This window comes from Niallia circulans NBRC 13626 (assembly GCF_001591585.1).
GTDB lineage: Bacteria > Bacillota > Bacilli > Bacillales > Cytobacillaceae > Niallia > Niallia circulans.
The window spans coordinates 1-57671 of the sequence record NZ_BCVE01000012.1; the positions used below are offsets into that span (position 1 = coordinate 1).

The 57671-nt window shown below is 35.6% G+C and carries 50 protein-coding genes and 1 pseudogene (1 of these 51 running past the window's edge); 15 read left to right on the top strand and 36 right to left on the bottom strand.

Annotated features, from left to right (window positions below; all coding sequences use genetic code 11):
- Nucleotides 1–4698, bottom strand: a 4698-nt coding sequence (locus BCI01S_RS15090; protein WP_061799826.1) for a 5'-nucleotidase C-terminal domain-containing protein, incomplete at its 3' end; no start/stop codon positions are given.
- A gap of 1044 nt (nucleotides 4699–5742) precedes the next feature.
- On the opposite strand from BCI01S_RS15090, the gene BCI01S_RS15095 reads away from it, so the two are divergent.
- Nucleotides 5743–6333, top strand: coding sequence for a LysE family transporter (locus BCI01S_RS15095; protein ID WP_047941680.1), 591 nt, complete (start codon nucleotides 5743–5745; stop codon nucleotides 6331–6333).
- A 213-nt stretch (nucleotides 6334–6546) separates the two neighbouring features.
- Here the strand turns inward: BCI01S_RS15095 and BCI01S_RS15100 are convergent, their stop codons facing one another.
- Entirely contained in the window at nucleotides 6547–7497 is a 951-nt protein-coding gene (locus tag BCI01S_RS15100) for a glycoside hydrolase family 43 protein (RefSeq protein ID WP_061799831.1), read from the bottom strand.
- A 657-nt stretch (nucleotides 7498–8154) separates the two neighbouring features.
- Here BCI01S_RS15100 and BCI01S_RS15105 point away from each other — a divergent pair.
- Nucleotides 8155–9708 (top strand): ABC-F family ATP-binding cassette domain-containing protein, encoded by a 1554-nt coding sequence (locus BCI01S_RS15105; protein ID WP_047941682.1) that lies wholly within the window; start codon nucleotides 8155–8157, stop codon nucleotides 9706–9708.
- A 61-nt stretch (nucleotides 9709–9769) separates the two neighbouring features.
- Here BCI01S_RS15105 and essA read toward each other — a convergent pair whose 3' ends face one another.
- The 12 genes from essA to BCI01S_RS15165 form a co-directional block, all read right to left on the bottom strand.
- The gene (gene essA, locus BCI01S_RS15110) at nucleotides 9770–10285 is read right to left on the bottom strand and encodes a type VII secretion protein EssA (RefSeq protein ID WP_061799832.1); all 516 of its coding nucleotides are present in this window, start codon (nucleotides 10283–10285) and stop codon (nucleotides 9770–9772) included.
- The gene (esaA, locus tag BCI01S_RS15115; protein ID WP_061799836.1) at nucleotides 10272–13271 is read right to left on the bottom strand and encodes a type VII secretion protein EsaA; all 3000 of its coding nucleotides are present in this window, start codon (nucleotides 13269–13271) and stop codon (nucleotides 10272–10274) included. The genes essA and esaA overlap by 14 nt, the downstream gene beginning before the upstream one ends.
- Nucleotides 13271–17758, bottom strand: a complete 4488-nt coding sequence (gene essC, locus BCI01S_RS15120; protein WP_061799841.1) for a type VII secretion protein EssC — start codon at nucleotides 17756–17758, stop codon at nucleotides 13271–13273. The genes esaA and essC overlap by 1 nt, the downstream gene beginning before the upstream one ends.
- Before the next feature lie 44 nt (nucleotides 17759–17802).
- A complete protein-coding gene (gene essB / locus BCI01S_RS15125; RefSeq protein ID WP_061799844.1) occupies nucleotides 17803–19029 on the bottom strand; it encodes a type VII secretion protein EssB in 1227 nt (408 codons plus the stop codon).
- Between the two features lie 14 nt (nucleotides 19030–19043).
- Nucleotides 19044–19283: an ESX secretion system protein YukD gene (gene yukD / locus BCI01S_RS15130; RefSeq protein ID WP_047941687.1), complete on the bottom strand. Its 240-nt coding sequence runs from the start codon at nucleotides 19281–19283 to the stop codon at nucleotides 19044–19046.
- Between the two features lie 79 nt (nucleotides 19284–19362).
- Nucleotides 19363–19656 carry a WXG100 family type VII secretion target gene (locus BCI01S_RS15135; protein WP_047941688.1) on the bottom strand — a complete coding sequence of 98 codons (294 nt, stop codon included), beginning with the start codon at nucleotides 19654–19656 and terminating at the stop codon, nucleotides 19363–19365.
- A 131-nt stretch (nucleotides 19657–19787) separates the two neighbouring features.
- Nucleotides 19788–20333, bottom strand: a complete 546-nt coding sequence (locus BCI01S_RS15140) for a hypothetical protein (RefSeq protein ID WP_061799846.1) — start codon at nucleotides 20331–20333, stop codon at nucleotides 19788–19790.
- A gap of 19 nt (nucleotides 20334–20352) precedes the next feature.
- The gene (locus BCI01S_RS15145; protein ID WP_047941689.1) at nucleotides 20353–20694 is read right to left on the bottom strand and encodes a hypothetical protein; all 342 of its coding nucleotides are present in this window, start codon (nucleotides 20692–20694) and stop codon (nucleotides 20353–20355) included.
- Nucleotides 20694–21002 carry a DUF4176 domain-containing protein gene (locus BCI01S_RS15150; RefSeq protein ID WP_047941690.1) on the bottom strand — a complete coding sequence of 103 codons (309 nt, stop codon included), beginning with the start codon at nucleotides 21000–21002 and terminating at the stop codon, nucleotides 20694–20696. Before BCI01S_RS15150 ends, BCI01S_RS15145 begins: the two co-directional genes overlap by 1 nt.
- Before the next feature lie 30 nt (nucleotides 21003–21032).
- Nucleotides 21033–22460 carry an LXG domain-containing protein gene (locus BCI01S_RS15155; RefSeq protein ID WP_061799847.1) on the bottom strand — a complete coding sequence of 476 codons (1428 nt, stop codon included), beginning with the start codon at nucleotides 22458–22460 and terminating at the stop codon, nucleotides 21033–21035.
- Nucleotides 22457–22741 carry a DUF5344 family protein gene (locus BCI01S_RS15160; RefSeq protein ID WP_047941692.1) on the bottom strand — a complete coding sequence of 95 codons (285 nt, stop codon included), beginning with the start codon at nucleotides 22739–22741 and terminating at the stop codon, nucleotides 22457–22459. Before BCI01S_RS15160 ends, BCI01S_RS15155 begins: the two co-directional genes overlap by 4 nt.
- An 89-nt stretch (nucleotides 22742–22830) precedes the next feature.
- The gene (locus tag BCI01S_RS15165; protein WP_047941693.1) at nucleotides 22831–23199 is read right to left on the bottom strand and encodes a YwqH-like family protein; all 369 of its coding nucleotides are present in this window, start codon (nucleotides 23197–23199) and stop codon (nucleotides 22831–22833) included.
- 370 nt (nucleotides 23200–23569) lie between these two features.
- Here BCI01S_RS15165 and BCI01S_RS15170 point away from each other — a divergent pair.
- Nucleotides 23570–23964: pseudogene (locus BCI01S_RS15170) on the top strand (ATP-binding cassette domain-containing protein); the annotation flags it as partial.
- A gap of 93 nt (nucleotides 23965–24057) precedes the next feature.
- Here BCI01S_RS15170 and BCI01S_RS15175 read toward each other — a convergent pair.
- Nucleotides 24058–24762 carry a CPBP family intramembrane glutamic endopeptidase gene (locus tag BCI01S_RS15175; protein WP_061799852.1) on the bottom strand — a complete coding sequence of 235 codons (705 nt, stop codon included), beginning with the start codon at nucleotides 24760–24762 and terminating at the stop codon, nucleotides 24058–24060.
- Nucleotides 24763–24846: 84 nt separating this feature from the next.
- Between BCI01S_RS15175 and BCI01S_RS15180 the strand changes: the two genes are divergently transcribed.
- Together BCI01S_RS15180 and BCI01S_RS15185 are read left to right on the top strand one after the other, a co-directional pair.
- Complete coding sequence (locus BCI01S_RS15180) at nucleotides 24847–25587, top strand: MerR family transcriptional regulator (RefSeq protein WP_047941696.1); 741 nt, start codon at nucleotides 24847–24849, stop codon at nucleotides 25585–25587.
- A gap of 397 nt (nucleotides 25588–25984) precedes the next feature.
- Nucleotides 25985–27079 (top strand): GerAB/ArcD/ProY family transporter, encoded by a 1095-nt coding sequence (locus tag BCI01S_RS15185; RefSeq protein WP_235844520.1) that lies wholly within the window; start codon nucleotides 25985–25987, stop codon nucleotides 27077–27079.
- 685 nt (nucleotides 27080–27764) lie between these two features.
- On the opposite strand, the gene BCI01S_RS15190 is transcribed toward BCI01S_RS15185, so the two are convergent.
- On the bottom strand, nucleotides 27765–28808 hold the full coding sequence (locus BCI01S_RS15190; RefSeq protein ID WP_047941697.1) for an aspartate-semialdehyde dehydrogenase: 1044 nt from the start codon (nucleotides 28806–28808) through the stop codon (nucleotides 27765–27767).
- Nucleotides 28809–28933: 125 nt separating this feature from the next.
- Between BCI01S_RS15190 and BCI01S_RS15195 the strand changes: the two genes are divergently transcribed.
- Together BCI01S_RS15195 and BCI01S_RS24830 are read left to right on the top strand one after the other, a co-directional pair.
- The gene (locus BCI01S_RS15195) at nucleotides 28934–29842 is read left to right on the top strand and encodes a LysR family transcriptional regulator (RefSeq protein WP_082810077.1); all 909 of its coding nucleotides are present in this window, start codon (nucleotides 28934–28936) and stop codon (nucleotides 29840–29842) included.
- A gap of 45 nt (nucleotides 29843–29887) precedes the next feature.
- A complete protein-coding gene (locus tag BCI01S_RS24830; RefSeq protein ID WP_061799856.1) occupies nucleotides 29888–30088 on the top strand; it encodes a tyrosine-type recombinase/integrase in 201 nt (66 codons plus the stop codon).
- 164 nt (nucleotides 30089–30252) lie between these two features.
- Here the strand turns inward: BCI01S_RS24830 and rlmD are convergent, their stop codons facing one another.
- Entirely contained in the window at nucleotides 30253–31644 is a 1392-nt protein-coding gene (gene rlmD, locus BCI01S_RS15205) for a 23S rRNA (uracil(1939)-C(5))-methyltransferase RlmD (protein ID WP_061799857.1), read from the bottom strand.
- Between the two features lie 351 nt (nucleotides 31645–31995).
- Here rlmD and BCI01S_RS15210 point away from each other — a divergent pair, with 351 nt between their 5' ends.
- On the top strand, nucleotides 31996–32580 hold the full coding sequence (locus tag BCI01S_RS15210; protein ID WP_047941700.1) for a TetR/AcrR family transcriptional regulator: 585 nt from the start codon (nucleotides 31996–31998) through the stop codon (nucleotides 32578–32580).
- Nucleotides 32581–32636: 56 nt separating this feature from the next.
- Entirely contained in the window at nucleotides 32637–33824 is a 1188-nt protein-coding gene (locus BCI01S_RS15215; protein ID WP_061799859.1) for a YhgE/Pip domain-containing protein, read from the top strand.
- 361 nt (nucleotides 33825–34185) lie between these two features.
- Here BCI01S_RS15215 and BCI01S_RS15220 read toward each other — a convergent pair whose 3' ends face one another.
- A complete protein-coding gene (locus BCI01S_RS15220; protein ID WP_047941702.1) occupies nucleotides 34186–34644 on the bottom strand; it encodes an RrF2 family transcriptional regulator in 459 nt (152 codons plus the stop codon).
- Nucleotides 34645–34814: 170 nt separating this feature from the next.
- Between BCI01S_RS15220 and hmpA the strand changes: the two genes are divergently transcribed.
- Nucleotides 34815–36023, top strand: coding sequence for an NO-inducible flavohemoprotein (hmpA, locus tag BCI01S_RS15225; protein ID WP_061799861.1), 1209 nt, complete (start codon nucleotides 34815–34817; stop codon nucleotides 36021–36023).
- A gap of 44 nt (nucleotides 36024–36067) precedes the next feature.
- Here the strand turns inward: hmpA and BCI01S_RS15230 are convergent, their stop codons facing one another.
- The 10 genes from BCI01S_RS15230 to BCI01S_RS15275 all read right to left on the bottom strand — a co-directional run bounded on the left by BCI01S_RS15230 (nucleotide 36068) and on the right by BCI01S_RS15275 (nucleotide 44840).
- Nucleotides 36068–36940, bottom strand: coding sequence for a YitT family protein (locus tag BCI01S_RS15230; protein ID WP_047941704.1), 873 nt, complete (start codon nucleotides 36938–36940; stop codon nucleotides 36068–36070).
- A 90-nt stretch (nucleotides 36941–37030) separates the two neighbouring features.
- Nucleotides 37031–37897, bottom strand: a complete 867-nt coding sequence (locus BCI01S_RS15235) for a DNA-3-methyladenine glycosylase family protein (protein ID WP_061799863.1) — start codon at nucleotides 37895–37897, stop codon at nucleotides 37031–37033.
- An 85-nt stretch (nucleotides 37898–37982) separates the two neighbouring features.
- Entirely contained in the window at nucleotides 37983–38804 is an 822-nt protein-coding gene (gene pdaA / locus BCI01S_RS15240) for a delta-lactam-biosynthetic de-N-acetylase (RefSeq protein WP_047941822.1), read from the bottom strand.
- Nucleotides 38805–38898: 94 nt separating this feature from the next.
- Nucleotides 38899–40437 carry a fumarate hydratase gene (locus BCI01S_RS15245; RefSeq protein ID WP_061799865.1) on the bottom strand — a complete coding sequence of 513 codons (1539 nt, stop codon included), beginning with the start codon at nucleotides 40435–40437 and terminating at the stop codon, nucleotides 38899–38901.
- Between the two features lie 244 nt (nucleotides 40438–40681).
- Nucleotides 40682–41194 (bottom strand): thioredoxin domain-containing protein, encoded by a 513-nt coding sequence (locus BCI01S_RS15250; RefSeq protein ID WP_061799867.1) that lies wholly within the window; start codon nucleotides 41192–41194, stop codon nucleotides 40682–40684.
- A gap of 12 nt (nucleotides 41195–41206) precedes the next feature.
- Nucleotides 41207–42202 (bottom strand): aliphatic sulfonate ABC transporter substrate-binding protein, encoded by a 996-nt coding sequence (locus tag BCI01S_RS15255; protein ID WP_061799871.1) that lies wholly within the window; start codon nucleotides 42200–42202, stop codon nucleotides 41207–41209.
- Nucleotides 42203–42204: 2 nt separating this feature from the next.
- Entirely contained in the window at nucleotides 42205–42900 is a 696-nt protein-coding gene (locus tag BCI01S_RS15260; protein WP_061799874.1) for an ABC transporter ATP-binding protein, read from the bottom strand.
- Nucleotides 42901–42919: 19 nt separating this feature from the next.
- The gene (locus BCI01S_RS15265) at nucleotides 42920–43699 is read right to left on the bottom strand and encodes an ABC transporter permease subunit (protein WP_047941710.1); all 780 of its coding nucleotides are present in this window, start codon (nucleotides 43697–43699) and stop codon (nucleotides 42920–42922) included.
- A 198-nt stretch (nucleotides 43700–43897) separates the two neighbouring features.
- Nucleotides 43898–44083, bottom strand: a complete 186-nt coding sequence (locus BCI01S_RS15270) for an SE1561 family protein (protein ID WP_047941711.1) — start codon at nucleotides 44081–44083, stop codon at nucleotides 43898–43900.
- A gap of 151 nt (nucleotides 44084–44234) precedes the next feature.
- Complete coding sequence (locus BCI01S_RS15275; RefSeq protein WP_061799877.1) at nucleotides 44235–44840, bottom strand: TetR/AcrR family transcriptional regulator; 606 nt, start codon at nucleotides 44838–44840, stop codon at nucleotides 44235–44237.
- Between the two features lie 233 nt (nucleotides 44841–45073).
- On the opposite strand from BCI01S_RS15275, the gene BCI01S_RS15280 reads away from it, so the two are divergent.
- Nucleotides 45074–45859 carry a tyrosine-protein phosphatase gene (locus BCI01S_RS15280; RefSeq protein WP_047941823.1) on the top strand — a complete coding sequence of 262 codons (786 nt, stop codon included), beginning with the start codon at nucleotides 45074–45076 and terminating at the stop codon, nucleotides 45857–45859.
- 153 nt (nucleotides 45860–46012) lie between these two features.
- Here BCI01S_RS15280 and BCI01S_RS15285 read toward each other — a convergent pair whose 3' ends face one another.
- A complete protein-coding gene (locus BCI01S_RS15285) occupies nucleotides 46013–46501 on the bottom strand; it encodes a YtxH domain-containing protein (protein WP_047941713.1) in 489 nt (162 codons plus the stop codon).
- A 194-nt stretch (nucleotides 46502–46695) separates the two neighbouring features.
- On the opposite strand from BCI01S_RS15285, the gene yfkAB reads away from it, so the two are divergent.
- Complete coding sequence (yfkAB, locus tag BCI01S_RS15290; protein ID WP_047941714.1) at nucleotides 46696–47817, top strand: radical SAM/CxCxxxxC motif protein YfkAB; 1122 nt, start codon at nucleotides 46696–46698, stop codon at nucleotides 47815–47817.
- A gap of 126 nt (nucleotides 47818–47943) precedes the next feature.
- Here the strand turns inward: yfkAB and BCI01S_RS26235 are convergent, their stop codons facing one another.
- From BCI01S_RS26235 to cax, 4 genes are all read right to left on the bottom strand, one after another.
- Nucleotides 47944–48069 carry a hypothetical protein gene (locus tag BCI01S_RS26235; RefSeq protein ID WP_268874853.1) on the bottom strand — a complete coding sequence of 42 codons (126 nt, stop codon included), beginning with the start codon at nucleotides 48067–48069 and terminating at the stop codon, nucleotides 47944–47946.
- A gap of 139 nt (nucleotides 48070–48208) precedes the next feature.
- Nucleotides 48209–49033, bottom strand: a complete 825-nt coding sequence (locus BCI01S_RS15295; protein ID WP_061799879.1) for a YfkD famly protein — start codon at nucleotides 49031–49033, stop codon at nucleotides 48209–48211.
- Nucleotides 49034–49132: 99 nt separating this feature from the next.
- Nucleotides 49133–49747 (bottom strand): YczE/YyaS/YitT family protein, encoded by a 615-nt coding sequence (locus BCI01S_RS15300; RefSeq protein WP_047941716.1) that lies wholly within the window; start codon nucleotides 49745–49747, stop codon nucleotides 49133–49135.
- Nucleotides 49748–50158: 411 nt separating this feature from the next.
- The gene (gene cax, locus BCI01S_RS15305; RefSeq protein ID WP_061799881.1) at nucleotides 50159–51223 is read right to left on the bottom strand and encodes a calcium/proton exchanger; all 1065 of its coding nucleotides are present in this window, start codon (nucleotides 51221–51223) and stop codon (nucleotides 50159–50161) included.
- A 242-nt stretch (nucleotides 51224–51465) separates the two neighbouring features.
- Between cax and BCI01S_RS15310 the strand changes: the two genes are divergently transcribed.
- Nucleotides 51466–52641 carry an MFS transporter gene (locus tag BCI01S_RS15310; protein WP_047941718.1) on the top strand — a complete coding sequence of 392 codons (1176 nt, stop codon included), beginning with the start codon at nucleotides 51466–51468 and terminating at the stop codon, nucleotides 52639–52641.
- Nucleotides 52642–52816: 175 nt separating this feature from the next.
- Nucleotides 52817–54748, top strand: coding sequence for a heavy metal translocating P-type ATPase (locus tag BCI01S_RS15315; RefSeq protein ID WP_061799883.1), 1932 nt, complete (start codon nucleotides 52817–52819; stop codon nucleotides 54746–54748).
- Between the two features lie 758 nt (nucleotides 54749–55506).
- On the opposite strand, the gene BCI01S_RS15320 is transcribed toward BCI01S_RS15315, so the two are convergent.
- From BCI01S_RS15320 to BCI01S_RS15330, 3 genes are all read right to left on the bottom strand, one after another.
- Complete coding sequence (locus BCI01S_RS15320; protein ID WP_047941720.1) at nucleotides 55507–56328, bottom strand: YihY/virulence factor BrkB family protein; 822 nt, start codon at nucleotides 56326–56328, stop codon at nucleotides 55507–55509.
- Between the two features lie 225 nt (nucleotides 56329–56553).
- Nucleotides 56554–56919 (bottom strand): YtxH domain-containing protein, encoded by a 366-nt coding sequence (locus BCI01S_RS15325; protein WP_141231691.1) that lies wholly within the window; start codon nucleotides 56917–56919, stop codon nucleotides 56554–56556.
- 77 nt (nucleotides 56920–56996) lie between these two features.
- Nucleotides 56997–57470 carry a low molecular weight protein-tyrosine-phosphatase gene (locus BCI01S_RS15330; protein WP_061799886.1) on the bottom strand — a complete coding sequence of 158 codons (474 nt, stop codon included), beginning with the start codon at nucleotides 57468–57470 and terminating at the stop codon, nucleotides 56997–56999.
- Nucleotides 57471–57623: 153 nt separating this feature from the next.
- Here BCI01S_RS15330 and BCI01S_RS15335 point away from each other — a divergent pair, with 153 nt between their 5' ends.
- On the top strand, nucleotides 57624–57671 hold the 5' portion of the coding sequence (locus BCI01S_RS15335) for a DUF1128 domain-containing protein (protein WP_061799888.1). 177 nt of this gene lie beyond the right edge of the window; only the first 48 of its 225 coding nucleotides appear in the window; it begins with the start codon at nucleotides 57624–57626; its stop codon lies off the right edge, out of view.

Below are 57671 nucleotides of genomic sequence, written 5' to 3' on the forward strand. Positions count from 1 at the left end.
CCCTTGTCCTGGTTCTTCACCCGGCTCTTGACTCACATCAATAATTCTTCCTTCTACTTCAGTAGGTATTCCTTCACTTCCAATACTTATTAAATGGTCACGGAAGTTTTCCCAATCAGATAGCCCTAGGTCTGTAACGCGGCCTTCTGCATAAGCTTTAGCAAAAACGTCATAGCCGTCTCCGCCTTTAGCAGTAAACGCGTTTGTAGCAATTGTGTACATCGTATCATCTTGAACTTCTACATATTTACCAGCTTCATTTAAATAGGAAACAGATACAATTCGCTCTCCAGATTGTTTTGTTTCATCATATACTACTTTTCCACCCGCTACATGTAAGAAACCACCATTTTCTGCTGGATACTGACCTAGAGAAATTTCAAACGCCTCTTTTAGCTCAGCACCTGTTACATCCATGGTTGCTAATGTGTTGTTAAATGGAAGAACAGTGATTATTTCACCAACTGTGATTGGTCCTTTATCAATTGCTGCACGGATTCCCCCGCCATTTTGCAGGGCCATAATAATATTTTTACCAGTGAACGTTCTTGACTTCTCAAGCATTCCATCTGTAATCAAGTTTCCTAAAATCGTTTCATTCTTGCGGACACTTGGTTTTGTATCATCGCCATTCGTACGTGGACTTTCTAATGCAATTGGTGATGACACGCCGATTTCCGTTTTAGCCACTTGATTAATTTTCTCTTTAAATGGCTCCAATACTTTAACAGCTTCTTTATCCTCTTCTTGAGCACCGATAGCTACTAAGTGACCGTCATAAGTCTTCACTACATCATTTTCATCAAAAGTTACATTTAAAACGCCAAGATTACTGTTGGAGTTACCAGTTTGAACAATTAACGTAGGTGTTTCATCCTCGTCTACTATTACTGGTTTCTCCAATGTTGTATGGCTATGACCTCCGACAATCACGTCAATACCTTCTACTTTTTCCGCAAGAATTAAATCATTATCAATTGCTGCATTATCGTCATATCCAATATGGGTCAAGGCAACAATTCGATTTACCCCAGCTTCTTCAAAAGCTTCTACTGCCTTTTCTGCTTCTTTCAAATAGTTTTCAAAAGCAATCGATCCTGGGCTAGAAATGTCAGCCGTTTCCGCTGTCGTTAATCCGAAAATCCCAACCTTCTCTCCATTTACTTCTTTGACAATGCCATTATATATCTTTCCGTTTTCACTGTTTGACTCAATCGATTTGTTCTGAAGTCCAGTAAATTTCCCATCTTTTGAAAAGTCAACGTTCGCACTGACAAATGGGAAGTTTGCTCCCTTAATAAAGTCAGCTAGCGCCTGATGGCCTTCTACAGAAGAACCTAAATCAAATTCATGGTTTCCAAAGGTCATTGCATCAATGCCAAGCAAGTTCAGCATCGCTAAATCAGCTTTTCCTTGGAATTCATTAAAGTATAAGGTCCCTGTAAATTGGTCTCCTGCATGAAGGAGAAGGGCATCTGGATTTGCTGCTCTTATTTCTTTTACAGCAGTAACTGTCTTCGGTATGTTATCCAAAGCAGAGTGGATATCATTAGTATGCATAATAGTTAAATCAGGTACTTCTGGTAAATTAGATAAATCAAGTTGAATCATTACTGGATCATGGTCAGATGCTTGTCCAGTTGCTTCCGTAAAGTTTGCATTAATATGAATCATATCAGCCGTTGTTACATTTGCTAATCTATTTGTTACTAAAATATGGTCTAGTACTTGGTTGTTACCTTGGAAGAAGTAGGAGAAACGATCTTCAGCTGGAACCTTTTCCACCATATTTGTTAAAATCTCACCCTTTAAAGCCTTAAGAGCCGGTGTAAATTCAAAATCATTCATGTCTCCAGTTACAACCACGTTTAAGTTAGGGTTTTTAGCAAGCCCTTCTTTAATAAAGTTGTTTACTTCTTGTGCAAGCTTGATACGCTCTGCTTCAGAAGACAGTACAGGCGGCTGGTTAGCTCCCCATAAAGATTGATCTCCACCTTTAGAATTCAAATGGTTTCCGATTACTACAACACGCTGACCTTTAAATTCGAATTCTGCAGCAAGTGGTTTACGTGTGTTACTAAATGCTTGTGGATTAATAACACCTGGGTTTAATGTAAGGTTCCCTGTTTCCGTCCAACCATTTGCTTCCGTTGCTTTTCCTTTCGTTCCTTCAACCAATGTTACACGTTCAGGGTTGTAAAGATGACCAACACGAATATTGCCACCAGGAGCTCCACCGTTTGTGTTATTTACAGGAGCCACGTCTATCCATTTATATGCTGGACCACCTGCAGCAACAATTGCATTGATTAAACGTTGATAACTTTCTGATGCATCAGAATTTCCTGAATCAGTTTCTCCATCATTATCCTGAACCTCTACTAACGTAATAATATCAGGAGATTTCATGTTTTCTACAAATGACTTGGCAATTTTAGCTACTTTGGCATCTGGAGTGTTTGCTTTATTGTTAGAGAAATTCTCAATATTGTATGAAGCCACAGTTAATTTATCTTCTGCCGGGACAATATGAGTAACTTCTTGTGTTAAATTGGATTTTGTTAAAGTAGGTAATTCGTTTTTATTAACAGATAATTGATAACCATTACTTGAATAGGTTACGACACCGACAACGTCACCATTAAACTTATCACCTGGCTGGAAATCACTTCCCACATTATCTAAAAAGATTTTTTCTGGATTATAATCGTCTTCAGCAATATTTAATCCACCTTGATTATTTAATGTATTATTCGTCGTGCTTTCCACAATAATAGGTACATCATTCGAATATGGAGGTCCTACTACTAGTGCATCTGGGAATGATACACGCATATATTCAAGAGATTCCCAAAAGTCGATCCCATCTTCATCTGGATCAAAAGATGTCATTTCATCATTATCAATTACTTTGTTTGGAGGAAAAATATCTTTCCCAATAATAAGTGGAGCCGGTAGTTCAGCCGTTCCATCTTTAGTAATGGATGTTGCGGTAATTTGTGTTTTAGACAGATTAGCTCCTCCACCATATTCTGTAACAGTTCCATTAACGGAAACTTTGTCTCCAACAGAAACCCCATGAGAGGACTTGTATACTTCAATTGCTTCAGATGTTTCGATATCTGTATCTGCTCCATCCACATCCTGCATAACAAAACTGCTTGAACCAAATACATGGGTTACAACACCAGTTATGTTCGTAACAGAAGAACCATTATATTCAGAAATATGCCCTTTTCCTTGTATATCATGGATACGGAGATTTTCCGTATTTAGAATTTTAAAAGTAAAGCTAAATACATCACTTACTGTACCATTTGTTACAGCAATTGCTTTAATCGTAGTTTCACCTGTTTTTAAAGCGATTGGCTGTGTGTATTTTACACTTGTTTCAGTTGGTGTAGAACCATCTGTTGTGTAGTAAATAGCAGCATCTTCTAGACCAGAATTCAACTCAACCTTTGTACCAGCTGGAACTACCCCTGGTGTTTGTGTGGAATAAACGGCTGGCTTGTTCACTAAATCATAGCTATTAAGACCAGTAGTTTTTAGATGATACCCCGTTTCATCAATTGATCCGATTCCGGTAAGATGAACTTTATCTCCTTCTTTGTATTGCTTAATTAAGTCATCATAAGTGGAACCTGTACGATTATCATGAATAACACGTACCTTTTCCCCACTTTCAAATACAGCTTGGAATGTAGCAGTGCCATAGCTATCCTTTGTCATTTCAGAAATTGTAACGTTTTGTAACGTAAGCAATTCACCTTGTGTGGAATCAGTTACTTCCGTAACAGACTGTGCTGCTGGCAGATCATTGTTTGAAGACACGATATCAAGGCTTTCTGGTTCGATTTCCAGTTCATTTTTATATGTCTTCAATACGCCCGTTATTTTTACTTTCTCTCCTGGCTTAACAGATTTAGGACTAGCATATACATACATTCCAGCAGTGGAATCTTGCATATAAAAAGTTTCGCTTCCCCAAAGTCCTGAATTTGTTGTCACAATACCTTCTATCGTAACTGTTTTGCCAGCGCCAAGTTCACGCGCATCTGCGATCGAAATAGCAGGTTCCGGTTCTGCAGGCTCTTCAGGAGCAGCTGTACCAAAAGTATGTATGCCAAGATTATCAAAGTAATTAATTCCTTTGTTCGTCCATTCTACATTTCGATCAAAACTGTCTTTAACATTTTTGTCACCTGATAAAACATCACTATTTCTAATTAACGTAACGTCTTTAGCAAAATCAGCATTCGAGCCAACCTGGCCAATGGAATCAATAATAGATTCTCCTTTTAATAGAACAAGAGGATCGTTACCATTAAAATTAATCACCGTCGAATTTTCTAGATTTCCTTTTGCCTTTATTTTTTCATCGGCTTGACCATGATAAATAACATATGTCTCGCCATTTTTTAATGTGCCGTTCAGGGAGAGCTTATGCGAAATTTCCTCGGCACCATTTGTATGAATTCCAAGGCTGTACTGACTTAAATCAAGATCAGAGCCAGTTCCGTTATATAACTCAATCGCCTTATTAAAGCTGCTTCCTTCAATATATTCCGAGATAATCAAATCTGTAGCTACAACCGTTTCAGCCTTTACATTTAGATTAGCTACTGGTGAGAATAAACTAAAAAGTATAGCAATTATCGTAATAACACTAAGATTCCTCTTATTTCTTCTTTTCATGTTTTTTCTCCTCATATTTTTTAGATTAGCTTCATGATTCGGACGTCTCGAAAGGAGACTATCTTGTTTGAAATACAAGCTTCTTAAGATGAACTACTAAGGTCCTTGTCCTGTTAGAAAATTATCCTAATAGAATAGTAGTTTTCCATATGCAGTTTCCCACCCATAACTTTTCCATAATCCACTGTACCAGTGCAAAATTAGCTAGTTTCTTTGTCACATCCTTTTTCAGACAATATAGTTGTAGCTCATAAAATGTCATAGGCCTAAACACCTATACAATTAATCGACGGATAATAAGTTATATTTTTACTATTAAAATATAACAAACCTATCCGTGAATCATTGTATAATGATATAAATCGCTTAACAAGACTCATTTACAAAAATATAAAGAATTTACAAAAAAAATAGAATTTTAATGCTATTTGTCGTCATATGGATAGGTTTTTTAAATTAAGAAAGCGTTTCTTGTAACATAAATTCAAAATAAACCCTTTAAAAAGACAAACTTCTTCTTTCTATGTTTCTTGAAACTAGATAAAAAACTAGTAACAAACTCCTATCAACCAGCATTGCTCCATTTCTTAAAAAAATTTATATTTACTTCCTACTAAAAAAAGCTGAATTCTAAAAATTCAGCCCTAAATTGTATCGAATTTTGATATTTAGAAAAATTCACCAAACACTACTTTGTATAATATAAAAAGTGTGATATATTGTAATCTTTAGAGATTACATTCAGTTTGTCGACAAAAAGATATTGGAGAAGTAGAATTGTATTTTCATGCGTTTCTTGGAATATAGTGAGGTGAGGATTCTGTGGATTAGCGAGACATCTTGATGCCCTGCAGGATAAAGGAGTTACGCGGATCACGCGAGACCCATGGAAAGCGAACCCCGGAGCAAAAAGCAAGAACCTGATTCAAAGAGATTAATAAATATACTCTATTCCATCTTCTATTTCCAGATACAGAAGTTTGTTTACAGTCTGATTGTTATCTTCATAGATTACAATCTATCAAGTAGAAATGGAGGTTAAATATGCCCTTTTTATCATTCCTTTTGTTTGTATTAGTTAGCAGCTTTACTCCAGGTCCAAATAATTTTATGGCAATGTCGTTTGCTAATAAATATGGATTTAAAAAAACTATTAAGTTCAGTCTGGGGGTTTCAGCCGGCTTTTTTGTTTTAGCCTTGATGTGTAGTATTTTTAATCTTTTGCTTATAAGTATCCTGCCTATTATAAAGATACCTTTAACTATTTTAGGGGTCGGCTATATTCTGTACTTAGCTTATAAAACACTTACCAGTAAAGGTATCAATAATAACGAAAAAAATGACGAGACGAACAAAAATCTTTTTTTAATAGGTGTTTTAATACAATTTATTAATCCAAAAGGGATCTTGTATGGGATTACAGTTGTATCAACCTTTATATTACCTTACTACACTTCTTACTTTAGTTATTTTATCTTTTCATTATTTTTAGGGATTATCGGATTTCTCAGCTCATTATGTTGGAGTATATTTGGCTCCATCTTTCAGAAGTCATTATCAAAGTATCAGAAGCCATTTAATATCATAATGGCCTTGTTATTAATATATAGTGCCATTTCCATTGTTTTACATTAAAATGCATACATACGACAAGGAGGAGGGTGGTGAATCCCCCCTCCAATTTTCCAAATAATAAAGTGGAATGACCACTTTTTCTTGCTGAACGCTTCCTTCTCTAAAAACAATCGAAAAAATTCATCTATTACCCTTCACTTTAATATCATTATCTTTTTGGAAATTTCCACTGCAGCGACCTTCCTCTTCCCGAATTTCTCTGTTCCCTCCTTATCACTCACCAGAAGGAACGGTAATCGGTGTTGATGTACATAATGGGATTCCAAAATTAGGAGAACCATCGGCATTCCAATTGAATTTTTGAATCCGGGTACTTCGTCGCTGGCTTCCTCCTTCTGATTCGGAGATAGCATGATAAACAATCCAATCTTCTGTACCATCAGGGGATTGTGTAAAACTGTTATGGCCAGGAGCGAATACCTTATTTTCGATACTTTTCTTAAACACAGGCTCTGTAGATTTAAACCAAATCTGGGGATTCATGACATCCTCATTCTCTGAGATTGTTAACATCCCTAAACTATAATCATCTGACCAAGTGGTACTTGCAGAATAGATTAGAAACAACTTATTATTTCTCTTTAACATTACCGGTCCCTCATTAATCGCCATTCCCCCTTGCTTCTCCCAATCATACTCAGGTTTTGACAATAATATATTCGGACCAGTAATTGTCCACGGATTTTCCATCTCGGCTATATATAGAGCTGATCCATACTCAGGAAAGTTCCCATATCCAGCATAAACAAAATAAAGTCGACCTTTATGTTCAAAAATCGTTCCATCTAAACCAGGGTACTCTGTATTTACATACCCCCTCTCTACCCAATCCCCGTTAAACGGATCTTCCGCGGAATTCTCTAACACAAAAATCTTCCTTGATTGATCATCACCTATTCCGTCATTCGCTGTGAAATATATATACCATATCCCATTTATCCGATGAATTTCTGGAGCCCAAATATTAGCACAATTGATTCCTTCACTCGGAGCAGTCCAAATCGTTTTACAACTCCCTTTTGCTATTCCACTTAATGTAGGTGACTTCCATAAATCAAGTCTTGTCCTTTTCGTTACCATAAAATAGTAAGTATTATTATCTTTATACACCCAAGGATCTGCCCCTGGTTCTAGAATTGGGTTATAAAAAGTTAATTTGCTCATCGTTTCCTCCTCTAACCTTTTTTTATGATGAAACCGGCCGCAAAGTAAGGGTTTTCATTTTTTCTTCCTATTAACAGCTATAATCAGAGAAGGAGCAAACTCTGCTTCTCCGTTATATCCCCCCTTTATATAGAATCCCGTTTCACCGAAAATATATAATCTTTATCCTATTAATCTCCTAAATGAATATTTCTAATTTCATTAATCCTCGAATTCCATACCATCTCCCTGCTCTCTCTTTACTTATCTAATCTATTTATTCTCTACATTTCTTTCTTTTCCTTTAAAATTACCAAAGAGTATGAATAGGCTGCACTTTTTTTAAGTTAAGCAGATTACAGATTATCTGTTTACGCTCTATCTTTTCGCCTTTCAATGGAATGTATCCTCTAAATTTCTTTTTAGTAATCAACCAATTATTTCATTTTTTATTCAACTATTCCCATATGGGAAAACCTTCTATCATATTGTATAATAGATTTTTATCCTATTATAAAAAGCAAAAAAATAATTCCATATCCAATTAATGAAGAAATCGTAAACTTTCCTTACCTTCCAAATTGAATGGCATTTTAGACAATATAAATTTCAAGTTAGAAAATCCAGTCTAAATCAAGTATGATATCCACATGTGATAGTAGAAAAGGGGTTAAAAGAATGAGCGTATTAAACGTAAAGAATTTAAGTCACGGTTTCGGTGATCGTGCAATATTTAATGATGTGTCTTTTCGGCTTTTAAAAGGAGAACACGTTGGACTAGTTGGCGCAAATGGTGAAGGTAAATCAACTTTCATGAATATTGTTACTGGGAAGCTGCAGCCTGATGAAGGAAAAATTGAGTGGTCACGAAAAGTCCGTGTTGGTTATTTAGATCAGCATGCTGTCCTTCAAAAAGGAACGACGATGCGTGAAGCACTAAGCACTGCTTTTCAATATCTTTTTGATGCAGAAACAGAGATTAATGAACTTTATGCAAAAATGGGCGATGAAGGCGCTGATATTGATGCATTACTTGCAGAAGTGGGGGAGCTGCAAGAAACGCTAGATAGTAACGATTTCTATCAAATTAATGCAAAAGTCGAGGAAGTTGCTCGTGGTCTTGGTTTAGACGATGTCGGACTAGATCGTGATGTAGCTGATCTTAGCGGTGGGCAGCGTACAAAAGTGCTGCTGGCTAAGCTATTACTAGAAAAGCCTGAAATTCTATTACTAGATGAGCCTACAAACTACTTGGATGAACAGCATATCGAATGGCTGAAGCGCTATTTACAAGAATATGAGAATGCGTTTATCTTGATTTCCCATGATATTCCCTTCTTAAACAGTGTTGTTAACTTGATTTACCACATGGAAAACCAAGAATTGAATCGCTACGCTGGCGATTATGATAACTTCTTAAAAATATATGAAATGAAAAAGCAGCAGCTAGAGTCTGCTTACAAGCGTCAACAACAAGAAATCGCTAATTTGAAAGATTTTGTTGCTCGTAACAAAGCAAGTGTTGCGACTCGTAATATGGCCATGTCTCGTCAAAAGAAGCTCGACAAAATGGACATTATTGAATTAGGGAAAGAAAAACCAAAACCAGAGTTTAAATTCAAAGAAGCTCGCGCAGCCAGTCGCTGGATTTTCGAGACGGAGGATCTTGTTATCGGTTATAACGAACCACTTTCTCGCCCGCTTAATCTGAAAATGGAACGGGGACAAAAGATTGCCTTCGTTGGGGCAAACGGTATTGGTAAGTCTACACTTTTAAAAAGTATTCTCGGCTTGATTAATCCTCTTTCGGGTAAAGTAGAGCGCGGTGATTATCAACACATCGGTTACTTCGAGCAAGAAGTGAAAGAATCCAACTACAACACTTGTATTGAAGAAATTTGGAGCGAATTCCCAAGTATGAATCAGGCGGAAGTTCGTGCTGCTCTTGCAAAGTGTGGATTAACAACGAAGCATATTGAAAGTAAAATTGAAGTCCTTTCTGGTGGGGAAAAAGCCAAGGTTCGCTTGTGCAAAATTTTAAACACAGAAACGAATTTATTAATACTAGATGAACCTACCAATCACTTAGATGTAGATGCAAAAGAAGAACTGAAGCGTGCTTTAAAGGAATATCGCGGAAGCATCTTAATGGTATCCCACGAACCAGATTTCTATCGTGAAATTGCGACTGATATTTGGAATTGTGAAGATTGGACAACGAAAGTGTTTTAAATAATGATTGAGGGGTACCCAATGAATTAATTCCAATTGGGTACCCCATATTCTTTTTGTCTTACAGGTTTCCTTTCCTTGTCACTTTCAGATTACTCCGATAAAAGACAAATAATATAAGAATGAGAAGCAAAAGACAAATGCCAATTAAAATGCTTATCAATAAAGCCATCGATAGCTCTGTAGAATTTTCCTCTCCTATCCTGTCCACTCTGTAGTGAACATTCTCTTCATCATCTGTAAATAACTGAAGTTTTTCTGCTTTCCTAGTAATGCTACTGCCTGTTTCCATCTTTTGTGTAAAAAGCTGCCCTTTCCATTCGTCATGGTCATTTACTTTGCTTCCATCAAAAGAAATAGCACGTTTTTCTGCCGTTAAAGCATCTGTCTTAGATGATTGACTCGATTCTTTTAGAAAATCTGTATTCTTTAGATTACGACTGCTTTCGTATTCATTGGGCTGTAATCTATCAATCAGGGAATCCGCCCTTGCCGTTTGCTCGGTCAGCCAACTGAAGATAGCCATGAATACAAATAAGATTAGACTAAGAAAGATTTTTTTACTAAACCGATTCATTTCTCGACTCATCCTCTATTTCCTTGCTTTTCCATCTTTCTATAAGAATTTGTACTCCTATCAGCAGCAGTAGCCCAATCAATAGAATGATTGCTGCCGGAGCAAATAACGATTGCGTTCCATATTGAATAGACATATAAACTTTGGACATCGGATCATCATAACTGAAATTCGGTGTTGTTAAAGCTAATAGTGGTGTTACATATAAAATAATTAATCCGACTGTAAGGAATAAACCAAGAAGTTTTTGTGCTGCAAAACTGACTGCAATTATACTAGAACTCACTAATAATAAAAGGATAGTAAATACAGTCCATTGCATCGTACTAGCTTGAGAGAGTTCATAGATATTTAATCCATATAAACTAATCACAAAGCCGACAATCAAATTAAGTAAAAGAAAGACTGTTCCACGGAACCACAATGGAATACGTTTAAAGTAATAGGTTGTATACCCAATTAGCAAGCTGCTAATTAAGACAATAAACATAATAACCACAGGCGGAATATTTTTTTCCTGTTTCACTTCACTTGCACCAGCTGTTAATTGAAGTGGACTAGATAAGAAATTATAAACGTCGCCTTTAGAGCGTCCTTCAATAAATGCATTTTGCAGAACACTAAAGACATCATCCTTTATTTTTCTTGTTGAATCTACATTTACAGCCCATTTATTATTTAAGGTATCTGCATCTGTCTGTACAAACGAAACTTCATCATGCAGTTCATTCGTATGGTCAATAACAGTCTGCTGGTGCTTTCCTGCTTCTTTTATGGAAGAATGAATAGCATTTACTTGCTCGATGATTTGTGAATGTACCGCTACCAGTTGAATTCCCTTTGCCGATCCTGGTTCATGCGCCGCAGTTTGTTCCCCTTGCTGTATTTGCTGAAGTAATGCTTCCCCTTCTGTTTTAATCTCGGATAAATTCTGGGCTAATTCTGTATGATGTGTGTCTAGGCTTTCTTTTGATTTAGCCAAGAATACAATAAATTGGTCTTGAAGTGCTGTTAAGCCATCTCCAATTGTCGGCATTTCTATTTCCACATTTGTCCAAGCAGTAGTTTCCGCATCTGTTAATTGAAAAATCCTTGTAAGCTGTGTAAGGAATTGTTCGTTTTTCATTACTTCGCTCTTTGCGTTGTTCTCAGAAAGCATGTTGTTCAACGTCGTTTCATATTGATCTAGATAAGCATAGTAATAAAGCAAATCCATAATATCTCCAGTAAGAAATTCCTTATGGAACCAAGTTTCAAGGCTATGTTTTCTATCCCCAGACAGTGCTGGTGATGCTAAAATTGCCTCTTCTTTCTCTTCTATTCTAGTTATAATAGAATTCATATTATTCGTAAGAAGTGTCAGCTGTTCCCGCAGCTCATCATTTACTTCTGTGAGAGATTCTATATATTCTTTCAACAATCTATTCTCTTCGGTAAGAGAATTTTTATTTTCTGTAAGCTCTTTGATCGTATTTGCCAACGTTTCATTGTCTGTAAGAAGTGCAGCAATTTTTTCTTTCAATTGCTGAATAATTTGGTTATTACCCTCGTTACTCGTTTTAAGTGATTGCTTCACATCCTCTAATTTTTTTTGAATGTCCTTTAATTGTATTTCGAACTGACTCTTACTTTCATCCGGAATTTGTTCATCTGCCTGTAAATACTCATGAAGCTTTTTCAATAATTCTTCCATTTGTGCTAACTGCTCTTCTGCAGATGAATTTTTCGTTTCCCTGTTTGCTCCATTAGCAGTATTTGAATCTTCCTTTGCATGCGTACTTTCTAATATAAATTGTTCTCCTGTTTGGTCGTCGCTATCCTTATCATCATCAGATGTCGGCAAATTAGGGTATTCTGGATTTTCTGGCGGTGCTTCTGGTAACAAACTGCCTTCCCCTTCTGCCAATTTTTCTTTGGTTTTCACTATCTTTTCTTGAAAAGAATTCAAGGATTTTGTATCAATTAATTGCTTGTAATAATCTAGCATTCTGCTCTGGTAGTCATAAATTGCTTCCCTTTGTTTATCCAAAGCAAATATTCTATTTTCTTTTAGTAATGTTAATAACCGTTTACTGTTATCTAGTTTTTCATAAACGGAATTAGCGTTACTCATCAATTGTTGATTATTCTCCGACAAAAAAAGTGACTGTTCAGCAAAATAAGGAGATGAAGCTTCTGTCGCTGACTTTATTGTAGAAAGAGCAGTAGTCTGCAAGTTTGTCAATTTTTGTTTTTGTTGTTGCTGATACTCTTCATATGCCTTGATATAGTCAACTAAACTGCTTAAATCCTCAGAAAATGACTTCATAGATTGATTCTGACTATCACTTTGCGTGCCGATTTGCTCAATAGATGACTTCATGGACTTTAATACGCCCTCTTGTTCTAAAATCTCGTCAGCAAGATTCTTGGAACTTGGTTTATAGAAAGCTAGCATAGTCTGCTGAAAGTCTATTTCCTTTTGCAAAATTTCTTCAAATTCAGAGCGTACCATTTCCATATCGTTCGCTACATAATTCCAATATAAAGAACTGATACGTTCATTTGCCCGTTTGGTAGCCCTTTCTATCTCCAAATTTACTTTTTCAGTATTTACCGCATTTAACTGACTTTGAACATTATATTTAAATGTCACTTTACTAGGATTCTCTTCTTCATATGCCATCACTTGTTCAGAGAAATTAGATGGAATATAGATGACAGCATCATATTTCTTATTCCTTAATCCATTCTCTCCAGCGCTTCTAGAAACAACAGTCCACTGAAAAGATGACTCGTTGGAGAGAATAGAAGATACATCTCCCCCTAAAAGTTTATGTTCCCCAGCAATATCAACACCAGCATCTTCATTTACAACTGCAATTGTTTTGGTTGTATTTGGCTTCTCCAGAAATGGATGATCTCCAATCAGCTGAAAAAATAACACTGGAACACCAATTATGACAACCAGTGCAATAACCATCTTCCACAATTTCACTTTTCCCATCAAGAATATACCTTCCTCTCCATAAGCACTAAAGGAATTTGAATTTTTCTCTCAAGCCCATTTTTTACATAATATCCATAGCCAGGCTGGATTTCTGGTTCCTTACGCTCATATGACAAAGTGTACAAGGATTGCTCCGATTTCTTCATTAGTAACAATGCCTGCCTAATTTGCTTTATTTCTAAAGTTAACGGATCATAGCCTTTTGTTAATTCATTAGTACTGCCTGAAACTACAATCTGAAACCCTAAGTGACTATAATTTTTCATTAGTCTCACAATCATCTCCTGCATTCTATTGTCTATTTCCTGAAGTAATCTTCCATATCCATCTACAACAAACAACAAAGGAGTAAAGAACGGAAGTGCCTTTCCTTCTAAAATCGCCTTATCATATTGACGATTTCTTTCTAAAAGCAGGGCTTCAGTAGATTCTAGCCATTTAGCAACGGTACCTCGATCTGTTAGATATTGAACCTGGTCACCTTCTGCTAAATAGGCTAACCCACGATTGATAGAATCCCATATCCCAATTCCTTCCATTCCTTGTTGGATGGCATGGTTCATAAGTAGCTTAATGACATTTGTCTTTCCTTTTTGTGCTTGACCTAAAATCATGAAATGATTCATAGCATGAAAATCAACAAATACAGGCTGGACAGATTCTTCGTCTAAACCAATAGGTATGAGACCTACTGAATTTTCGTCCTTTATATATTCTTTAAAGCTAATGTTAGTTAACTCTTTTGGAAGCATTGGAACCCTTTGAGGAGTTCGGCAGGATTCATGTTTCTCCCGTAGATTTTGAATGGATGCCTTGAGTTCCGTTAGCTGGTCGAAATCATTATCACCAATGCAAGACAGTAAAATCTGCGTAAAATATATTCCTTCTTTTTTTATAATAGCCCTGCCTGGAATAGGCTCTGGTTCATAAGGAATTCTTCCCAAAATAGAATAAGCTTCTGTATGGTCCATTAAGTAATGCACTATTTTCGTCTTTAAATTATTCATCAAGGACGGTCTAATGGAACTTACACGAGTAGCGCCAAAGAACATATATATTCCTAATGATTGACCATCCCGAGCAAATTGATTTATCTGTGCCTCTAAATCAGCCATTTCCTCTTTGACAATATCGTAATTATCAATCACGATAAACCACACTGGAAGCGTCTCATCACTTAGCTGATTATACATAGAGATAGAACTTACTTCTGTTTGCTGAAAAAGCTGTTTTCTTATATTTATCTCATTCTGCAAAATAGCCATAAACTTATTGATTTTTTGCTGTTCATCCATTAAGAATAATTCACCGACATGAGGAAGTTGCTTAAGTGGCATCAATCCGCCATTGCCAAAATCCATTAAATAAAAATGGACCTCTTCCGGAGAATAATTTTCGGCAATTCCCATAAGAAGAGTAATCAAGCTCTGCGTTTTTCCATAGCCAGATGTGCCAAAGACCCCAACATTTCCATCTTCTAGCAAAGTATAGGGATAGATCGATTGACTTTGCGCTTCAGGATCATCTATCATAGCCAGATTAATTTTTCGGCAGTTCTCATCAGGCTGATAATCTGGACGATATATTCTTGGAGATAAAGGTGGAAGCCATGGGCTTGATAGTTTTGTTAGCTGAAGCTCCTTTTGCAGCTCTTCTATTTTTCCCACGATAACATCAATCTCACTGTTCACTTGCACTTTCGTTTTTTCCTGTATGGATAGCTCAGATAAAGGAATTAACCCCAGATCCGATACAATCGCAATTTCATCTTCCATTTGTGAAGAATCTTCTTGATAATTAGCACCGCTCCATGCAGATTGGAATAATTCATACACTTCATTATTGCCGACTTGCAGATAGCCCCTGCCAGTAACAGTAAGAGAGGCTGCATCACTGTTCTTCAAAATCTCCCTGCTGTCTTCTGCATTCTGGACCTTAAGAGCAATTCGGAAACGAGCATTACTCCAGATTTGAGAATCAATTACTCCACCTGGCTTCTGTGTTGCCAATATTAGATGAACCCCTAAACTTCTCCCTATTCGAGCAGCACTTACCAATTCTTTAATGAAATCAGGCTCCTCGCTCTTTAATTCCGCAAATTCATCAGAAATAAGAAATAAATGTGGCAGCGGCTCTTCAATTTCTCCCCTTTTATACATGCTTGTATAGTCATTAATGTGATTCACTTCATATTTATCGAACAAACGCTGTCTTCGTTTAAGTTCACTTTTAATAGAAGCAAGAGCACGATTACTAAAGTTTCTGCTGCCTTCAATATTAGTAATAGTACCTAACAAATGCGGCATATTTCGAAATGGCTGTGCCATCCCTCCACCTTTATAGTCAATGAGCAAAAAAGCTACTTCATGTGGATGATAATGAACTGCAAGTGATAAAATATACGTTTGCAATAGTTCACTTTTCCCCGACCCAGTCGTACCTGCCAGCAATCCGTGTGGTCCATGAGCTTTTTCATGGAGATTTAAATAGACAATATCAGATTTACCTTTCAGTCCGATTGGAGCGGCCAATGTTTTAGCAGACTCATTTGTCAGCCAATTTTCTTTAATTGGTATTTCATCAACATCTCTTACCTTAAGCATCTCCATAAACGAAACAGTTTCTGGTATGGAATTAGTAACCCCCACCTGATGATTAAGTGTTTTTAGCATACGGGCATACTCTTCATTACCATTTAAAGCATGATTATCTAAATTAAAAGGAATCTGCACTGCGGCTTTATTTTGGATTAATATATCGCCCTGTCTTCCGTTCACATATCGAATCAATGTATGAATATTATTTGAGAAGCTTTCTTTTGCTTCACCTGCAAAGATAGCAGATATGCCCAGATGACTGTGAGAGCCTTCTAAATATTCCAGAATTACATGTTCAGCTAGGAGTTCCTGATTCGTAACAATAAAAACAAAATGGGGAGCAAAACGAGTTTTTTCATCTGTTTCTTCCACATCTCTTTCCCTGATCAATTCATAAATAGATGACAATAGCTGATCCCTTGTTTGTTCATTATAAATAAACCCTTTAGCAAAAGATTGAGGAATTTGAAAATGAGGCAGCCATTTCATCCATTCCCAGTACTTATATTCATCCTCATGAAAAATAAAAAGGAATCGTACATCATGATAACTATGAAAAAATGCAAGCTGCCCAATGATTTGGTGCAATTCTCCCTTTAATACGGACATCTTACCAATAAGTCCAATGGATCCTTTCGATAAATCCGCAGTAATTGGAAGATTTTTCACATGCTGATAGGACTTCTGCAGATGCTTTGACCTTTCAAGCAATTCATCCATCTCCCGATTGGATAAATCAGCAGAGTTTACACTTATTTGGTAACTTGCAGGAACATCCCCTGTCCCCAGTCGAAATTGTAAAAAATCTTTACTATCTATGCTTCGCTCCCAGATTCGGTCAGAGATCTGTTCTGTCAAATATTTCATTCTTTCAAAAGATGGAAAATGAAACTCCAGTACTTGTCGCTGCTTTGAAGCTAAGGATTCAAGCTCACTTCTTTTTTCTTCCAGATAATTAGAATAGACTCTTTTTCTTCTTTCTTCTTGCTCTTTTCTTGTTGTCTTTTCTTTAAAATACTGAACCGTGGAAGTAATAATAGTCATCGAGAACATCACGATAGAAATAAGTATAAAAATTCCTCTTGGTATTAATAAAGCAACAAGTCCCATCACGATCAGCATCACTAAAGGTGGAAGAATGATTAGCCATAGACTTCTTTTAGAGTGGATCGATTCTTGACCAGGAAAGGATAACTGCACTTTCTCCTTAGGCAATTCATACAGCATTCTAGGTGTCCTCCGATAATTCGGATAGCGTTTCATCATCTCCGATTGAGGAAGGTAAATCTCTTTTAGAGAGGACTCAAATTCATAGAAGCTTTCTATTTGAATCACATCCTGATCCATCAATGTAACATATATGCCATTCCAGAAGAGTATATCGCCAACCTCTAGCTTTTGTTTGTCTAAAACTAAATGGCCATTTAGATAAACAGTAGAATCTCTAGAAATAATTTCCATATGATTATGATTTTTTATTAAAGAAAGCCCTTTTTCGCCATGTTGCATATGCGCTTTTTTTATGTAAATAGATTTTTTGTCGAAATTCCATTCTTCATCCTGTGAAACTGGTGCTACCATACATACTACTTCAGACTGATTTCCAATATAGTAAGTTTTTTCGAGCTTCTTCCTGCTTGTCATAAACAGCGTAAGGCATTGCCTTTCCTGGCTTAGTTGATAAAACTTCTCTGTTTCCATCACAGTTTCAGTCGAATCTATCGTATATGTCGCCATGTCATCTTCCCCCACTCTTACAAGTATGGAAGAAGGGAAAGATGGAAGAGTAATGTTGTCTCCAAATTCTGGACCAATGGTAATGCTGCTATTTTTTGTTAATTTAATAGAATAATAGGTTTGTTCATGGAAAAGAAACAGCGTATACATAACATCACCTCGCAATTGTTCCTATTATTTTGATGCTTTCTTCTTTATTTAGGATTCTGACCTTGATCTTTTGTTGTCTGATTATTTTTCAGAAGAGTATCCTCTTGTGAAGATTCTTCTTTCATATCTTGCTCATATTTATTTAGCTCATTTTCAATTTCATCGATTTGTTGCTGACGCTCTTTACTGGTGAGCGAATCATCTCTCTGAACTTGAGCCTGATACTCTAGCAAAGCATACATGATAAGACTGCGATCTTCTAGAAAGCGAGCATTCTCCAAGGCAGCTTCGGCGTCCCCTCTTCCAATATTAATCCAGTATTCATAATAATTAGAATCAGATTGAAGAGTAACTGTATTTTTTACAATATCCCTTTGTTTATCGGATAAGTCCGTACCAGATATATAGGCTGTTGCTAATTCATATTGCGCAACAGTCGGCAAACTATCAATATCATATGATTCAAGGCTATTGATTACATCACTGTAAGCATCCGCTAAAAAGTGTTGATGGGCGTCTAATATATGGTTATGTTTTGGCTGGAGAAAAAACAGGGTATAGATAGAGTAAATAATTGCTGGTACTAATAAAATGCTAGTTGCCCAAATGGCATATCTCATCCGTTTCCACTTATTTTTCGGAAGTTCGACCAACTGTTCATATTCCTCTTTTTCCTGTAAAAAAGCTTGATCAAGAACAGCTTGCAGATCATCATAATTATTTGCTTTCATAATCTCAGCTGCTGCTTCACTTAATTTCAATGTTTCATAATAGGCAATATATTGTTCAAAAGAATATTGATTATCAATCAATGCTGCTGTCATTGCTTTCAGCTGCAGCCATTCTTCCTCCCTATTGTCTTCATATGGAGGAATACTTTCTTTCACTCCATAATGGAGGAAATAAGGCGCCAAACCTTGATCGACAGCAATATTTTCTGGACATATAAATAAATGAAGACGGGATAAGGAGTGATTGCGGACATTTTCAAGCAATTGATGAGCAATTATGTATTGTTCCTTTTTTTTCAAAGAGAAGATTCCTTGATTATAAATAAAAGACTTAGGCAATTGAACCTCTATCTGTAATAAATCCTCCTGTTTATTAAGCTTTCTTTTAACTTGGCTATCTATCTCTTCTAAAAACGCTGCTTCCAGCAAATGATTCAGCTTAATTTTCTCAATTTGAAAATTAAATATAATTCGCTGGTCTTCCTTCTGGATAACAGCATCCAGCTTTTTTTCCATATATGATACATGTTCATTTGACATACTTGCTGTCTCCTTTATAATATTTGAATCTTGTCGCCTGTCATTACTCCGATATCTGCTAACCGCTTTTCTCCAGAAAAAACTCTCTTTTTATTCATTACCTTTATCCAATATCCGTTTCTTGGTGTATCTAGCCTGTTAGTTGTCTTCCAGGCAATATCCACTAACTTCTTCACTGTATGATAATTAGAGAGTCGAAGTTCTAAATATTCTCCATTATATTTGGAAAGATCTACCGTTACCTCAATGTACATGTCATCACCTCTTAAAAGAAAAGAGCGCCTCCATTTGTAGAAAAGCGCTCTTAAATAAACCATATTCTATCTTCCAATCTTATCCTCGAATCTGATTTGCAATTTGAGCGTCTGCATCTTCCAATGCTTTTGCTGTACTGTTTAATTGAGAAGAAATTTCTTCAAGCAACTGCTGCATGTCTACAAATGATGGTCTTAACGATTGATATTGTTCGCTAAACGCTCTGCTTGACTGACCTTCCCACATGCTTTCTAATTCTTGAATCATGTTGTCTAAGCGAGAAATTTGATCTCCCACTTGACTTCCTTCACTAGAATAGCGATTGGCCATACCTACTAATTCTTCTGGTGTAACGCGAATGATTCCTGACATATTATCTCTCCTTTTATTTTATATATATAACACACAATGAATGACATTATGCAGTTACCACAATTAAATAATCTTTTAAACTTAATTAAATTTATAAACTAACTATTTATAATCTATTAATGGCATGAAAATTAATTTGGCTGGTAGTCAATTTCATATTTACTTGCCAAATTCTTCATATCTTCATGATAGCTATTGATTAGTTCAATGTATTCTTGTCCTTTTTTATTTGATTCTTCAATAAGTCCTTTATCCTTCTTTTCTAGTGCCTCTTTCTCTAGTATTAAAGCTTCATAGTACGTACTAGTCGCTTCTTTGATTTTTGATTTCATCGGCTCTAGCTCTTCAGCAGACACTTGAAGTTCCTTCGCTTCGTTAACAGCTTTTTCATAAGTAGGAATTACCTTACTTGTCAGCACCTCATATAATTCCTCATCGGAATTGTAATTATCACCAGAAACGGTCGCTAATTGCTGATTCGCTTCTGTTTCATATGTTACTATTTTTTGGATGTCATTATTAATAAAGTCTACAATTTCCCCTTGTGTGTCTTTATAAGAAAGTTCTTCTTTATTAACATTTCCCTTTGTCTCTTGCTTTTCTGAAGTAGATGAATCATTGCTGCAGCCAACAAGCATCAATACTACAGTAATTATGCTGTAAAATAATTTAGTCAAGATGCGATACCTCTCTATTCTATGATTCTATCAATCTAGGATCATCTTTTATGAAAGCATTACGGCGTTTTAGATACTTCTTCTTTTGCACCAATTTAATAATGGTCATCATCAACAGCCCGACAATAATTCCTGATAATGCATAAAGCTTTACGACAAAAAGCAAAATGATATAGACAAAGAAACTGACTAAAAATAGCGAGTAGATTACTAGGAGCAGAGCATTAAAGGCCTGTAGCTGAGCTATTCTGCCTTTTTCCTTTGCATTTGTTCCTGAATCTTTCTTCAAATTAGCTAAATAATGAAATTCAGACCATATAATATGATATGGTTCCCAAAAAAAGCTAACTATCTTTTTCATCACTTTTCATCCCTTAGATGCAAGGAATTTAACTTTTCTCTCATTAATTTTTCTCCCTCTGATTCAAATCCTTTAAAGATGACTTGTTTGATTTGCTCATGATTGAAAAAAACATTGGTTTCATCAGAGATATGTCCTTGTGGATAAGGACATGCCACATATTGCCAAATTTTGTTTTTTTCTGCTTGCTGCTGCATTCTCCCATAAATCATCAAAGGCTGTGAAAATATGTCAAGCAATACAATTGTTCCAATTGGTAATAATTCAGTTCCTTTATCAATGATTAATGAGTTGACCTCTTGTGACATAGTACTTTCTCCTTTTACTAATAAATTTCTTTATTCCTCTTTTTCAAAACTTATACCCAGCTTTACTCCTAATAGCAAGCGAAGGTCGAGAACAATTTCTTTACCTACTTTTGCCTCTCCACCTACTCCAAAAGCAGAAGCTCCTACAGTTCCTTTAATCGTATAGTCTGTAAAAGGGATTGGCACTATACCAGAGACTTCTCCTTCCGCAACGGCAGCTTTTGCTCCAAGACCAATGGAACTGCCATCAACCCCGGCAAAGGCATTGGCTTTTAAAATTTCCCCTTTTGCTTCTAATCCAGTGCTTCCTACAAAGTCGACCTCTTTATCTATCTGAGATTTTACTTGTGCTGTATAAACTGCTCCGCCTGCTTTAGCAATCGGCAGAATACTGCTCCCCCCAATACTTGCCTGGCCTTCTGCAAATAGAATATCTTGGCTGAAGCTACTATCCAGAATAGTTGTATCGTGTTCTATGCCAACATGAATGCCACTGAAAGAACTAGCGCCGCCAAGCTGGTCACTTCCATTTTTCAAGTCATCGAAACCAGACCAGTCATTTTCTATCTTTCCAAGTCCGCCTTCTGCAGAAAAATCCCCTTTTGTTACTTTGTCTCCGACTAGAAATCCGTCCTCATTAATTACCTTCTCTACTTCCTGCTTCTCTGATGGAGTATAATTTAATCCCAGCCAGCTATATGGATATTGTCCATATGCATCTAATAGAAAGATGGATTGGGAGGAATCGGTACAATAAGGAGGTTTACTTTCAAATCCGCTGTTAGATGGTTTTATACTAGAAACCAATAAAAAATGGCTAGTGCTTGTTAAAAGGTTATATGGACTGAAATGACGAATCAGTTCAGGATTAAAGTTAACTTTTGTGTTTAGCTCTGATAAATAACTTTGCATGATTGCTAATTCACTTTTTATTTCATTAAAGGAATCAGCATTTTGCCGATCTATGGTTTCAAGCTGATCAATGGTTTCCTCTATTTTATCTTTAGCAGTTCTAATCTCGCTATTAAACATGGACTCATCAAGACTAGCTAAAGAAATAATATCGGCGATCTTTTCCATTACGCTATTTCCATCTGCGATGACATCATTTGTATAGTTTTGCACGGACGTTAAGCGCTCTGAAAGCTCTCCCTGTAAAAACTCCTGCCGAATAACTCCATCTTCATTTGGCTCAAAAGAATGTATTGCCTCTCTGCATTGAGATATTTTTTCTTGATAATCTTGAATAACTTGTTTTAGTTTCACTAGGAAAGGCTTATGACTAGATTCATAAAAGAATTTAATCGATTCAGCACCTTTTCCTTGAAAGGAACCATCTAAACCTACTAGTTCCATCACAGATTGCTCTAAAGAATGAATCTGCTCTACCTTTTCATTAAAGGATTTTATTGTTTGGCTTAAATACTCTTCTAGACTTGCAACCTCTAATACTTTCATCTTAGTACCTCTGAAGAAATAGCGTCTCTCAGTGCTTCATCTGTTTCCCTCATCAATGTTACAGAACTTCTTACTGTGCTGGCATTTTTCAGCAAAAGGGTTTTATATTCATTTATTATTTTTACAAATGATGCATTCACTTCTTCTAGTTCCGTTAATAAATCTAACTTATTATTCTTAGCATTATTTTCTGGCAGGTTTGCTTGAAATGCAGTTATGTTAGTATCCATTTTTTTTAAAACACTTTCTATCCCACTATAATCAAACTTTATTTCTCCCATATTTTCACCACAACTTTACTACTAGAATTTAGAAAAAATAAATAAAATTATCTGCAGGAAATGCTCTCATTTAAGAAGAATAATTTCATCTAATTCTTTTCCTGTCTTCTTCTCATTTCCTTTTCTCTTTCTTCTTCGAGTTCATGGATAGTATGTCTTATGCTGCTCATTTCACTTTGCAGACTGTTAATCTTTTCGCTGATTTCCGAAAGCCTATTAGGTAACTGTTTTATTTCAATATCTTGATATTGTTGAAAAGCTCCCTTTGTTCTTATATTTTCAAATTCTACAGCTAATGTCCCATGCCAAGTTGAAGCTGATAAATCTGGCTTGACAACATTATCACTATAACTTGTCATTTCATGTTTAATAGCCTGCAGATCAGATTTCCCATTCTTTAGTCTGCGAAGCTGGTCTTCCTTCTCCTGCAACAACCCATAATAATAGAATATAGACAAGTAAGATCACCCTTTCTGGTGCTATTCGTCTTAATAACTATGTATTTTTTTACGTGATGACGCCTCCTTAACCCCCCTTCTTTTTTCAATCTTTTCCATTGTAGCATACCTAAAATATGGAATAATGATAAAAATTATCTAATTATTCCATATTCACCTTAGGTAAATAGCATCAAATTGACTTGGAATCTCTGTATAGGTAAGTATCTAATAGCCTAATTGCTTGCTGATAGCTCAATCTGTAAATAAATTCCGTTTTTTCTCCAATACCCTGTCTTTTTAGTTTTAAACACATTTTAAACCAAAAAGTGAAAAATAGGTCAATTGGTATAGTTATCCTTCCTATTAATCAAAAAAGCCGGAACCAATCCATGTCGGTTACTTTGAGCAAGAAGTGAAAGAGTCCAACTATAACACTTTTTCCGAAGAGATCTAGAGCTAATTTCCAAGTATGAATCAAGCGGAAGTCCGTGCTGCTCTAACAAAATGTGGATTAACAACAAAGCATATTGAACAAATCGAAGTCCTTTCTAGTGGAGAAAAAGCCAAGGTCAGCTTGTGCAAAATTTTAAACCTAGAAACGAATTTATTAATACTAAACGAAGCTGCCAGTCAATTATATGTAGATGCACAAAAAGAAGAATTGAAGCGTGCTTTAAAGGAATATCACGGAAGCATCTTAATGGTATCCCACAAACCTGATTTCTATCGTAAAATCGCGACTGATATTTGGAATTGTGAGGATGGACAACGAAAGTATTTTAAATAATGATTGAGGGGTACAAAACTGATCTTTTGTCCCCCTTATTTAATAAGGTATATCTTTTGTGACGTGTTTCGGTTACTAAAAAACTATATTTATCCCAAACTTGTCAATAAAACCATCATTCCATTCGTAATACCATGAATCAGTACAGATGGCCATATCGAATTCGTTCGCTCATATGCTAGTGCAAAAATGATACCGCTGAAAAAGTTAACTGGCATTGCGTTATATGTAGGGATATGGACAATAGTAAAAATAGCTGAACTAATTAGAATCGCTCCGAATATTCCCATGCGAGTGCGTAACCAGCGATATATAAATCCTCGGTAAAAAATTTCCTCATATATTGGTGAAATCACTGCCGCTGACACAAAGGCAATAAAAACTGTAAAGAAATCTACGTTTTGCTTTAGTGATTCGGTCTTTCCATTCTCCCACGAAATTCCTATAAAACTAGTAAGTACAACAATGATTACAGCTCCAATAAGTAAAATAACAGAAAATACAGCAATTATCTTCCAATCTTTCTTTGAAAACCTCTTTATTCCTACTTCATGCCAAGAAAGTGCTTTTGGACGGAGAGCAATAAAATAAACACCTATTAGTAAAACGATTGCTATTGTTAACCCCATAAGTGTACCTGCATATAAATCATTATTAAAAAATTGTGCATACATCGATGAAACAATAAACTTTAAACAGCCAAGGACAAAAATAAACTCAAGTATCATTAATAAAATAAATTCTTTACTCCCCCATAGATCCTGTTCTTTCCAATTAGTCTGATTGTTCTTCATCCTCATCCCTCTTCCTATATATGATATAATGCAACTATATTAGATTACGTTACGTAACCTGCAAGTTTTTTAAGGAGGGATACCATGAAACGATGGTCTATTGGAGAAGTAAGTAGACAGCGAAATTTATCCAAACGAACACTTCGCTATTACGATCAAATCAATCTTCTTACACCTAGTTTTAAAGATGAGCACGGAAGACGATTCTACTCAGAAGAGGATTTATTTAAATTAGAGAAAATTATTATTCTAAAGTCCCTTTCACTGTCATTAGAGGATATTCACCATTTATTAGATAAGCTCTCTTATAAACAAATACTCACCTCACACTTCAATTACTTACAAGAACAGCTTTCAAAACTTCAAACAAGCATAGCTAACACTACTTCATTAATCAATATGATAGATTTAAAAAAAGAGCTATCTTGGGAACACATCACCGAACTTGTTCAACTTTCACAAAGCAAACCTAAAAAGTGGATTGAATATTTTCAAGATGACGAAAAAGTATTTTTAGAACAAACGATTCCGAGCCTTAGTCATAATGATGAAATAACTCATCAATATATTCTGTTATTAAAACAAATTGAATATTATATAAACCAAGGTATACAAGCAGAATCAGTACAGGGAATTCAAATTGCTAGTAAGTTAATAGAGCTATCAGAAGTGACGTTTCATGGGAACGATGATTTAATCGATAAATTTTGGGAAATAAGAAAACTACCTAGTGAGGAAACTGGACTATTTCCGATTTCCAAAGATGTATTGGAGTTCGTGGAACGATGTATTGATTATACAACATCTAAACAACTGGGAAATTAAATTGAGCAAACAAAGTAACCAAACTAATAAAATAATAATACGATTAGTAATCGACTCTGCTTTTATGAGCAGCGTTTTTTATTTTAAGTTGTAAAACTACACGATGTTGTTATTTAAAGTTCTTCAATAAACATATGATTAAACTTAAAACACGAATAGGACATGAATCCGTCTGTATTTGCCGTAACATTAGCAACTATAAAATAAAATACCTATATTCTAATTTATTTGGAATATCTTTCACTTCCTAATACCGGCATCTCCATTAGCTATGTTTCCATGGAAAAAGACGTAAAAAAAAACGCACCGAACATTTCAATATAATCGAATATTTTTAAGGATTTAACAAATGATAGAACTTATCAGAAAACATCTAGTCCTAAAGGGAGTTTCGAAAATGGTGTTAAAAGAAAAAATTTCTTTAAACCAATTATTCCACATTGTTATTGGATTTAATTTGGGGAGTTCTCTTATTATCGGGATTGGGATAAATGCAAAACAGGATGCCTGGATTGCTGTTTTATGCTCTTCCATTATAGGCATTTTCATCGCATTATTTTATTACCATTTCCAAGAAATATTGCCCAATAAACATTTTTCCGAAATGCTTGAATACATATTAAATCGTCCCATTTCAATTTTTATTACATATATCTATACACTCTATTTTTTTTATTTAGCCGCTCGGGTTATTCGTGATTTTGGAGAATTGGTTACAACCTTTATTCTCCCTAACACTCCGATAGAAGTTTGCAGCTTAAGCTTTGTGATTATCCTTACATACATCATATATTTAGGGGTGGAAGTCCTTGGAAGAGTAACAGAAGTATTTACACCATACGCTATTCTTTTTATTATCCTTGTGACCATTCTATTATTTGGTAATCACGACATAAAATTAGAGCGAGTTACGCCTATTTTAGCTACAGGGGTTAAGCCCTTGTTAAATACCATTTTCCCATATGAGCTCATCAGACCATATGCTCAATTATTTGCCTTAACATTTTTATTTTCTCATTTACCTAAACAACAATATGCGAGACACACACTAATTTATTCTGTCCTTTCATCAGGATTCTGGTTAACAGTAGGTACATTCATTGTCACAACTTCCTTAGGACCATCTATTGCATCTCGCAGTACTTTTCCTCTTGTAAGTGCAACTAGATTAATTAGCATAGGTGATTTCTTACAAAGGGTAGATGCATTTGCCATATTTATTATTGCATTAGGTGTAGTAATTAAAATTTGTATTTTTTCCTTTGCTGCCTTAAAGGGGCTGGAATATATCTTTAAGCTCCCTTATCGCGTATTAGTCATTCCAATGATGTGTATTTTAACCATCTGTTCATCTTTTATTAGCATAAACTTTTCTGACCATATTACTGAATCAAAAACCGTAGTTCCTTATTTTTTAAGCTTACCTTTATTTTTTCTTCTTCCGAGCTTATTTATGGTATTAGCCTTAATAAAAAAGAAAAAGGATGCTTAGACAAGTATCCTTTTTTGAAAAGTTATATTGGCAGGGGATGTGGTCAATGTGTACATACCTTGCATAAAAAGGCTGTTATATCAACGTTAATTGTGCCACACATTCGACGTGCGCCGTTTTGGGTTTGAGTTTCATAGCCCAAAGCAAACGTACGTTCTAATCTTCATTCTCAGTATTTGACTCAAACTTTAGAAAATATGTTTCGTTCTATTTCAAATTTAAAAAGTTAAAATGTGGTCAAGTGGGCAGAATTCTTTCATGGTTATAATGGATGTTTCCACTCTTCCCAACTTCAACCATACATTCTTACATGCCTTTTAGTTAGGAATGAATTATCATATTGTTTCTTAACTGAAAGTTTCAGATTACAAATATCAGAAATAATATAGTTGTTTAATTTACAATAAAGAGTAATATAGTTGTTTTTAAATTTTTCTTTCATTAAAAGGTTAGTTGAATAGAGAAAAGCAAAAACACCCCCTAAATCACAATTAGATTCAGGGGATATTTCTATACCAAGTGAAATACTTCTCTTAGTAGATTTTTTACTTAATTCCTAGTTAATTTTGATCTAATCGAGTCTTTATGAGGATTTTTTCCAATTCAATCTTTTATTTAAACTATACAATTAAAGAGATTCTGATGCTGCTATTGTTTATATTGTTCCATTTCAAGTAGGCTGAGATCAAATGATATCTTTTTCGACCATTGTCAATACAATCTGGACTGAATTCCAAGCAGCCCCTTTTAATAAATTATCTGATACAATCCATAGGTGGAAACCATATGGATTGTCAGGATCTTTTCGAACCCTTCCAACAAACGTTTCTGTTTTTCCGGCTGCATAAATAGGCATTGGATATAGTTGATTACTTGGAGAATCCTGCAAAATAACGCCTGGTGCCGAAGATAATACATTTCTTATTTCATCAACAGTTGCTACTCGTTCCAATTCAATATAAACAGATTCAGAGTGCCCACTTACAACTGGCACTCTGACACAAGTGGCAGCCATTTTTAGGTTAGAATCTTCAAATATCTTCTTGGTTTCTTGAATTATCTTTACCTCTTCAAAGGTGTAATCATTTTCAGTAAATACATCTACTTGCGGTATTACATTAAAAGCAATTGGATAATGTTTTTTATCTTTTTTTGCAGGCATTATAGAAGCGGTAACCTCTTCGCCCGCAAGTAATTTCATTGATTGATCTTTTAACTCATTGATTGCATGTATTCCAGTTCCTGATACAGCTTGATATGTTGAGACAATAATTCTCTCTAAACCAAATAATCTTCTAATCGGCTGAAGTGCTGTTACCATTTGTAAAGCAGAACAATTTGGTACTGCAATAATACCCTTGTGTTTAATAAGAGTATGTGCATTCACTTCTGGAACAACAAGTGGAACTTCAGTTGACATACGATATTCGCTAGTATTATCAATCACAACTGCGCCACTATCAACCGCGGATCTTACCAATTGTCTTGAAACTTCTCCGCCTGCACTAAAAAATGCAATATCAACATCCTTAAAGCTTGTTTCCTTCGCTTCCTTAATTATGATTTCTCGACCTTTAAAAGAAATTTTCTTACCAGCAGATCGCTTCGATGAAAGAAGAGTGACTTCATTTATATCAAATTGAGTTATATTCTCCAGCAAGTTAATAATTTTCTGGCCAACTGCACCAGTAGCACCTACAACAGCGATATGATAGCTCTTTTTCCTCATATTATTTCTCCTCCGATAATCAATTTTAGAAGTGGAATAGATTTTTTTCTTTATTCCTACTCTTACTATAATGGAAGAGTTATTATTTGATAAATTGAAATATATGATATAATCATTCATAAATTATGATACTAAAAAGAGGTTTAACTATGGAAATGAGACATGTTAAGACTTTCTGTGCTGTCGTTAAATATGGTGGATTCTCAAAAGCAGCGCGCGAATTAGACTATGCACAATCCACTGTAACAACGCATATTAAGGCTTTGGAGAACGACTTGCAATCTCCCCTTTTCGATCGGTTAGGAAAAAAAATACTTTTAACAAAAGCGGGGCATTATTTTCATCCTTATGCGTTAGAGTTACTTGCGATTTATGAAAAAGCACAAGAAATCCCACAAGATAGCAATCATCCTGAAGGTACACTTACTATTACTGCGAATGAATCTCTAGCTGTCTACCGTTTACCAAATATCCTAAAAAAATATAAACAGATAAATCCTAAAGTGAATATTATACTTGACACGGGAACAAATGAACAAGCAATTAAGAAGCTGAGAGATGGAGAAACAGATATAATTTTTTTGATTGGACAATCAATGGAATACGATGAGTTCATTACGACTACTTTGTTTGATGAGACCTTAGGTTGGGTTTTACCGGCTGACTTAGCCTTATGTGATAATCCATTAAAGATATTAAAGGATTATCAATTTATCTATACAGAGAGAAATTGTGGGTACAGAACCATGGTGGATAACTACATACGTATGAGTGGACAGATGCCTGACAAAACATTTGAAAGTTCAAGTATTGAAGTTATTAAACAATCAGTTTTGTGCGGGTTGGGCCTTGCTATTCTTCCTTATATTGTTGTGAAAGAAAATTGTAACAATAACGAATTAATCTTTAAGCCAATTGAATCATCACAACTTATTAAAAGTAATGTGATTTATCATAAATCCAGGTGGATATCTCCAGTGCTACAATCTTTTCTTAGTATATTAAAAAAGAAGAGCAATATACTGTATGATTAAATCCTAGAACTGGATGACATAGAAAAATCATAAAAAGTAATGAAAATGGCCCTTCGCAAGAGTTACGAGGACCATAATTTAATTTTCTCAACACAAACCGGAAAACCAATTTTCCCTCGAGCATTAACAGCAGAGTTTAATAAAGCAATTAAAACTGCCAATGTTCAAAAAATCCGTTTTCATGATTTGAAGCATATTCATGCTACCATGTGCCTAGAAGCAGGTATGTCTTTAAAAGAAGTATAAGTTCGTCTTGGACATAGCAGTATAAAAACAACTGGCGATGTTTATGCTCATGTCACCGAATCAGTGAAAGAAAAATCAGTCGATCTCTTTGAAAAATTTATCTCTAAATAATTTTATTTGCAAGGTATGTGGTCAATGTATACATACCTTGCATGCAAAGCTTGTTATATCAACGATAATTGAGCTACACATTCGACATGTGCCGTATGCGGAAACATATCCACCGGCTGCAAATACTCCACCTTATAATCTTTAGACAAATAATCAATATCCTTTGCTAAGGTAGATGGATTACATGAGACATACACAAATTTCTTCGGTTTAACCTTTTTAATCGCGTCTAATAATTTTCGATCACAGCCTGTTCTCGGCGGGTCAACGACAACTACATCTGGGCGCCAACCTTCTTCTACCCATTTTGGCAGCCAGTGTTCTGCTGTGCCTGTTACATAGGTTGCGTTTTCGATACCGTGTCTATCTGCATTTTTTTGTGCATCTGTAATCGCAGCTTCGATTGTATCCATGCCGCGGACTTCACTTGCGCCATCTGCTAGCCATAAGCCAATAGTTCCGACACCACAATAAGCATCCGCTATTTTTTCTTGTCCTGTTAACGCTGCTGCTTTTTTTACTTCATCGTACAGCTTTACTGTTTGAACAGGGTTCAATTGGAAAAAGGCACGGGCTGACAATTCGAAGTTTAAATCACCTAGTGTTTCTTGAATGACTTCTTCCCCACTTAAATGGATGGTTTTTTCGCCAAAAATAAGAGACGTTTTGTTACCATTGATGTTTTGCACTAAAGATTTTACTTCTGGTAATCTTTTTTGAATTTCAGCCATTACTAATTTTTTTCTTGGCATTTCTTTTTGTGTCGTGATCAGTACCACTTGCACTTCTCCAGTTTCAAAGCCAGCACGTGTTACAATTGTGCGGACGATCCCTTTTTGTTTCCGTTCATCATAGATTGGCACTTGGAATTCTTCTAAGATTTTGCGAACTTCTTCTGATACTTTATTCGTTAATGGATGCTGTACCATACAATTCTGAATGGGGATTAAGCGATGGGAATCAAGTCCATATAGCCCTGCAATCACTGCACCATTTTTTTGCTGTCCCACTTGAAATTGACTTTTATTACGATAGTTCCATGGATCTTCCATGCCGATTGTTGGGCGAATATCCAATTTATCGATTTTTAGCTTTGTATGTCTTTCTAATGATTGAATAACAATATCTCTTTTTTCCTGCAATTGCTGATCATAGGCTAAATGCTGAAGCTGACATCCTCCACATTGTTCATAAAATGGACATGGTGCCTGTACGCGAAAAGGCGAAGACTTTCTTATCTTTTTTACCTTTCCTTCTGAAAACTTGGGCTGGACCTTTGTTGCTTCTACTACCACTTCTTCTCCGGGAAGAGCACCTGGCACAAAGACAACCTGCCTTTTAAAATAGCCGACTCCTTCTCCATTTATCCCTAAACGTTTTATTGTCAATGGGAAGGTTTGTCCTACCTTCAGCTTCGCTATCGTATTTTGCTGTTTATCTTTCATCTATAATTACTCCTATTATCTTCTATTAAAAGGTAGTACTATCTTTCCTCATTCTGTCTTCTTCCTATACTAAAGCTTCTTTGGAGAAATATCCAGTTCTCTTATTCCCAGAAGCTGAAAAAGATTTCCAGCTGATAAAAACTATATTTCCTCAGGTAAATAGCTTAATGACAAGTAAAGCAGCAATTGCTAAAATTATTGTACTAGTTACTTTTTTAATGAAGTCTCCTGGGGCAGCTATAAAATTATTACTGTCAAATCTCCCTTAAGGTATTGACATGTAGTAAATTCTAAGATATTCTAAACAATGCAAGTAATCACTTGCATTCAATCTTGAAAGTTGGATGGGATATGAAAAAAATAAATAGTACATCAGAACGAATCATTCAAGCGTTTATTGAGCTATTTCGTGATTACGGGTATAAAGGAACAACGACCCGCGCCATTGCTGAAAAAGCAGGTGTGAATGAAGTAACAATTTTCCGCCATTTTGGAAATAAAAAGGGGATTATGGAAGCAGCTATTCAATCAGTATCCTATCACCCTATGTTAGAAAAAGTTATTAATGAACAAATGGTTTGGGATCTTGAACAAGATTTGTGGGTGATCGCAGAGGGCTACCATACGTATATGGAAAAAATCAAAGATTTAGTTATGATTGGTTTGAGCGAGGCACAATTGTTTCCAGAACTTAATGAAACGATTGTTAACATTCCAAAGCAATTAAAAGATATGATGGTATTATACTTTAATGAGATGAATAAAAGAGGGAAGCTAGTAGATACAGATATTGATTTTCAAGCGATGAATTTTATCTGGCTGAATTTCGGCTACTTTCTTTCAAAATCTCGCTTTGGTGACAGTGTCATTTCAAGTTCCAAAAAGGATTTTATAAAACACAGTGTTTATCTTTTTGCTAGGGGATTAACACCCTAGCAATTTTTTTACTATAAATGCAAGCATGTACTTGCTTTAAAAAAAGGGGAATTTAAATGAAAACATTAAAACAATTTTTTAAACATCCTGAAACTATTATTGGTATTTCCACTGCAGTTGCATTCCTATTAATTTTCTTCTGTGTATGGATGACAGCATATGATGGCGTTAATAATCGAATCGACAAGCTGAAAATTGGCGTAGTTAATGAAGACCAACAAATAGGTTCCATGATTGAAAAAGAAGTGGTGAAAAATGTACCATTTGAAGTAAAAATGTACCAATCGATTGATTCCGCAAAAAAAGATATGAATCAAGCAAAACTAGATATGGTGATGCAAATCCCTGCAATCTTTTCTAGTCGACTGCAAGAAAATGAGATACCGGAAATTAACTATTTCATTAACCAAGCAAACGCTACTTTGGCAAAACAAATAATGGATGGAGCAGCAAAGAATATTACTCAATCCATTAATGAAAATGTTTATAATTATAAACAACAACTTATTCTGTCAAACTTACAGGAACAATTAGGAAAAAACGTACCATCGAATGAGCTCGCTCAAGAATTTTCAAAGGGTATTTCTCAAGCCTTAGAATCTTTAAACATCCAATCTGTTCAAACAACTGTTGAAAAGACGAATAATGTTGATGGATTTGCTCCTACTATGGTGCCGCTGATGATGGTACTTGCTTCATATGTAGGCTCTATGATTATGAGCCTTAATATGAATATTGTTTCATCAAAAATAAAAAGCAATTATAATAAATGGTCGATATTCTTAGTAAGACAAATCATTAATATAGGTGCATCTATTCTTTTATCTAGCATCACATTATTATTGTTTGCTATATTTAATATTGAATTACACACATCCATAATAGAGTCAGGAATATTTCAAATTTTTGTCTATTTCTCTTTCTTAAGCTTGACACAGATGTTTGTTATTTTATTTGGACCAGGTGGCATGTTATTTAACATCCTTGCCCTTTCATTGCAGCTTGTTACTTCAGGAGTAATTATTCCAAAAACGATGTTATCTAGCTTCTATCAAACGATTGGTTCCTATTTACCGGCAACATATGCTTCAAATGGTTATTATTCATTGATTTTTGGAGGAAAGAGTTTAACAACTGAAATGATGGCTCTGCTAATCGTATCAACTGTAACCCTTTTTGTAGCATTGTTTAGAATTGCTTTACTTAAAAAAAGCATTTCTACAAATAGTGCAATGAGTCAATAAGACTGTTCCACAAACGAAGTATTTAAAATAACCTTCTCATTAAAAAAGGACCATAAAATATACCCATTTTCACACCAAAACTTGTTTTTTACTATCTACACTAAGTTAATACAAAAAATACTTTGGCTACGTGTGATTCTTTTGAATTTCAAGAAGTTAACATTGGGAATGAGACTGCTTTGCTTTTTGCAGGAATGTTAGTTGGCTGCTCTGACCAAAAAGATGACCAAACGGAAGATACCGAAACAGAAACACCAGCAGAGAACGAAAAAGAAGAATAAAAAAGTGAATATAGAAACAACAAAAAGGCTGATTAACATGTTCAGCCTTTTTTCTTATATACATTTTCTAAAAAAGCAGATTATTCCTCTTCTGAACTTGCTTTGTTTTTCAGAGCAAAATAATCTTTTAACATCACCTGATTTTCTGCTATATCTGCTAGTGTATACTGGTCTAATACTTTAAAAAACTGTTCCAATGCATTATTTAAAACATGCTTTAATGAACATACTGGCGTGATGACACAGGCATTATTATCATCAAAACATTCTACCAAATAGAAGTTTTCCTCTGTTTGGCGGATAACTGCTCCAATGTTAATATCTGCTGGATCCATTGCTAAGCGAAAACCACCGCTTCTTCCTCTGATTGTTTCTATATAGCCTAATTTCCCGAGATTGAAAATAATCTTCATTAAATGGTTTTTCGATATATTATAAACTTCCGATATTTCTTTGATATTTGTTAGTTTTGGCTGTTCTTGTGTTGCCAAATAGATTAATACTCTTAGAGAGTAGTCAGAATAATTGGTTAACCGCATAACTCTATCTCCTTTTGTTATTTTTACGGTTCTGATAGTGAAATTGTGAACATTTTGTTAAACATGTTAAAAACAGTGAAAAAGATGCATTTAAAATATTGCTTTTATCGAGACAGAATCCTATCATTAAAGATGTATTTTAAATATTACTTTAAAAGAAGGTTATAAAAATGCTATCACAAAAAACTATTGACATCATTAAATCTACTGTACCAGTATTACAAGTCCATGGTACACAAATAACTACTGTTTTCTACAAAAATATGTTTGCTGCCCACCCTGAACTGCTGAATATTTTCAATCATGCTAATCAAGCACGAGGACGCCAGCAAACCGCTCTTGCTAATACCGTATTAGCAGCAGCACAAAATATTGATCAGCTTGAGACTATTATACCAGTTGTAAAACAAATCGCCCACAAACACCGCAGTTTAATGGTGAAAGCCGAGCACTATCCAATCGTCGGGGAATTTCTTTTAAAAGCGATTAAAGAAGTCCTAGGAGTTGCTGCAACAGATGAAATTATCCAAGCATGGGCTGATGCTTATGGTGTAATTGCACAAGTATTTATTGATATCGAAAAAGAAATGTATGAAGAAAGTGCTTCTCAAAATGGCGGTTGGTCTGACTATAAAGAATTTAAAGTGATAAAGAAAGTAAATGAAAGTGATGTTATTACGTCCTTTTATTTAGCTCCAGCTGACGGAAGTTCGTTACCAGCCTATGAAGCAGGTCAATACATTACCATCCGCTTATCCATTCCTGGGGAAAAATTCTTATTTAACCGTCAGTACAGCCTATCATGTGCCAGCAATAAAGAATATTTCCGTATTTCCGTTAAAAAGGAAGCGTCAGTAGAAAATCCGGATGGCAAAGTTTCTAATTATCTTCATAGCGATATTAATGTTGATGATCTAGTAGAAGTTACCGTTCCAGCTGGTGACTTTACCCTTTTAAAAGAAGAAAACCCAATTGTTTTTATCAGTGGAGGTGTTGGTATCACCCCATTTATGAGCATGGTAGGAAGTATTGCAAAAGAGCAGCCCAATCGCGAGGTACACTTTATTCATTCTGCAAGAAGTGGTTCCATCCAAGCATTCAAAGAGGAATTAATCCAACTGAAAGAAAAAATTACGAATCTCACTCTTTCTTATATATACGAAAATCCTTCCGAAGAAGATAAGCTAAACCCATTCTTCCAAAAAGCTGGCTATATTGATGCAGACTGGCTAAAAGAGAATGCCATTACGACAGATGGACATTACTATGTCTGCGGCCCAGTTCCATTTTTACAAGCAGTGATAACAGGATTGAAGAAAAATGGGATTGATGATAGTCATATTCATTATGAATTCTTTGGTCCTTCTATGAAGTTATAAGAAAGAAAAAAGCCATTTGTCCGCTGACAACTGGCTTTTTTCTATTAATGGATATCCCGTTTCTTAAAGTTACCGCCTTTTACTTCTGATACATCATAAATAGCGACAAATGCTGTCGGATCTAATTCATGGATAATCTCTTTCATTTTTCTTTCTTCCATCCGGCTGACTACACATGTAATTTCTTTAAATGGCTCATTTGAGTATCCGCCTTCTGCAAGTGTATAAGTTGCACTGCGACCTAGGCGGTCACGAATGGTTTCAACCATTACTTCTGGTTCATCTGTAATAATTTTAAACGTTTTGGATCCACTTAAACCTTCTTCTACAATGTGGATTACTTTAGAGGCAATGAAGTATGCAATCGCAGATAAAATAGCTCCTTGAAGACCAAATACCGTAGATACGAAAATAAATACAAACAAGTTTAAAAATAAGATTAAATCACTTGTTCCAAATGGTAATTTTCTTGAAAGCAATACAGCTAACATATCAATTCCATCTAATGCTCCACCATTACGCAAGGCTAAACCCATTCCAAAACCGATAATAATCCCGCCAACAACTGTTATTAGAAGCGTATCTCCTTCAATGATGGTCGGGACATGGTGCATTAAGCTTGTACTAATAGCTAAAGAAAGTATACCGATAACCGAATATATAGCAAAACTTTTTCCTATCTGTTTATATCCTAAAAATATAAAGGGAATATTTAGTATTCCAATCAAAATTCCAAGGGGGAATCCCATTAACTGAGAACCAACGATACTTAAACCAGTAACCCCTCCATCAGATACTGCATTAGGAATAAGCACTGCTTCCAGCCCATATCCAGTGATAATTCCTCCAATAATAACTAATAATGCTCTTGAAGCCATAATAAGCTTCTTTGGTTTTTTCTGTGTCTTTTTCTCCATTTACTTTCCTCGTTTCAAACTATTTAAATAATCAACTTATTTATATTTTACCATAGTTAATTGTTAACAACTAAAGATAAGGCTAAAGAGCTACTCAATACTTCTCCATAGGTATAGGGATGCATAGCTTAAATACGGATGCCATTCCGGGAGCAAAGCCTCCATTTCTTCTTTTGTCGGCTTTTGATCCAATTGTAAAAGCTTTTTCAGCGCATTTTGAATCCCTATATCTGCAATGGGAAAAAGATTATTCCTTCCTAATCCAAATAATAATAGATTCTGAATAGTCCATTGGCCTATTCCTCGATAGCGGATTAATTCTTTCATAATTTCGTCATCAGACTTTTTTTCTAAACTTGCGATATCTAAATTACCTTTTATTATTTCATTGGAAAGATCGATAATATACTCAGCTTTTCTTGTACTAAATTGCAGTTCACGCAATTCTTGGACAGTAAGCTTTGCTACTGTTTCTGGTGCTGGGTAAAACCAGACACCATCTTTTTGAAAACCATATGTAGTCACAAAACGCTGGGTTAAGGTGAAGGCAAACTTTAGGTTTAGCTGTTGATGGATTATACACTTTACTAAACTGTTGTAAGGATGAAAATCTAATACAATCGGTGTTCCATAATGCTCCTCAAAGAGCGGCTTTAATTTGGTTGATTGAAAATGTTCATGAATGGCGAGCAATGATTCATCCCACCGGAAAATTCTGCGGATTTCTTTATAAATGAGGTCATGCAATGAGGAATCTATTTCCTCCCACTCTAAGCGAAATGTTGGTTTTTCCGTTATTCCAGTTGCTTGTATCTTCACCACGATTGGTTTGTTATCGATACGAAGTGGTACTTTTACCCATCTTGCTTCTTTATCTAGTACATGTAGTGGATCTAAGGCTAATCTGCTTAAGACGAGATCAAAATTATAAGGTCCTTCAATTTTAACGGTATGCAAAGTGATCACCTGTTTTTTTCTTGTATTATAGCATGAAAAAGCCCAATAAAGAGAAGGAATTCTCTCATTGGGCATACTACAATTCTTATTGCATGATTCCTTCATCCATTTCTTTCTTCAATGTTAAATCGTCTAAGCTTTTAAAGGTATAGCCTCTTTGTTTCAAATCTTTAATTGCTTGTTCTAATGCTTCTGCGTTATCTTTTGAAACAGTATGAAGTAATAAAATACAGCCCGGATGAACTTGTTTCATTATATTGTCATAGCTATACTTCCAACCCTTTTGCTGGTCTGTCTTCCAATCTACAAAGGCTAATGACCAGAACACTTGTGTATATCCTAACTCTTGAGCAAGCTTTAATGTTCTCTCACTAAAAACACCACGCGGGGGACGTAAGTAACTCATTCCCTTTTTCCCTGTTAGTGCTTCTGTTTCTTTCAGAACGGAATCAAGCTCCTGCTTTAATTTTTCATCACTAACTTGTGTAAAATCTGGATGATGGTAGGAATGGTTTCCAATAATATGACCTTCCGCAGCCATTCTTTTAACAAGATCTGGAGCACTTTTTAAATAATGACCAGTAATGAAAAACGTTGCAGGTACCTTTTCTTTTTTGAGAACATCAAGAATTTTTCCTGTATATCCATTTTCATAGCCATTATCAAAGGTTAGATAAAGTACCTTATCTTCACTGGTATCTTTATAATAAGCACCATACTTTTCCAGTAAAGTATCTAACTCTTGCCCTGCTTCTGCCGGTTGTTCATTTGCTCCCTTTTTAAATCCCCAGCTTAGCGGTTTATTGGATACACTCGCTCCTACAGGAAGGGCAAATAAACAAAAAGCAGAAAAGCAAATAAACGTTTTGATTGCTAATTTCAATGTAATTCCTCCTTTGCCGTTCATTCCTTTTGTTATTTTCTGTACACTGGAGGAATTCATTCTTGGTAATAACAAGCAAAGAAAAAAACGGCTAAGCTTTTAGCCGTTCTCACCACATTTATTTGTATACACGATCTTTAAATTGCGCTAATTTTTCTAAAGAAGACATTTCAATATCTTGATGAAGAGAATTACCATGAGCATCCATTGTCACCACGGCTTTAAATCCCTCTACCTTTAAATGCCACATCGCTTCAGGAATTCCAAACTGCATAAGGTCTACACCTTCTACCGATTTAATGCAATCAGCGTAATATTGGGCCGCTCCGCCAATGGCATTTAAGTAGACACCGCCATGCTCTTCCAATGCTTTTAATGTTTTAGCACCCATACCACCTTTTCCAATCACTGCACGGATACCAAATTTTTTCATGATATCCCCTTGGTAAGGCTCTTCCCGAATACTTGTTGTTGGTCCAGCAGCCTTCACATGCCAATTTCCATCTTCATCTTTGAGCATAACTGGTCCACAATGATAAATAATTTGTCCATTTAAATCAATAGGAGCATCATTTGTACTTAAATATTTATGGATCGCATCTCGCCCTGTGTACATCATTCCATTAATTTGGACAACATCTCCGACTTTTAATTGACGGATTTCCTCTTCACTAATTGGTGCTTGAAGGATAATGACTTCCTCTGCTGCCGCTACTTCATTTTCTTCCGTATCTGCTTTGAAATCGATTTTATCTCCTTCTTGATATTGCCACTCCTTAATTTCCCCTGTATCAGGATTTACGGAGATAGCCAAACGGCGGAATGCCCAGCAATTGTAAGCAACGGATACAAAGAAGCTTGCGGGAATACGGTTCATTACGCCAATTTTACAGCCTAACAGTGTTGTTTCCCCGCCGAATCCCATTGTACCAATTCCTAGTTTATTCGCATTCTCCATGATGTACGCTTCTAGCGCCGCTAATTCTGGAATATCATTTGTATCATCGACAGAGCGGAATAGCTGCTCTTTCGCTAAATCATATCCTGCAGAACGGTCTCCACCGATACCGACTCCAATGAAACCAGCACTACAGCCTTGCCCTTGTGCTTGATATACAGAATGAAGAATACATTTACGAATTCCGTCTAAATCACGACCAGCACGGCCAAGACCTTCTAATTCACATGGAAGGCTGTATTGGATATTTTTATTTTCGCAGCCTCCGCCTTTTAAAATTAAACGAATATCGATATAATCCTTTTCCCACTGTTCAAACTTTATGACAGGTGTCCCTGCCCCTAAATTATTCCCGCTATTTTCCCCTGTAAGTGAATCAACGGAGTTTGGTCTGAGCTTCCCATTTTTCGTTGCAAGCTCCATCGCTTCATAAATAGCTGCTTTTATATCCAGCTGATTGACAGCAATAGGTGTTTTAATTTTAAATGTTGGCAGCCCTGTATCTTGGCAAATAGGTGAGACTTCCTTATCTGCCATCCCAATATTTTGCGTAATGGTCGCTAAACTCATCGCCGAACGAGTCCCAGCATTTTCTGATGCAGTAGCTTTTGCAATTGCACGGCGCACATCTTTTGGAAGATTGGTCGATGTTTCTACAATTAAATCGTAAATACTCTTCTTCAGATTTTCAAAATACATGCTTCTCCCCCTCATTTGAAAAGCGCAAGGCATACCTTGCACATTTTTTGTTACATACAAATACTCCCTATAAAAAATTATACTCTTCTCTTCGGCGATAGAGAAGTGATTTGCAATCGTTTACAGAAAATTACTATAAATTTTGGTTTTCTTTATAGAAAAGAAGAGATATCCTTCATCTGGAGGAGATCTCTTCTTAACAATCATCATTTCTAAACCTCAGCCACTTTAAAGACGCCTTGTATTAAGATAATGCATTTTCTACTTCATCTATTAATTGCTGTGCATCGATTTCGACTGGGAATTGAAATTCTTTATCATTAATAAAGACAGTTGGTACCATCTTCACTTGGCGCTCGATGGCCTCTGCTGTAATTTTCAAACTAATATCAATTGTTGCCGGCTCTTCTTGTAAGCCATATGTTTCTGTTAACATCTGCTTAATAAAATCACTATCCTTCTCACTCCATTGGCTTTGCTTCGCAAATAAATCCTTCATGATTTCATAGATGCGCTCTGGCTCATTATAATCAAAAAATAAGTTTGCCAATGTGCCATATAATAGCATTTCACGTGGTTTATCATAATGCTTAATCACATATTGTACTTTCCCATTCTCTATATATGGTTTTAAACTTTGATCAGCTGCAACAAAGAAAGTAGCACAGTAGGGGCATGCTAAATTTAAAAACACCTCTACTTTTACTGGAGCATCTTTGCTTCCGTAACTTAAAAATGCATTTTTAATTGTGGACATGATCTTTCCTCCTTATTTTATGTTAGTGGGAATAATAGAATCATCCATTGTTACCGCGTCTTTAATACTAATGTCCTTTTTTAGTAGCTCAGCTGCATAAAAAGTATCTGCAAGCTTTTGTTGACTGTTAATAATATCTTCATTTATTTTTTCAACACCAAAGGTTCTTCTTTCATTTGCCTTTTGTAATGGTGCCTCCTCTAATCCAAGCTCAGAAGCTAAGATTTTAGCGACTTCGTCTTTATTTTCATTTGCCCATTGATCTGCCTTTTGTAATTCTTCTAAAATTATTTTTGTAACTTCAGGTTTTTCCTTTAATAATTTTTCTGTTGCAAAATAGAATGTCCGATTTTCTGTCAGGTCTTTGCCATTGATTACTGTTCGAGTATTAACCTTATTTTCGACAATTGCTAAATAAGGATCCCATGTGCCATATACATCAAACTCACCTTTAGTAAATGCAGCTAATCCTTCCGCAGCGTCTTTATAGAATTTTATTGTTACATCATCTAATGCAATGCCTGCTTTTTCCAATGCAACTAGCAATAAATAGTGCTGATTCCCACCTTGGGTAACCCCAATGGTTTTTCCTTTTAAATCTTCGACTGTTTGGATAGATGAGTCCTCTTTGACTATAAGAGCTACCCCTTCTGGATAAGGAGATTCTGAGGCTACATAATGTAACGGATGACCACCAGCTTGCATAAATACGGCATTCCCATCAGAGGCATGTCCGAAATCAATATTATCTGTATTTAAAGCCTCTAATAACACAGTTCCTGTTGGAAACACCTTCCACTCTACTCTGTAGCCAGCATCACTTAAGGCTTTATCTAAATTCCCATGCTCCTTTAGAATATTTAAGGTATTCCCTTTTTGATAGCCAATAGTAATGACTTCTTTATCCTTATCCACCGATGAATTAGAATCCGTTGAAGCCGTATCTCCACATGCAGCTAAAACAACAGCTGTGAATGCTGCAACGATAAATAGTGAAATTTTTTTCATCTTTATCCCCCTAAAATCTGATTAAGTATTTTTGTTTCATAATAAGTAAATTTATCATTGCGTTCACGAGGTCTTGGCAACTCAATAATTTCATCTAATTGAATGATCCCTTTATCGATAACAATAACCCGATCTGCTAACCTGACTGCTTCTGTTACATCATGGGTTACTAGAAGAGAAGTAAATCTTCTCTGCTGCCATATTTCCTCTATTAAATTTTGCATTTCCAATCGTGTGAGAGCATCAAGTGCTCCAAGTGGTTCATCAAATAGAAGAATATCAGGATTACTCGCTAAAGCACGGGCAAGGGCAATTCTCTGCTTTTGACCACCTGATAATTGATCTGGCCAATCCTTTTTCTTTTCCATTAATCCCACCCGTTCCAGTGAGTTTATCGCGTCATTTTCTTTATCTGCACCTAGTTCAATATTTTGTATAATATTTTTCCAAGGAAGCAGGCGATCATCTTGAAACATAATGCGAATCTTAGGTTCTCGCTCCTCTTCACCAGAAAAAAGTAAACTCCCTTTTGAAGGCTGTTCTAACTTTGCAATAACGCGAAGCAATGTACTTTTGCCACATCCACTACGCCCAACAATTGCCGTAAAGCTTTCCTGTTCAAGTGATAGATTAATGTTGCTGAGTACTTCATTTGTACCGAAACTTTTTGCTACCTCTTTTAATTCTATTTTGAACATATCATCACCTCATTCCATCTTAATCTCGTCGATAAGCGGGATTCCATTTTAAAAATCTTTGTTCGAGCAGTTTTGCGAGAAAATCGGATAATTTACCTAAGATGGCATACAAAACAATTGTTAATACAACAATATCCATTTGCATAAATTCTCGACCATTTGTTGCCAAAAAACCGATTCCAGCATCTGCACCAATCGTTTCCGCAACAATTAAGGAAGTCCACATGACTCCAAGAGCATATCGCACTCCGACTAAAATAGATGGCAAGGCACCTGGTAAGATAATATTTCTAAAAAGCATCCATTTATTTAAACCATAAACAGATCCCATTTCTACTAATTTCCGATCAACATTCTTAATTCCATTAAATGTGTTGATATAGATTGGGAACATAACCCCTATTCCCACTAAGAAAATCTTGGCACTCTCTCCAATCCCAAACCAAAGTATAACAAGAGGAATTAAGGCTAAGTGTGGAATTGTTCGTATCATTTGAATAGATGTATCAATGACTCTTTCAAAAAATAAAATGGTTCCATTAAATAAACCTAAAATAAATCCTAATATTCCCCCAATGACGAAACCGATAAATGCCCGCTGTGTGCTTATCCACACATGTTCTTGTAAATCACCTGTCCCCCATAAGCTAATTCCTGCTTTTATGACCTCTACTGGTGTTGGCAAAATAGAAGAAGTAATGATCTGAAACTGCCCTAAAATTTGCCACAGTACAATAAGGAAAATAGGAAGGATCCATGGTACATATGGATTGTCATACCACCTTTTGCTTTTTTTCATTTTTTCACCTTCCATACAATGTAAAATTAATCGTAACGTTCTTTATTATAGTAATTCCAATCGGATTTGTAAACATTAAAATTTTTAATTATCAGTAAAATTAATATATAAAAAAACACCCATCTGCTGAGTGTTTTTAAACAATCTATTTTTTATTGATGGGAAGCTTTATCCCCTCGAAAAAGTTTAAGAAGTGGTTTATAAATCTCTATGTTTAAACTCATTACATTTTGATTCAATTTCATCTATCATTTCAATTAAGCGATCAATATCCTCTAGTTCAGCTTCTTCTGGATCAATGGCATCTAGCACATCCATAAACATGTTTAATCTTGTCTTTAGAAAAGTAACTTGCTCATTTTTATCTGTAATTGAACTACCCAATGTATTCTCTCCTTTCAAAACTACTTCTTAATCGTAACGAATTTTTCTTCTTTCGGCAACCTTCCTCTTTTTAGCTTGGCACAGGTATTATTTTTTTACACATTCATAGAGGAAAAAGAAAGAAACATCTAGTCAAGATGCTCCTTTCTGTTTATTTATTGACACTTTCCTTTCCTAACCCTGTAGCTATATAATCGATAATTCTATCCATCACTTGAGGAAAAAGCTCTGTTCCTATTTCATCTTTATGCAATCTTATCATCATAATCGCTTGGATAACTCCTACCGTTAATTCTGGATTCTCTTTAGGTAAGACTCCACGATCCATAAGAACTTTGATAGCATTGATTCCTCTTTGAGTATGTATCCGCGAGAATTCTTCCATCTGTTCCGGAAGTTTTCTTGTAAGTCTTTCATGTTCATCACTCTGAAACACACGTTGAAGAAAGGGATTTTCCTCCACAAATGTGAAGGATGTATGAAAAAATGAAGTAAGCAAGTCCTTCGGAGAAAGATCTTCACGAAATAACTCAGCAAGAACTGTCTCACGTACTTCTTCTTCATTTTTTAGAATTTCGAAATAAAGCTCCTCTTTAGATTGAAAGAATTTATAGAATGAGCCCTTAGCAATCCCGCATGCCTGTACAATATCATCAATAGTTGTTTTAGCCAGTCCATACTGTATAAAAATTTCTCTTCCTTTTTCCATAAGGGCATGATGGATATGCTCTTTTTCCTGTTTTGTAAATTTAGGCATGATAAATCTCCTTTTAATATTTTTATGACTTTTTATAGACATTTAGTCACATAATGTTTATACTTATCTTAATCTCTTTGTAAATAAAAGTAAATAAGTAATAGTATATTTTTGAATTTATATGACTATAAGACCTTTTTTGTTCACATAAAGAGATGACGATGGAGGGGAAATTCATTGTTAGATCTATTTCCTCTCCTTTCACTATTGAATATAAAGATGGAGAGATGAAAATGAAGACCTTAGAAAAAGCATTTGAATTTGAAAAATTATATAATTTTCGTGATATTGGCGGCATGACAACCAGTGACGGGCGCAAAATGAAAGCTGGTGTATTATTTCGTTCAGAAGAGTTATCTAAGTTATCCAACAAAGATTTGGAAACCTTCGATAAATTGAATATAAAAGCCATTTGTGATTTAAGAACACCTAATGAGCAAAAATCAAAAGTAAGTCGTATCCCGACTGGAAAAAGAATTCAATTATTAAATGTATCCATCCATGATAAAAGCCGAGAATTTACCCGTCTTGAATTCTTTAAATTTTTAGTTAGCAAGTCAAATACCATTGATTTTGAAAAGATCATGAAAGAAATGTATGAACATATGGCATTTGGCTGTCATAAGGAAATTCGCGAAATTCTTATCTTTCTTTCAAACCAGCAAAATATTCCTGCCCTGATTCATTGCACAGGAGGAAAAGACCGAACTGGCTTTGTCTCAGCAATTATTCAATTACTTGTGGGTGTCCCATATGAAGCGGTTATAAACGAATATCTAGTATCAAATCAGTTAATAGCTGCTCGTATGAAGAAAGTCGAAACTTTTATTAGATGGATGAGTTTGTTTCAAGTATCGCCAGAACGATTAAAACCCATGTTAGAAGTTCAGCGTGATTATTTAGAAGACGTATATAGAAAAATCATCGAAGAGTACGGAAACATAGAAACTTATCTTCTGGTGGCTTGTAATATTCCTCAAAGCAATTTAGACAAGCTCAAACAATTATTAATTGAATAGAAAGTTATGAGTTATGATCTTAAATATAGAAGTTTTACATGTGAAGATGGATTTAGAGAAAATTACTTTCTACCCAGCAAGTTTATTAAAAAAAAGACAACCGCTACATAAAAAGAGCATCTTCTAAGACTTAAGATGCTCCTTTTCTCTACATTATTGTAGGGCTGTCCCCTTTTCCTTTACTTCCATCTCTTCTCTAACAGCAGGAAGCTGGGTTCCTTCTTTCATTTCTGACGATTCAATAATTTGATCTTTCGTAGTAGCTATCTTATTCGTAATTTGGTTATATTGTCTCTTTGTTTGAAAGTAGAGTTGTCTGAAATCCTCCGTAATTTCTTTTAAGTCCTTGGAACGCTCACGCACAGTGGATTGAATTTGCTTGTACAATCTCTGAGTATCATTCGTAATAGCTTTCATGGCATCAGAAGAACGATGGAATCTTTCCTTCCAATCCTTTTTAAATTCATCTGGGTTATCTTTATAACTCTGAACAATGCGAGTGCTTCCATCTTTTAAATTCTCGAATTTCTGCATCGTTCTTTTTCTTGTAGCTGGATCAATTAGAGAAACTGTGACACCAATGACACTTCCAATTACTAAGCCTGTTACAATTTTATTTCCTTGATTTGCTGCATTAGACATATCATTCATCTCCCTTCTTCTCGTTAAAGATTCTTTTCCCGCCTACGTAATATTTAAACAAAAACGTTTGACAGATAGGATTTTTCCTTTAATAATGACAAGGGGCCTTTTATCCCTAACAATGGAAAAAAGCATTCTATACCTTTTTTACACATAGATATAGTTTAACTATTTATTTTATAAAGGAGCTTATAATGATTACTGAAAAAAACATAATTTCTCCAAGCATTGATCCTTGGGAAGCTTATATGGATATGGAGCAGCATGGAAAATTAACCTTATCTAACATTGAATTTACTACAACAACCTTATGTAATATGCGCTGCGAGCATTGTGCTGTTGGTTATACTCTTCAACCAAAAGACCCGAATGCTTTACCGATTGATTTATTACTAAAAAAACTGGATGAAATTCCGCATCTACGCTCACTAAGTATTACTGGCGGAGAGCCAATGATGAGCCGAAAATCTGTAGAAAATTATGTGGTCCCTCTTTTTAAATATGCACATAGCCGCGGAGTAAAAACACAGTTAAATTCAAATTTAACACTAGGTCTGGACCGTTACGAACCCGTAATTCCTTATTTAGATGTGCTGCATATTTCTCATAACTGGGGAACAGAAGAGGAATTTGCAGAACGAGGTTTTGCGATGATGACAAGAAAACCAACTTACGAACAAAGAGGGAAGCTATTTAACAACATTATTACAAATAGTAGAGCTTTAGTAGAAGCTGGGGTAGTTGTCTCTGCCGAAACCATGCTAAATAAGCGTACACTCCCATATTTAGAGCATATCCACCGGCAAATTGTTGAAGAGATGAAATGTCAAAGACACGAGATTCACCCTATGTACCCTTCAGATTTCGCTTCTGCTTTAGAAACATTATCACTAGATGAAATTCGTGACAGCATCAATCACCTTCTCGATATTCGCGATGAAAATGTGTGGATGCTATTTGGTACCCTTCCATTTTATCCGTGTAATACGAAAGAAGAAGATCTACAGTTATTAAATCGCCTTTATTCTAGCAAAAATGTTACAGTTCGAAACGATCCTGATGGTCGTTCTCGTTTAAACGTTAATATTTTTACTGGAGATGTAATTGTTACTGATTTCGGTGACACTCCAGCACTTGGCAATATTCAAACAGATCATTTAGAAGATATCTTCCAAAAATGGCTATCCACTGATTTAGCTCGTTCGCTAAATTGCCATTGTCCTGCTGTTAAATGCCTTGGACCAAATGTCCTTGTAAAAAACAGTTACTATCAAGATGTGGATTTTACAACAAGAAAAGCAGTAATTAGTCGATAATAAAAAGTAGTGTCCATTGATAGTTGATGGACACTTTTTATTGTGCGTTGTGGGCGTTTTTGCAAGATGATTTTGTACTATTGGTATATGTTTACGGTAAGGAGAAATGCTGTTTTTCTTTTTGGCTTATGAACACCATTTTTCTCTTCCCTCTCCGCTTTTCTTGCTCTCATCCTTCCTATGAACACCATTTTTCCACTTAGCTTCCCTTCTTTTGGTTTTCATTTCTCTTATGAACACCATTTTTTCCAATTATCCCCTCCTTGTTTAGCTTTTCATCCTCCATAAAAAAGCCACTTTCTCCGATCCACTCTCTATTCCTGTTCGCTCCCCAACACCTTCTCCTAACAAAAAAAGACTGACATCCATAGTCAGCCTTTTCTCCATCCATTTATTTCGGTTTTTCGCTTGCGCTAAATTCAAAGGAAATATGATCTTGGACGGGAATCCATGCACCAATTCCTTGAGAAGTTACATTTTTAACTATAATGGATTTTTTGCTACCTTTAAGCATCATGTATACTTCACCATATGTCACTTTTCCTTTTTCATTAACTGCAGGTGCATAACCGTATAAATATCCAAGTCTTTTAGCTGGGATATTGTATACTTGGTCCTTTTTCGTTCCTGTTCCAACCACTGTTTCAAAAGCAAGAGATAATCCTGAATTTTGAGCTGCTTTTACAAGCATCATTTTCTTCACTTGTTCTGCATTGGGAATTTTTGCAGTTAAGCCGCCCCTAATTTTTTTCTGTGATTCTTGCACATAATGGATCTGGTAGGATGATTTCCCACCACGATTATCATAGAAATTGGTATTTATTTTCTGATACTCCCAATTTGGCGCCGTTTCTGTTGACTCATAGTTAAGCGGCCATTGTCCTAAATAGACAATTGCTTTATAGCCAAGAGCAAATGGCGTACTATTAACCGTAGACTCATTCAACATACGAATCAAATCTGGATTATCGATTTTCACTTTAGAAGAATTAATAAGCTGCTGTGTTAACTCACTAGGTTGTAGCTTAGGCACATCCTGTGTTGGGTTTGGATACGTATTTTCCTTCGTTATATTCATAACTGCATTAGGTATGGTAATAATTTTGGATTTCGGTGGATTTTCTTCTTTTTCTTTCTCTTTTGCTTTTTCCGCATATGTGAACATTGGAAGCATTAAGAAAAAAGATAAAAGCACAATCATTATTTTCTTGTACATAGCAATTTGAACTCCCTTCAAATAATCATCCATCACTATGATTATTTTTTTCGGAGTTCATCAAGATTATCCATTATAAAATAATTTTTTTCTTTCCTTCTATTTAATTACAAATTTTCCCGTCAGCTTAGAACAGTATGGATGGAAAAATTGAATAGCTGGACCAAGTCCAAAAGCAATGATTAAGGTACCAAGCCCAATAGGTCCTTTTACTAAAAAAGCGAACAATAAAGCAAGTATTTCTCCAATTAGCTTAGCCATCATAAGATTGACTCCATATCTCTCCTGAATGGTAACCATAAAATCATCAATGGGATTTAAAGGAAATTCAGACTGTAAGTAGAGAGCAATCCCTAGACCAACAATAATTAACCCAGCAATAAGTAAAAGTAATTGACTCATAAACATAAAATAATGAAGACGATTAACAAGATGCGCCATCCAAAAATCAACAAAAAAGCCAAGAATAAACACGGTTGCAAGAGATAATAAATTTGGTCTTTTTCGTAAAAGAAAAGCATTAACAAATATAAGGAGGATACCTACAATAACAATCCAGCTTCCGATTGTTAATCCTACCAAATGAGACAGGCCTACATTAAGAGCATCCCAAGGACCAGCTCCTAAATTAGCCTTAATAGTCAACGTTGCCCCAAACGCTAATATAAAAAGCCCGCCAACGTACAAAAGCCATCGATAAAACAATGACGACATACATTAAACCCCTTTCTCCACCCATCCTCTTACTTTCATTCATATGCATACGAAACTTAAAACTTGTCCTTTATCCTTAAAAATAAATAATCAGAATATTTACATTTATTAAATATTATTGTATAATAAGATCATCAAATAAAAGGAGGGCAGCTATTTAGATCGCTTGGATTTTAGTAAAGGAGGAAAATATAAACCTTTGAATATTCATCAATCAGAATGTAATCCACATTACAAAAGGAAAAGAGGTTGGTGATCCGATGGAAGCGACATGATAGATTCCCTAAACAACATATTTAAATCAACGAATACTTAAAATTTATTATCGAAAAATAAAGAGGTGAATAAGAAAAAGAGGCCTAGCCGTTGTAAAGAAAACGGCTAGGCCTTGTTTTTCTAAATTATATAGTCTTAAAGCAAATAAAACCCAATTCCCATAATCGCATAAGCTGCCAGTAAGGTTGCTCCCTCAAACCAGTTTGTCTCTCCATCATTTGAAATACTTACCATTAGCAATACAGCTGTTACCATACTAATAAGTTCTGGCAGCGTAAAGACTAATGATAATCCACTTGGGAAAAACAAGGAAATTAATACTAATAACGGTGCAACAAACATCGCAATTTGCAACGTTGAACCAATCGCAATTTCAACCGCTATGTCCATTTTGTTCTTGTATGCCATTACGACAGCAGAAGCATGTTCTGCAGCATTTCCTACAATCGCCACAATAATGATCCCGATAAATAACTCAGACCAGCCAAAGGATTCTGCAACTACCTCGAAAGTATGTACTAGGTTTTCTGACACATAAGCAACTGCTAGTGTTGCAATCGCCAAAATAGCAATACTTTTTTTCACAGACCATTCTGGAGTTTCCTCATGAGCATGACCGTGGTCTCCACTCTTTTCCACTTGATAAACCCCGCGATGAGTTACTAATTTAAATAAAAGTGCTGCTAAATACAATACAATTAAAATAATAGCGATCCCAATACTTAATGAAAATGTTTTTCCTTCACCCATATTCATCGTGAAAACTTCAGGAATAACAAACGCAACGATAACGGCGAAAATCAGTAGTCCTGAGTTATGACGAGCATCAAAAACATTAAATTGCTGTCTCTTATACTTTAACCCGCCGATAAAAAAGGACAACCCAGCTACAAGCAATAGATTCCCCAGCACAGATCCAGTTAAGGATGCTAATACTACTTCTGTTAACCCCTCACGTAAAGCAAATATAGCAATTATTAATTCTACAGCATTCCCAAAAGTAGCATTTAATAATCCACCAATTCGAGGGCCAGCGACAATAGCTAAGCTTTCTGTTGCTCTCCCCATAAAACTCGATAACGCGATGATGGTAAGACAGTAAATAACAAACATAAGAATGCTTGACCAATGTAACAAGGAACCTATTATCGATAATGGAACCCCAATAAATGCTGCAATCATAAATATTTTATTAACCATTTTTTCGCTTCCTTTCACTATCACCTTCATTTATTTTTCCCATCCGGCTGGAGGCTAAACTTATTATACAGCTACTTTCCCTAAATATAACCAATTTTCAAGAAATTTTACTGCTTTAGGAAAAGAAAAATAATATTCTTACTTCTCTAAAAAAATCTATTGCAATACTGTTCAATCCCCTATAACATCATTTAGGGAGACTAAATATAAACCCAATGTAAGGAAAAAATAAGGAGTATATTATGAACAGTAAAAAATTTGCCGTATTAATTAGCATTGTCAGTATTTCTGGATTTAGTCAGGGAATGCTGCTTCCATTAATAGCAGTTATTTTTGAAAGTGATGGTCTTTCTTCCAGTTTAAATGGCTTAAATGCAGTGGGACTGTATATAGGGATTCTGCTAATCTCTCCTTTTATGGAACATCCCTTGCGTAAATATGGGTATAAACCCGTTATCGTTTTTGGCGGGTTGGTTGTTATTGTTGCACTAGCGCTTTTTCCAGTGTGGAAATCCTTTTGGTTCTGGTTCCTTCTTCGTTTATTTATTGGTATTGGAGATCACTCTCTCCATTTTGCAACCCAAACATGGATTACTACAGCTTCACCAAAGGAGAAACGCGGACGCAATATTTCACTATACGGTGTATTCTTTGGGATTGGATTTGCAGTGGGACCATTGTTAACACCATTAGTAAAAATAAATGAGTCACTGCCATTTATTCTTTCATCTATTATGTGCTTTATCGCATGGATCTTTATTCTCTGGATTAAAAATGATTTTCCAGAGCAAACAGTAGAAACCAATTCATTTCTCGATACAATGAAACGCTTTTCTAGTGCTATGAAGTATGCATGGATTGCTTTTCTTCCACCGCTTGCCTATGGATTCTTAGAATCAAGCTTAAACTCTAGTTTTCCTGTGTATGGATTAAGAATTGAATTAAGTGTCGTCCAGATTTCTCTCTTGCTTACCGCCTTTTCGATCGGAGCCATTGTCTTTCAGCTTCCTTTAGGAATGATTAGTGATAAATTTGGCAGAAGACAGACACTTATAACGATTTTAATTATCGGTACTGCCTGCTTTTCTTTCGCAAGCCTATTAGAAGCTTATTTAATCGGCCTTATCATCTGTCTCTTCCTCGCAGGAATGGCAGTTGGCTCTACCTTCTCTTTAGGCATTAGCTATATGACCGATTTAGTTCCATCTAATCTTCTGCCGACTGGAAATCTTCTTTGTGGAATGGCCTTTAGCGTTGGAAGTCTCATTGGTCCATATTTGGGAGGATTGTTTATTCAATATTTCCAGCATATAAGCTACTTTGTAGTGATTGCTGCTATCTTATTTATTGTTGGTTTGATTATTTTCCTTTTCGGGAAAAAAGAAATGAAAAATCAATATTTAGCAGAAGCAAAATGATACCTGGTTCATACAATATGTGGTAAGATTATCTTATAAAACTAAATATCAAAAAATTATTTTTATTCGGGTATTTATGCTGTCACCTTTCTAGGTGGCAGCTTTCGTGTTTTTTAAGGGTATTGAACTTGATTCTCGCTCTCAATAAGAATGGTTAACAAAGGAGGAAAAACGAATGTCTACAGAAACAGAATTAAAAACCTATATCGAAACAAAGCTAGAAGCAGAGCCTACTCTATTTGCCAAGCTATCTCCTCATCTCGAACTAATTGCTGCAGGGATAAGCGGAATTTTCATTGTAAGCGGCTGGATTTTACACCACTTTCATTATTCTTCTATGTCTATCCTAGCCTACTTACTTGCTTTTGTGATTGGCGGCTATGCAAAGGCGAAAGAGGGAATTAGCGAAACGATTGAAAATAAAGAATTAAATGTCGAAATGCTCATGATTTTTGCAGCAATTGGTTCTGCTATTATTGGATATTGGGCAGAAGGAGCGATATTAATATTTATCTTTGCTGTAAGTGGAGCATTAGAGACTTATACTATGAATAAGAGCAATAAAGAAATATCTGCTCTTATGAAATTGCAGCCAGAAGAAGCTGTCCGAATCCTGCCTGATGGCCAAGAGCAAGTGGTTCCAGTATCATCTCTTTCTGTCTCCGATATCATTTTAATTAAACCAGGTGAAAGAGTACCTGTGGATGGAAAGATTATTAAGGGAACTACAGCAATTGATGAAGCAGCTATCACCGGTGAGTCTATTCCATTATCTAAGGGAATTAATGATGAAGTATTTGCTGGTACCGTAAATATAAGCGGGTCGATTACCGTCACCCTGACCAAACATGCAGACGAAACTCTTTTCCAAAAAATTATTACATTGATTCAATCAGCACAAAGTGAGAAATCCCCTTCGCAAGCCTTTATCGAAAAGTTCGAAGGTGCCTATGTCAAAATTGTATTAACTATTGTTGTCCTATTAATGTTCCTTCCCCATTTCCTTTTAGGGTGGTCATGGAATGAAACTTTTTATCGAGCAATGATTTTTTTAGTCGTGGCCTCTCCTTGCGCCTTAGTTGCAAGCATTATGCCAGCCACATTATCAGCGATTTCTAATGGAGCAAGAGCTGGCATCCTTTTTAAAGGTGGCGTTCACCTAGAAAATCTTGCCCATGTAAAAGCAATTGCTTTTGACAAAACAGGAACATTAACACAAGGAAAACCGGTTGTAACAGATGTCCTGGTTGATCAACATTTTTCAGAGAAAGAAATTATTCAAATAACAGCTAGCATTGAAAGCCATTCAAATCACCCACTTGCAAAAGCAATTGTCCAATACGCTAAGCTGAAATATCAAGAAACATTCCCACAGCCAGAAAGCATTCAAGATAATTCAGGCTGGGGTGTTACAGCCCTTTTGAATAATGCCGAATGGCGGATCGGAAAAGCTGCTTTTGTAGGCGAAAAGGAAGCAATGGCTTTCCAACAAGGAAAATATGATCAGTTATCAAAAGAAGGAAAAACAACTGTATTTATAAAAAAAGATGCCGATGTGATTGCGTTAATTGCATTAAAGGATATTGTAAGAGAAGAATCGAAAGAAGCTATTAACCGTTTAAAGGAAAATGGTATTTATACGGTTATGGTAACAGGAGATAATGAAAAAACAGCAAAAGCCATCGCCCAAGAAAGCTATGTAGAGGACTATATTGCTGAATGCTTACCAGAAAAGAAAGTAACCTCTATTAAAGAGTTAAAAGAGCGATATGAAATCGTGGCTATGGTTGGAGATGGAATTAATGATGCACCAGCTCTCGCCACAGCAAATGTCGGTATTGCTATGGGCGAAGGTACAGATGTTGCTTTGGAAACAGCGGATGTTGTTTTAATGAAAAATGATTTACCTAAAATTGCTGATGCCATTCAACTATCTAAACGGATGAATCGCATTATTAAACAAAATATTATCTTTTCTATTTCGGTCATTATGCTCTTAATTATTTCCAACTTCCTGCAAATCGTTGCCCTTCCTTTTGGTGTTATTGGACATGAAGGCAGCACCATCTTGGTTATTTTAAATAGCTTGCGGTTATTAAAAGGATAAGCAACTCGGCGGAGGAATGTGGATACATGTTGGCTGATATTTTCTAGTTTGGCTGATTTCTCCTTCCGGTTGGCTGATATTTTCTAGTTTGGCTGATTTCTCTTTCCGGTTGGCTGATATTTTCTAGTTTTGGCTGATTTCTCCTTCCGGTTGGCTGATATTTTCCGGTTTTGGCTGATTTCTCCTTCCGGTTGGCTGATATTTTCTAGTCTTGGCTGATTTCTCCTTCCGGTTGGCTGATATTTTCTAGTTTTGGCTGATTTCTCTTTCCGGTTGGCTGATATTTTTACTTTTCAGCTAATTCTCTTGCTCGATTGGCCAGATATATTCAATTATCCACTATTTCCTAGCCCAATTAGTGATTTTTTTTATAAGAGAACCATTTAATTGGCTAAGCTGTATATGAGTCATCATTAATTCCCCCACACTGTTTTCGTCACTGCTAACATTGTTACCAAAAGGAATTAATGGACCAAACACAAATTAGCTAATTTTCCCAATTAATATTACTATCCTTTATTACGCCAAGCAAAAAGGCCTTCAAGGTGTAATCCTTGAAGGCCTTTTGGTTAATGGTAGCCGTTTGATCCGTTGGCAGAACCAGATGTTTTATGCTTAGGCTTGCTTTTCCCTTTTTGTTTTGTCCCGCCATCTTTTTTTGTATGTTTTGTCATTTTAAATTCCCCCTTATTAAAATGTTTCCCCTCTAATAGTTTGTTCTTTTTACATTCTTTTATAGAGGTAAATAACGGATACACTTAACAAGGTTCTTTCTTTCTTTCCGTGAAATAAGCATTAATCTCGCCGCCAATAATAATAATAATACCTGTTATATAGAACCATATCATTAGAACTATAATCGTTCCGATACTTCCATATGTTGCCGAATAATTACTAAAGTTCCCTACATAATAAGAGAAGGCTAAAGAAGCGACTACCCAGCCAATTGCAGCGAAAATGGCTCCTGGAATAGCGGAAATACATTTTAGTTTTTTATTCGGTGCAATCCAATAAAGAGCAAGAAACACAATAAATAGAATGATGGGGGATGCAAGAAATCTTAAAGTATTCCATAAGGATAAAAATTCATCCGTTAAATTAAATTGTGAAAATAAAAACATCCCTATTTGTTCTCCAAAAACCGGCAATAGCAAAGCAACTACTACTACAGCAATCATTCCAAGTGTCAGTAAAATAGACATACCTCTTGCTACTATAAAAGATCTTGTTTCTTCCACATCATACGCTTTATTTAGCGCCTTTACGATAGCATTTAAACCGTTTGAAGCAGACCATATTGTCGCAATGATACCAAATGATAATAAACTAACATTTCTGCTGAGTACCTGATCAATATTAGATTCAATCGTATTCATAATGTCGCCAGGAGCAAATCCTTCCACTAATCCTAATAAGTCTTCCTTCGTAATAGGAAGATACGGAAGAAGAGTCATCACAAAAATAAGTAATGGGAAAATTGACAAAAGGAAATAATAGGATAATTGGGCTGCCAGATCAAATACATTATCTTGTTGAATTTTCTTGATAAGAACCTTTATAAATGGAATTACGCCTCCCATACAAAATCACCGTCCTAACAGTTCTTTTATGTATGTCTATTGCCCTTTATCGTGTAAATAAAAACCTGTTCACTAATTAGAAAAGACATTAGCCCTTTCTAGCATATGTTCTCATAGTATGTAATGGGAGGCAGCCTAAAGCATCTCCCCTCTTCTAATGTAAAAAATTCCAAATAAAGAGATGGGTACATAGGCTGCTATCCCTGTCAAAACCATTCTTACTGGCTATTCTGGCTTAGGTAAATATTGTATGCTGGAAACAAGCGTTTTTTCCTGATTTCTCGTATTCCCGCTTGAGAAAGCTTCCTTTGTATCTCGGATAATACCAGCAACGACTGGTGTTATTCCTTTCAGTTCTTCTAACTGTTTTTTAACAAATGCAGCATCGTCCGAAATTTTCAGGGCTGAATTCTTTATTTTTTCGGAAGTTAGATTCAAGCTAGATGTCATTTGATCCAAATCTGTTACAGTATCTTTCGCATGCTGTAAAGTTGTTACCGCATGTTGTCTTGTATGTCTGTCCAATAAGCTAATAGCTGTTCCAATAAGACTGCCGATAAAAAGACCTTTTGTCATGCTTATTTTCATCATCCCTGCCACCTCTCCAAATTATTTGGCTATTACAGCCCCAATTTTGTAAAACAAGCTTGAAGGATGGCTATTATTGCTTATAAGGAATATTTTTGCTTAATCTCTCGTAACAGACCTTCACAGCCATCCTTCACTAAGGCAAACACCTCTTCAAAATTGCCGGTATAATATGGGTCTGGTACTTCTTTTCCCGCAGCGTGGTCTGTATAATCCATTAACAAACGGACTTTTGTGCCGTCTAACATTTCATTAAGCTTTTTAATATTTGCTATATTACTGTTATCCATTGCAATTAGATAATCAAATTCTTCTAAATCCTTATCCGCCAATTGACGGGCAAAAATACCTGCATCCTTGATTTTATTCACTTTAAGAATATCTCTTGTTCCCTGGTGAGGCGGATTACCAGTATGCCATCCGCCGGTTCCAGCCGAATCACAAATAATACTTTCTTGCAATCCTTCCTTTTCGACTAAGTCACGGAATACTGCCTCCGCCATAGGAGAACGGCAAATATTTCCTAAGCAAATAAATAAAACACGTATTTTCATTTTTATTTTCCTCCATTTTTCTATTTACATACTTTTTTTACTTACCAGTTCGCAAAAAGCACTTTATTTAATGATACATCTCTATATTGACATTTCTATGTTTGCATGAAAAGATGAATAGAACAACTTTATTGTCCAGGAAAGGGGAAAGGTATGAATTTAGATAATAAAACAACAGAAAATGTGAATTTCATGATTGAA

What these genes read in the sequence shown, in the direction of transcription:
- BCI01S_RS15095 (WP_047941680.1), top strand. Translation starts at nt 5,743, where the DNA reads ATGCCCTTTTTATCATTCCTTTTGTTTGTATTAGTTAGCAGCTTTACT.
- BCI01S_RS15100 (WP_061799831.1), bottom strand. Translation starts at nt 7,497, where the DNA reads ATGAGCAAATTAACTTTTTATAACCCAATTCTAGAACCAGGGGCAGAT.
- BCI01S_RS15105 (WP_047941682.1), top strand. Translation starts at nt 8,155, where the DNA reads ATGAGCGTATTAAACGTAAAGAATTTAAGTCACGGTTTCGGTGATCGT.
- essA (WP_061799832.1), bottom strand. Translation starts at nt 10,285, where the DNA reads ATGAATCGGTTTAGTAAAAAAATCTTTCTTAGTCTAATCTTATTTGTA.
- esaA (WP_061799836.1), bottom strand. Translation starts at nt 13,271, where the DNA reads ATGGGAAAAGTGAAATTGTGGAAGATGGTTATTGCACTGGTTGTCATA.
- essC (WP_061799841.1), bottom strand. Translation starts at nt 17,758, where the DNA reads ATGTATACGCTGTTTCTTTTCCATGAACAAACCTATTATTCTATTAAA.
- essB (WP_061799844.1), bottom strand. Translation starts at nt 19,029, where the DNA reads ATGTCAAATGAACATGTATCATATATGGAAAAAAAGCTGGATGCTGTT.
- yukD (WP_047941687.1), bottom strand. Translation starts at nt 19,283, where the DNA reads ATGTACATTGAGGTAACGGTAGATCTTTCCAAATATAATGGAGAATAT.
- BCI01S_RS15135 (WP_047941688.1), bottom strand. Translation starts at nt 19,656, where the DNA reads ATGTCAGGAATCATTCGCGTTACACCAGAAGAATTAGTAGGTATGGCC.
- BCI01S_RS15145 (WP_047941689.1), bottom strand. Translation starts at nt 20,694, where the DNA reads ATGAAAAAGATAGTTAGCTTTTTTTGGGAACCATATCATATTATATGG.
- BCI01S_RS15150 (WP_047941690.1), bottom strand. Translation starts at nt 21,002, where the DNA reads ATGTCACAAGAGGTCAACTCATTAATCATTGATAAAGGAACTGAATTA.
- BCI01S_RS15155 (WP_061799847.1), bottom strand. Translation starts at nt 22,460, where the DNA reads ATGAAAGTATTAGAGGTTGCAAGTCTAGAAGAGTATTTAAGCCAAACA.
- BCI01S_RS15160 (WP_047941692.1), bottom strand. Translation starts at nt 22,741, where the DNA reads ATGGGAGAAATAAAGTTTGATTATAGTGGGATAGAAAGTGTTTTAAAA.
- BCI01S_RS15175 (WP_061799852.1), bottom strand. Translation starts at nt 24,762, where the DNA reads ATGAAGAACAATCAGACTAATTGGAAAGAACAGGATCTATGGGGGAGT.
- BCI01S_RS15180 (WP_047941696.1), top strand. Translation starts at nt 24,847, where the DNA reads ATGAAACGATGGTCTATTGGAGAAGTAAGTAGACAGCGAAATTTATCC.
- BCI01S_RS15185 (WP_235844520.1), top strand. Translation starts at nt 25,985, where the DNA reads ATGGTGTTAAAAGAAAAAATTTCTTTAAACCAATTATTCCACATTGTT.
- BCI01S_RS15190 (WP_047941697.1), bottom strand. Translation starts at nt 28,808, where the DNA reads ATGAGGAAAAAGAGCTATCATATCGCTGTTGTAGGTGCTACTGGTGCA.
- BCI01S_RS15195 (WP_082810077.1), top strand. Translation starts at nt 28,934, where the DNA reads ATGATACTAAAAAGAGGTTTAACTATGGAAATGAGACATGTTAAGACT.
- BCI01S_RS24830 (WP_061799856.1), top strand. Translation starts at nt 29,888, where the DNA reads ATGGCCCTTCGCAAGAGTTACGAGGACCATAATTTAATTTTCTCAACA.
- rlmD (WP_061799857.1), bottom strand. Translation starts at nt 31,644, where the DNA reads ATGAAAGATAAACAGCAAAATACGATAGCGAAGCTGAAGGTAGGACAA.
- BCI01S_RS15210 (WP_047941700.1), top strand. Translation starts at nt 31,996, where the DNA reads ATGAAAAAAATAAATAGTACATCAGAACGAATCATTCAAGCGTTTATT.
- BCI01S_RS15215 (WP_061799859.1), top strand. Translation starts at nt 32,637, where the DNA reads ATGAAAACATTAAAACAATTTTTTAAACATCCTGAAACTATTATTGGT.
- BCI01S_RS15220 (WP_047941702.1), bottom strand. Translation starts at nt 34,644, where the DNA reads ATGCGGTTAACCAATTATTCTGACTACTCTCTAAGAGTATTAATCTAT.
- hmpA (WP_061799861.1), top strand. Translation starts at nt 34,815, where the DNA reads ATGCTATCACAAAAAACTATTGACATCATTAAATCTACTGTACCAGTA.
- BCI01S_RS15230 (WP_047941704.1), bottom strand. Translation starts at nt 36,940, where the DNA reads ATGGAGAAAAAGACACAGAAAAAACCAAAGAAGCTTATTATGGCTTCA.
- pdaA (WP_047941822.1), bottom strand. Translation starts at nt 38,804, where the DNA reads ATGAACGGCAAAGGAGGAATTACATTGAAATTAGCAATCAAAACGTTT.
- BCI01S_RS15245 (WP_061799865.1), bottom strand. Translation starts at nt 40,437, where the DNA reads ATGTATTTTGAAAATCTGAAGAAGAGTATTTACGATTTAATTGTAGAA.
- BCI01S_RS15250 (WP_061799867.1), bottom strand. Translation starts at nt 41,194, where the DNA reads ATGTCCACAATTAAAAATGCATTTTTAAGTTACGGAAGCAAAGATGCT.
- BCI01S_RS15255 (WP_061799871.1), bottom strand. Translation starts at nt 42,202, where the DNA reads ATGAAAAAAATTTCACTATTTATCGTTGCAGCATTCACAGCTGTTGTT.
- BCI01S_RS15260 (WP_061799874.1), bottom strand. Translation starts at nt 42,900, where the DNA reads ATGTTCAAAATAGAATTAAAAGAGGTAGCAAAAAGTTTCGGTACAAAT.
- BCI01S_RS15265 (WP_047941710.1), bottom strand. Translation starts at nt 43,699, where the DNA reads ATGAAAAAAAGCAAAAGGTGGTATGACAATCCATATGTACCATGGATC.
- BCI01S_RS15275 (WP_061799877.1), bottom strand. Translation starts at nt 44,840, where the DNA reads ATGCCTAAATTTACAAAACAGGAAAAAGAGCATATCCATCATGCCCTT.
- BCI01S_RS15280 (WP_047941823.1), top strand. Translation starts at nt 45,074, where the DNA reads ATGAAGACCTTAGAAAAAGCATTTGAATTTGAAAAATTATATAATTTT.
- BCI01S_RS15285 (WP_047941713.1), bottom strand. Translation starts at nt 46,501, where the DNA reads ATGTCTAATGCAGCAAATCAAGGAAATAAAATTGTAACAGGCTTAGTA.
- yfkAB (WP_047941714.1), top strand. Translation starts at nt 46,696, where the DNA reads ATGATTACTGAAAAAAACATAATTTCTCCAAGCATTGATCCTTGGGAA.
- BCI01S_RS15295 (WP_061799879.1), bottom strand. Translation starts at nt 49,033, where the DNA reads ATGTACAAGAAAATAATGATTGTGCTTTTATCTTTTTTCTTAATGCTT.
- BCI01S_RS15300 (WP_047941716.1), bottom strand. Translation starts at nt 49,747, where the DNA reads ATGTCGTCATTGTTTTATCGATGGCTTTTGTACGTTGGCGGGCTTTTT.
- cax (WP_061799881.1), bottom strand. Translation starts at nt 51,223, where the DNA reads ATGGTTAATAAAATATTTATGATTGCAGCATTTATTGGGGTTCCATTA.
- BCI01S_RS15310 (WP_047941718.1), top strand. Translation starts at nt 51,466, where the DNA reads ATGAACAGTAAAAAATTTGCCGTATTAATTAGCATTGTCAGTATTTCT.
- BCI01S_RS15315 (WP_061799883.1), top strand. Translation starts at nt 52,817, where the DNA reads ATGTCTACAGAAACAGAATTAAAAACCTATATCGAAACAAAGCTAGAA.
- BCI01S_RS15320 (WP_047941720.1), bottom strand. Translation starts at nt 56,328, where the DNA reads ATGGGAGGCGTAATTCCATTTATAAAGGTTCTTATCAAGAAAATTCAA.
- BCI01S_RS15325 (WP_141231691.1), bottom strand. Translation starts at nt 56,919, where the DNA reads ATGATGAAAATAAGCATGACAAAAGGTCTTTTTATCGGCAGTCTTATT.
- BCI01S_RS15330 (WP_061799886.1), bottom strand. Translation starts at nt 57,470, where the DNA reads ATGAAAATACGTGTTTTATTTATTTGCTTAGGAAATATTTGCCGTTCT.